The following is a 57,671-nucleotide window of genomic DNA, read 5'->3' on the forward strand; positions in this document are numbered from 1 at the left end:
ACCATTTAGCTGATAATCAATCATAAATGTCTGCAGTGATTCCAAAGAAATAAAAATAACATTCATGTCTTTTGCTTTGCCAAAGTATTCTGGATTTGGCTCAGCATAGTTCGCTTTGATATAGTTCTCTACTTCTGTGATATCGTTTGAATCTGCTAATGCTCTCTGACTAGCAGATTGAGCATTCTGAATGATGTCATAAACCGTAAAGTTATAAGCACCTAGATATTTCACAAGATAGTTTCGGTCAAACGAACGTGTTAATAGCTCCGGACGATCTGATTCGGCAAGTCCAAGATTAATAATAAACACAATGACCGCTAAAGCCGCTACATAAAATGCAGGTTTTCTGCTAGCTGTTTTCTTAGGGTTGTACCATTTTTTAATAATGAAAAACAATAAAATAAACGTATCTGTGAAGTAAAAAATGTCAAACGGTGACATTAAAGAAAGTGCGCTTTCGCCTAATTGACCGCCATTTGTTTTTGTTTGCATGATGACTGGTACAGTTATGAAGTCATTAAAGAATCGATAATAAACGATGTTAGCATATAATAAAAAAGACATCAGGAAGTTCATGAACAAGAGGACAGCAGACTGTATTTTCCCCTTAAACATCAGTGCTAAGCCTAAAAATAATAAAGCTGAGCTTAATGGATTTAAAAATAAGAGAAATTTTTGAATGTCATTGTCTATGCCCAAACCACTGAATTCAATTCGATATGCTGCATAAGTTTTTAGCCAAAATAGAACGACAATAAGAAAAAAATATTTTAAATTCCCCTTTGTCATTTCTTTTGACAGTTTTAACAGTTTTTTCAAAATTCACACCTCGCATAAATAAAATCAGAAAAACTTAGCAGCCGCTAAGTTTATTAAATATGATTTATTTATCTAGATAATTAATTGCCGAAATCAAATTTTATTGAACGATGTTTAATATATCACATCTAAAAAAAAAATCAAATAAAAACGTGCAATATAAATTTAGTATTATTTCTACAAAATCCCCTAAATATACCCAAAAAGCGTAAAAACCTATATCAAAATGGCTATAATGGTTCTTTTGTCCTGTTTTAGATTAATTAATCTGCTCGCTATAAGTGATTGAAACTTTTGTCCCCTCTTAAACGTCATATATCTTAGAAGACCAAAAGGAGTGCTTAGCATATGAAAAAGCTAATCCCCTTATTCTTTTTTTGTTTTTCCCTTAGTGCCTGCGCTGTGGCAGATCAGCCTGCAGTAGAAAAAGAGCCCGAAAAGCATGAAGTTAGCACCCAGGAGAAACCTTCAATAAAAGAATACTTTCCTCTTGAGAATAAAGTTTATTCCTTTGCTGGTCAAGGAAATGAGTTTGCTTCTTACAAAGAAATTTTTTGCGAAACAGAAGATGGCTATCTTCCAGCAGTCGTTGAAAACGGCGGAACTCGAATCTTAAAAGTCTACCAGCTGACTTCTGATGGTATTTATACTGTATATGAACAGCCTGAATATTATGAACAAAAGATTCCTCCCATTGAACAAGTAAAAGATCATTTTTTTAGTCCAAAACCCCAATTAGCTGCCCCATTATCGAACGGAAGCGGATTTAACAGCTGGAAAATCATTGAGACAGATGCCAAATTAAAGCTGCCGTTCGGAGAATTGGATCATGTGATTATCCTTGAACAAAAGGAGTCAGGGGATCACTCTACCGTTACATCCTATTGGGCTCCCGGTTATGGAAAAGTAAAGCAGGAGTTTATTTATACAGAAGAAAACGGGGAAGAATTTATAGTTACATCTGAATTAGAGAATATTAATAAATATTAGCATATAGGGTGAGTACTTATGCTTCTCTCCCTCTAACAGGACTTTGTTCCTGTTGCCCTATCCCAATAAGAGGTATAATGAGATGGGAAAAATTAATTACCGAGGGAGGAATTTCATCCTATGCCTTTTCCAAATACCGATGAAACAATGCAATTAATAAAAGATTTGGTATCCATCCCAAGTCCATCAGGAAGTACCTCTGAGGTTATTGCCTTTGTCGAAAAATATTTACAGGATCTGCATGTAGAAACAAAAAGAAATCGCAAAGGCGGATTAATCGCTACATTAAAAGGGGCTGACGATAAAAACCACCGCATGCTCACTGCCCATGTTGATACATTGGGGGCAATGGTAAAGGAAATTAAACCGAGCGGCAGACTTAAACTTGACCTAATAGGCGGATTTAAATATAACTCTGTTGAAGGTGAATATTGCCAAATAAAAACAGCAGATGGCAGAATTTATACTGGTACCATTTTAATGCACCAGACTTCTGTTCACGTATATAGGGATGCAGACAAGGAAAAGAGAAATCAGGATAATATGGAAATTCGCCTGGATGAAAAGGTGTATAACGCTGACGATGTACGTGCTTTAGGAATTGAAGTTGGCGATTTTATTTCATTTGACCCCCGGGTCGAAATTACGCCTTCAGGCTTTATTAAATCCCGTCACCTTGATGACAAAGCTAGTGTAGGGATCCTGCTGCAGTTAATCAAACAGCTGAAGCTCGAGAATATTGAATTGCCATATACAACCCATTTTCTTATCTCGAATAATGAAGAAATCGGCTATGGAGGGAACTCAAATATTCCCCCTGAAACCATTGAATATTTAGCGGTGGATATGGGAGCTATGGGTGATGGACAGTCAACGGATGAGTACACGGTCTCTATATGTGTCAAAGATGCCAGTGGTCCCTATCACTATGAACTAAGGCAAAGACTTGTAAAGCTTGCCAATGACCATGGAATTGAATATAAACTTGATATTTATCCGTACTATGGCTCAGATGCTTCAGCTGCCATCCGAGCTGGGCATGATATTGTTCATGGATTAGTAGGTCCCGGAATAGATTCCTCACATGCCTTTGAAAGAACACACAAATCATCCATTGAAAATACAGCACAGCTGCTTTACCATTATGTAAACTCTGAGATGGTTCAATAAAAAAAATCCTCCTGCCGGAGGATTTTTTATTAATTAGACTGTCTTAAAGCTTTAACATTGAATAATATTTAAATGAATGGTGCGCATGTCTACGGCTTAATTTAATACAGCCATTTAATTAAAAGAAGGTTTTAGCCCCCATGTAGCGAGATTTCCAATAAGAGCTGCCCATATCGCTGATGGTCACTCCTGTTGATGTACCTGCATGAATAAATTGATTGTTTCCTAAATAGATTCCGGCATGGGACGGACTGGAACCTGTATTAAAAAAGACAATATCCCCTTCTTTTAGCGATGAAACAGTCTTTGCTTCACTCCAAATGGCTGCTACTGTCCTTGGAATAGATAAACCAACATGGTTAAAGACATAGTTTAGATATCCGCTGCAGTCAAATCCTGCCGGGGTGCTTCCGCCCCAGACATATGGAACTCCGATGTATTTCTTTGCTTCTGCTATTAAAGCATCCACTGTTGCGGCAGGAGATGAAATTTGCCCAGATGTACTCCCAGCAGGAATTAATAGGGTTTGTCCAACATTTATGATGTCTGAATTTAATTGATTAATAGATTTTAGCTGTGCAATCGTAACATTAAATTTATTGGCAATAATCCAAAGAGTATCACCAGATTGAACCTTATATGTATTGACGGACTCTTGCTGACTTGGCGGTGCAGGTAATGTCGATCCGCTTTTTACAAGCAGCTGTTGCCCTGGGTAGATGACATCTGATGATAAGCCATTCATACTCTTAAGCTCATAAACACCCATTTTTAACTTATTGGCAATGATCCATAGAGTATCCCCGTATTGCACTGTATAGCTTTTGCTAGTTTCCTCATGGGAATGCGGGGCAAGCAGGGTTAACGTTTGGCCAGGGTAAATGACAGTACTTGAGAGGCGATTCCAATCAGTAATTTGCTGAATTGATAGATTATTAGCTTGAGCAATCTTCCAAAGTGTGTCGCCTGAACGAACCTGGTAGTTATTCTCGTGAGCACTTGCCTGGCCATTGAATGAGGTAAACATGATAGTTGCAGTTGCTGCCATTGTAAGTAGCTGTTTTCTCATGGTGAACTCCCCTTATTTTTTCATTTATATCCTTATTTTAGTAAGAATTCTAGCAGTTTCCCAGCTGTAAAAAGTGGGAGGTAAGGGGGATTCTGCCATATATGCATAATTGTAACTTCCCTTCTGAAGCTATAACGCAGAATTACCTTGCCACCTGGAAGAATAAACTTAAAAAAAAGAAGCCAATCCTAGATTAGCTCCTTTGTGGTAATTTTTTCCGTTTATACTCATAGCCAAATTCTTTTGTTTTCTGTTCGTTTTGTCAGTTGCAGTTGGTCTAACCTTTCCAAAAACAGAATCAAATATTTTCGGGAAAGCCCGAGAATTTCTTTTGCATCTCCAACCTCAAAGTCTTGACCCGTGCCTTTTTTCAATTTTTCCACTGCCTGCTTGAAATGATCCCCGTGCCAGTAATATTGATCATCAAGAGGAACAATCTCTTTTTGATCCTCTAAAAATCGTTTTAAATCCGGTATAAGCTGGGCCGGTATTCCTGCATCCTTGAAATATTCCTCTATATATTTCACTTTATATTCATCCTTCTTCAAGTCAGCAAGTAAGCCTTCTGCCCGTCTTTGCCAATTATTAGGGATATGCGGAGTGAAATCAATATTGTAAATAAATTGACCCTTTCTCCTAATTAGCGCGGATTCAACTCCTTGCTCTATTACATATTCTAGAAGCTGTTTTTGATAGTCTTTTTGCATCAGCTGCAGAAGTTCGGCTTTATTCATCCCTTGCTTCATCGGATGGGTCTCATGAAAATCGCTGAGCCGCTCAGCGATCTCTTCCTGGATTTTATTTTGGATTGATCGGAGAGTGTACTCCTTCTTATTATAATAAAGAAATTCTTCATTAAGTAATAGCTCCTGGATTTCAAGGCGATCAAGTGAAGTTCTTTTGATGAGTTCCTCTATTGACAAACTCTTTTCCTCAAGAAGAGCTGAGATAATCCGCTCCTTTGGGGTGCCCTCTTTTTTCTTTTCAAGTTCCTTAATAGTCTTTAAGCCAAACCGGTATCTTTCCCCGCGGGGATCAATGACCCAGCCGCCCCCTATGGTTTCCTGAGGGCTTGGACGTCTGATAATAAAACGATCGCCCCGTTTTGCGACAACGTCTTCATCCAGTCTGATCTGACACAGTATTTCATCTGATTCATTCTTAATTTCATTACGGTCAAAAAAGACAATCCGCCCCATAACCTCTGAGGTTCCAATATGTAATTTAATTGGCATTCGCTGTTTCACGATATAATCAAGATCCTCTGTAATACTTAAAGCTACGTCAACCGTTTTTGTTACAGCAAACTGCTGGGAAGAAACAAGTACGTCCCCTCGCTTAATTTCATCTCTATCAACCCCTGATAGATTGATGGCCGCCCTTTGCCCGGCAAACGCCTTCAAAGCTTTCTGATTATGGACTTGAAGCTGGCGAACACGAACTTCAAGGCCTTTTGGCATGACCATTAAAGTTTGTCCTTCTTCAACTGTTCCTTCATATACTGTTCCTCTGACAACAGTTCCTTGACCTTTTATTGTAAAAACCTGATCAATCGGAAGACGAAAAGCTCCCTTAGAATCTCTCATCTGCTGTTCTTTCAGTGTTTCGATAATGAGTGATTTTAGTTCGTCAACACCCTTATGTGACAAACTATCAGTTAGGATCACTGGAGAATGCTCAAATACCGTCCCTTTTAATTCTTCAAGAATATCTTCACGGACAAGGTCAATGAATTCTTCTTCAACTCTGTCAATCTTAGTGATAGCAACAATTCCGCTCTTAATCCCTAATAACCTTAAAATTTGCAGGTGCTCCCTGGTTTGCGGCATGACTCCTTCATCTGCAGCAACCACAAGAACAACTAAATCAATTCCCGCAACACCTGCAATCATCTGCCGAATAAATCTTTCATGCCCTGGTACGTCAATGACAGAGATCTGCATGCTGCTATCTTCATAAAGCGGGGCAAATCCCAATTCAATGGAGATTTGCCTTTCCTTTTCTTCTTTTAGACGATCTGTATCTACATTTGTCAAAGCTTTTGTCAGCGTTGTTTTCCCATGATCGATATGTCCTGCCATCCCGATAGTAAAATACCTTGTATTCACGTTATCCTCCTGCTTTACATTCTCGTCAATATGTTTATCTCTGGGACCTATTAAACTTAAATTTGGCCGTTGATTACCACTTCAGGCGCTACGCTTTTCCGGGGGCATGAAGTGGTAAGCTACGATAGAAATTGAAATTCTGTTTTGCTTCCTCTTTGTGTTGCAGTCACCTCAAGGCGAGCATCAATTCTTTCCTTTAACTCTGGAACATGCGATATAATGCCGACTAAACGGCCGCTGCTTTGGATATCGATTAATGCCTCAATCGCTTGATCCAGCGATTCCGGGTCAAGAGTCCCAAAGCCCTCATCGATAAACATTGTCTCCAATGATACTCCGCCGGCATACTGCTGGACTACATCTGCCAATCCCAGTGCCAAAGCCAGAGCAGCTTTGAAGCTCTCGCCTCCGGACAGTGTCTTTACATGCCGTTCCTGTGCTGTATATTGGTCAAATACAAGGAGCTCGAGACCACTTTGAACATTCCCTTTCGACCGGTCCTTTTTCCTTTTCAATTCAAAGCGCCCGCTCGTCATTTTTCTAAGCCGAACGTTGGCTGTACGTAAGATATCATCTAAAAAGGCAGCTAGGACAAAGCGTTCAAAAGTAATCCGATTCGTGTTTTGTCCTTTGGAAATATCCGCTAGATGTCCGACTATTTTGTAGCGTTCTTCCAAAGCCTTGATTTCATGATTTATTTTTTCCACCCTGTCGAGCGTATCTTCATTATCCCTTTTTTGGATATATAAATTAGTATATTGCTCCTGTAAGAGACGGATTTGGTTCTCGGCCATCTGAAAATCATTATTCAGTTTATCCATATCTGGTTGTTCAATATCTCTAAGCAAGCGATTTAATTCCTCTAACTGATCACGGACAGATCGAAGCTCTTCTCGGTAACTTCTTAATGACTCTTCCAGCGCTTTTATCTCTTGCTCTGACCGCTTTGCTTCATTATATTGCCCATAGACTTCAAACCCCTGCTGGTGCATCTTTTGAATAAAGGCTTCTCTCTCAAATTTCAGCTTTTCAGCAAATTTTACCGCGTGTTCTTGAATCGTTTCAAATTTGGCGGACTCAGTAATCAGCTTATCCTTTGATTCAAGATAGCGCTGCTGTGCTTCCTCCAGTCTTTTCATGAGCTCCTCTTGTCTTTGTGCAGCATCCTTACATTTTCTTTCGTACAAATGGACACTTCGAAGATCTTCTGGAACCTTCTCCATCATCCGATTTAAGTTTGTCATTTTTCCGGTATATAGAATGGTTAAATCATTCAATTGTTCAATTAATTTTTGCTGCTGATTCAATTCATTTTCTTTCTGTTTTTCCGTTTGATCTAATTCCTTCACACATAAAGCGAACCTTTCTTGTTTAGCAGAGGCTTCCTTTTGCAACTGAATCAAGCTGTTGCGCTCCATCACCTTTTTTTCTTGCCATTCAGGAAGTGCTTCTAAGTTAAATTCAGCATATTGCTTTCTAAGATCTAGCAGCTGCTCCTTTATTGCCTCGCTTAGTGAATGAACGGAAGATTGCGCTTCATAAAAGGAGGATTCTGCGGCAGCTTTTTCTTTTTCCAATGCTGCTGCCTGCTGTTTAGCAGCCTTCAAATCCTTTTCGGTTGGGATTCCCTTATCAGTTGTTGCCGGCTCTGGATGATGATTCGATCCGCAAACTGGACAAGGTTCCCCCTCATGCAGCTGTTTTGCTAGAATACTTGCTTGTCCATGAAGCCATTTTTGTTCCATTTCTGTAACTAAACTTTTTGCATCTGCAAGACTAGCAGATATTTGTGTTAACAGCCCCTGGCGCTGCTTAAATATCTTTAATGCTTGTTGATATCGGAAATTTTGCTCAGCGAGTCTTTTTAAGCGGACAATTTCATCTTCTGCTTTTTCAAGTTTATGACTGTTTTCAAAATAAGTGAGCTTAGCCTGTTCAGCTTCTTCCTTTTCCTTTTTTAAAGATGATATGATTTCTGCTTTTTCCTGTATAGAAATCTGGAGCTGTTCGTTAACGCTCTTCTTTTTTTGAATTTCAGCCTTTAGCTTGCCCGCTTCCTCCTGAACATCTGACAGCAAATAGACATCTTCCTTCATATTCTGAAGAGCGCTGATACTGTCTGCTATCCTTTTCCGATCTTCTTCATTGTCCTTCTCTGCTTCCCATTTGGCTTCATTTTCTTTAAGCAGGGTGCTCAATGCTGTCATATTTAGCTTTATTTTCTCCAGGCTTTGATTGGTCTGGTCCACCTCTTTTTTTAAATGGTGGCAAAGCTCTTCCTGCTGCGCAAGGAGGGCCGCTTTATGAGCAAATTCAATTTGTTTTTCAACAGTATTAAATTGTTCTCCCATCATTTCCAGTTCTGATTTTCTGGCTGCCAGGTCATCCTTTGCTTTCAATTGTTTGACGATCGTCTCAGCCTCATATACCTTCTGCTGTATCCGATCACGATTCTCTTTCTCCCGCTTTAGCTGATCTGCCAGCTTTCCCAGCTCGGCATTCATGAAGTCTATTTCCTGTGATAGCAGCGGCAGGATTACTGTGTCATTTTCATTTCCAGCCTCTAAATATTCCTTTAGCTCCTCCTGAAAAAGCGCATGGATTTGCTTAAGGGCATGGCTGCGCTGCGCTGTCTGGCTTTCGACTGTTTTTTTTAGCTCTCCTGCATTCTCTTTAAGCTCTTCTTCAATCCTTTTATAAATTTGTGTATGAAAGAGCCGCTGCAGGATAAGTTCCTTATCTTTGCTTTCAGAAGTTAATAGTTTGCGGAATTCGCCCTGAGGAATCATCAATATTTGGCGAAACTGGTTGCTGTCAATAATCATAATCTCTTTGATTTTTTCATCAACCTCACGAACATTGGAAGCAAGCAGCTGTCTAGTGCCATCACTATCAATTTCGTATAGTTCAGCCTTTGCTCCTATGATCCGGACACCGTCGCCTCTTTCCTTTTGTTTTTCCTGCTGAGGAGATCTTATTATATAGTAGGTTTTATTTCTTAGAGCAAATTCAAGTGCAACCTCAGTTGCCGTCTCGCTTTTGGCGAATTGGCTTCTAAGGTCAGGACCGTTCCGATCTTCACCGCTTGCTTTTCCATAAATAGCGTAGCTGATTCCATCAAAAATGGTTGTCTTCCCCGAACCTGTTTTTCCTGAAATGACAAACATCGTCCGGTTTCCTAAACTAGTAAAATCTATTACTTCTGTTTCTGCATATGGCCCAAATGCCTGCATTGTCAGCTTTAACGGTCTCATTTCTTCGCCTCCTCCCGTAAAACCTTGCTGATAATATCGGTCATTACAGAATTTTTCTCTTCAGTAAATTCTGCGGTCGTCATCTCTTCATAAAATTCTTTAAAGAGTTCAATCTCTGTCTTCTTTTTATCTTTAACGGATGAAAATGACTGTTTTTTCTTAGCATCAATGATATCTAGCTTACGTTCAAAATGAAGAACATTAGGGTAGACCTGACGAAGCTTATTCATTGGGTCAAGAATTGCCCCTTCATCTTGAATAACTATTTTTAGGTAGTCTTCAACCCTTTGTCTTTCATAAAAACTTGGATCTAGGAGTTCATCAAGAAATCCTTCGATCTCTCGCATATCCTTTTTTGGACTGAGGGAACGTTTGCGGAGATCAAAAGTGCCGTTTTCATTCATCTCTATAATGGATATTGATTTATCCTGCTTAGCTTCGGAAAAAGAGTATTTTAGAATAGATCCAGAGTAGCGTACCTTCTCATGGTTAATAGCATCCGGACTATGAAGATGGCCAAGTGCCGTATAAGAAAAAGGTGCAAACAGATCAGCTGATACACAGCCCGAGCCTCCAACGGAAAGGGACCGTTCAGAATCACACGATTGTCCGCCAAGGACAAAGGCATGTCCAACAAAGACATTTGGCTCATTAGGATTCAGAGTTTCCTCGATTTTCCCAATTATCGACTTCATGGCATCCTGGTGAGAATGAATCGTATCATCATCCAAAAGATGTCGCACCATTCCTGGTTCTGCATAAGGAACCATATAAAAATTAACACCTTGAATTTGTACAGGTTCAAAAATATTTTCGAGCTTTCCAGATAAATAGAATTTGCTTTGTTTATACCATGTGCTTCCGAACGATAACCGTTCTGCACTATCATGATTGCCTGAAATCGCAACTACTGGTGTTTTTAGTTCCACATTAATTTTAAACAACACTTCATTGAGCAATTCAACTGCTTCTGTCGGCGGAACAGACCGGTCATATAAATCACCTGCTATGATCACAGCATCCGGTTGTTCTTCCTCCACTAGATCAATAAACTGGGATAAAAAATAGCGCTGGTCCTCTGTCATATAGATTCCGTGCACGAGCTTCCCTAAGTGCCAATCAGCCGTGTGAATAAATTTCATAACTTACCCCTCGTTTTCTCATAATCTTGCATTCATTATATCAAATATCCCGCGAAATCCTAAGAACATTCGTTCTGTATTTGTACAAAAAAATAGACACCTGCATAATAAGGCGTCCCAAACTAATATAAATGCGGCGGCGGCCGGTCCTGATGACCCCCACGACCTTCCTAAAGGAAATTAATGCTTGACTAGCTGCCTTTCATTTACCATTGACCACTAAAAACGGCCAATAAATATAAAAACAGCCCAGCTAAAGATAGCCGGGCTGTTGAATAGTTAGAATTAAAGTTTATTTACGTTAGCAGCTTGTGGTCCACGAGCTCCTTCAACAACGTCGAAAGAAACTTCTTGACCTTCTTCTAATGATTTGAAACCTTCAGATTGGATTGCAGAGTAATGTACGAATACATCGTTTCCATCTTCGCCTTCGATGAATCCGAAACCTTTTTCAGCGTTAAACCATTTAACTTTACCGTTTTTCATGTAAAAATGTCCTCCTATTGGCCCAAAGACCATGTGTAAATTCACCATTCACAACGATTATAGCTTTTACCCATTATTACTCATCCAATGAAAGTTTCTTTGGAGAAATCTTACCTGTAAAAAAATAATACGATTGTAAAACGGCTATTTTTATTTTAGCACCCGCCGATTTAAAAGTCAATAAAGGTTAGTGCCTGCCTTTTTTAAAAAATTTCAATTTATCCCTTTAAAAATAGGGTTTTGAACAAGCCGATTTGGACATCCCCGCATAGTATATTACGGGCAAAAATAGGAGGTGAAGCAGATGCCTGAAACTTGGGATTTGATGCAGTTTTTGAATCAAAACTATTTAACGCTTGTTCCAGTCCTATGGATCCTTGGGTTTGCGCTTAAAAGAACTCCTTTTATTCCAGACTGGTCAATCATTTGGGTCTTGCTGGCCGTTTCAATAGTTGCTGGCGGCCTTGTGTATGGTTTTTCATCTGAAGCAATCATCAATGGAATAATAGCCGCGGGTGTCGCTGTATTTGGACATCAAATGAAAAAACAGACTTTGGAAGGTAACAATGCAAGACTTCTTAAGAAAAAGAAATAAAGGCGAGTTTTTAGCTGCAGCTGCTGTACTGCAGCTTTTTTTCATAAAAAAGACCGTTCACCATAAGGATGAACGGTAAAATTGTAGACCACAAAGACCTAAGGGAGGAGATCTTCCATACTATATTATTAAGAAATACAGTTTTTGATTGGACAACCCCTTCCGCCAATTAATTATTTTTCAAAAAAACCTTTTTAGCCAAACTGGTTTCTTAAAATAAACTTTTGCACCTTGCCAGAAGGTGTTCGCGGCAGAGCATCTATAAAAATTACCTTTTTCGGCTTTTTGTAGCTTGCTAAATGCTGCTTGCAATATTCAATAATATCATCTTCAGTCAATCCAGCTTTTTCCTTCCTTACAACAATGGCGCAAACAGCTTCAATATACTTTGGATCTGGTATGCCAATGATAGCAACATCCTTGACACCCTCAAGACGATACAGCACATCTTCGATTTCAGCAGCGTATATATTCTCTCCGCCGCTTCGAATCATATCTTTTTTTCGCCCAGCAATAGTTAAAAACCCTTCCCCATCAAACTTTCCCAAATCACCAGTAAAGCAAAATCCATCGGCAAATGTCTTTGCCGTTTCAGAAGGTTTTTGCCAATACCCCTTTGAAACAGCGGGACTTTTAATAGCAATTTCACCTATTTGGCCAGTTGGCATTGAGTTGCCATTATCATCTACGACTCTTATTTCGGTTAAAGGCATCGGTGTTCCAACCGTATGTCCCTTTGTGTAAACATCCTCTGGATTTAATGATGCACAAATGGGAGTCCCTTCTGTAAGCCCATACACCTGGACCACTTTTAAGGAAGGAAAGAGATCCTTAAGTTTTTCAAGAGCCCAAGGCATAATTGGATCCCCGCCTGTAAATATCGTATTAAGATGAGCTAGCTTATATCGGTTGAGAGCTGGTGAGTTAAGCATATCGTAAATCATAAATGGAAATAAGAAACAGTCGGTCACTTTTTCCTCTTCCATTACTTTCAATATTCTTTCGATCTCAAATCCGGTGCTTTTTGTAATTAGTACGGTTCCACCCATCAGCATTATTGGCAGGGCCACATCCTCCCATGCAGCAACATGATAAAGTGGTCCAGTTGTCATGCCAATTTCCTGACCAGTAAATTTCCATCTTAGAACTTGCATGACAGAAAACCAATAAGTGGTCTGATGTCTCCAAACGGCACCCTTCGGCCGTCCGGTTGTTCCAGATGTGTACATAAGCATGACCGGATCATCCATTTCAATATGCACTTGTGCCTCATCTGTTGATCCCTCTTGTAAAATGGTCCATGGATGCGACCAATCTGGGATATCTTCCTCCTGATTCTGCAGACAAATATAGTTTTCTACAGGGACTTGATCAATGATGCCTTCCAGCACCTCTGTTAAACTTGAATGAAAGCATAACACCTTCGTACCAGAATCATTTAAGGCATACTGAAATTCATCACTGGACAGACGAAAATTCAGCCTTACTGCAATAGCGCCGATTTTGGCCGCAGCAAAATATAACCCAATGTATTCCAGACAATTAAACAGAAGAATCCCAACGCGGTCTCCCTTTTGGACTCCCAGTTCCCGCAGCTTATTTGCATATGAATTGGATATTAGATGGAGTTCCTTATACGACCAAGATCTTCCAGATTCTTCTTTAATGGCTGTCTTTGCAGTGTTTGTACAGTCAGCATCATTTGCCATTCTCCTGATTATATGGCCAATATCCAAGACATGCGCCTCCTTCTTTATAAATTCATCGGCTTTGGCCAGACGATCATGTTTCATGATGATTTCCCTTTTCACAGAATCAGCCCGATTCCGCCAACAAGATGCACCAATCATCGAGGATCAAAATGTCCGAAGTTCCTTAATAATTTCCTTCGCCCGATCCAGACGGATATTCCCTTCCGCAATCATCCTGCTGACTATCTGCTCAAGATTGCCGCTGGAGGCACCTGCCATGATGGCAATATTCTTTGCATGCAGCTTCATATGTCCTGCTTGTATTCCTTCCGTTGCCAAAGCCCTTAATGCGGCAAAATTTTGTGCAAGTCCCACTGAAGCCATAATTTCCGCAAGATTTTCCGAGGTCTCAGCCCCCAAAATTTTTAAATTAGTTTTCGCCTTGGGATGAAGGGAAACTGTTCCCCCCACTGTCCCAACAGCTAATGGCAGCTCAATCGTTCCGATTAAATCTCCGTCACGGTTTTTCTCCCATGTTGTTAATGGGGAGTATTGGCCCGATTTTGCTGCAAAAGCGTGTGCCCCCGCTTCCACGGCTCTTGTGTCATTGCCTGTTGCCAAAACAACCGCACTAATTCCATTCATAATGCCTTTATTATGGGTGGCAGCCCGATATGGATCCATTTTGGCAAACTGGTAGGCTCTTACCACCCCATCAACAGTGTCCTCGCCAATATCTTGTTTTTTAATAATGCACCGGGATCGGGCAAGCCTTTGGTCAGCTAAATTTGAGATAATCCGTAAACACACTTGGCCATTTGTGATTTTTTCTAATAACGGGGCGATACTTTCAGCCATCGTATTGACCGTGTTGGCCCCCATTGCATCTTTTGTATCAACAAGCAGGTGAACAATAATCATCGGGTCATCGCTGTTTTCAAGAATACGCACCTGCAAATCACACGGACCGCCGCCAAGACTTTCTAAGGTGGGGTCCTGATTGCGGGCAAGTGTGAGGATCTCATCTTTTTGTTCCAATATTTTCAGTCTTGCTCCATGGGTGTCATCACAGTTTAATAGCTGAATTTGCGCAATCATAATCGATCCAGAGGTTGTGGCGAAAAATCCGCCGGAAGGTCTTGCGAGCTTTGCCGCATAGCTGGCTGCCGCTACCACGGATGATTCTTCTACAGCCATCGGAACAATAAGTTCCCTGCTGTTTACGATAAAATTAAGCGCTATACCCAATGGAACTTCCATGACACCAATGCTGTTTTCAATAAAATAATCGGATAGTTCTTCTCCCAATGAACCAAACTTTTTATACCTTTCAATTTCTTCATCCGATAAAGACGCAGAAATTTGCAATGTACTATGCCTTTCTTTCATTGATTTCTTATAAAACGGTTTTTGAGGTCCCTTCATCAAATATCCTCCTATTTGATGCTTGTATTAATGACTTCCCACAATAATGGATGCCCTTGTTACCTCGCGGGCAGCTGATTTATCCAGAGCTTCCTGGATATTCTCAAACTCGAATTCAGCATCCATCATGGCTGCAAAAGGATATTTTTCAATATTTGCAGAGAGGAAATTCAATGCCTTGTGCAGATACCACGGATTGTACCGGACCACAGGATAAATCGTTATTGATTTCCTTGTAAGAAGTCCCGGATCAAATGGTGCTGTTTTTCCAATTGAAACATTCCCGATAGAAACATATCGTCCACCTGGGCGGATATGATGGATTCCTTCACTGAAGGCTTCAGGGATCCCGCTGACCTCAAGGGCTGCATCCACTCCTTTGCCGCCTGTCAATCTTTGGATCACTTCATTCCGTTCCTGAACTGTACTGTACTTCTGTAAATTTATCGTATGATCCGCCCCAAACTTTTTCGCAAGCTCCAAGCGTGATTCAACCGCATCAATCACAATGACTTTTGCTCCCTTTTCTTTGGCAACAGCCGCAGCATTTAAACCTAATCCGCCCGCACCTTGAATCAAAATGGTCTCACCATTTGTCAGCCCGCTCCGATCCAAGCCAAAGTAAACCTGGGAAAGGGCACAGTTAGCACTTGCGGCGGCGACATCCGGCACATTATCCGGCACCTTATAAAAATATTGGGTCGGATGGATATAGTAATGGGAAGCGAACGTTCCGTGGAAATGCGGCGCCTCTTCAGGCTGCTTATTCCAGAATTCATAAGCATTTTCACATAAATGGAAATGGCCGCCTAAGCATGCAGAACATTTTCTGCAGGTGAGATAATAGGCTGCAGTTACCCGATCGCCAACCTTCACCGGCTGTCCGGCATAATCGGCTGTCACTCCCTCTCCTAAAATAGCAACCTCACCAACCATTTCATGACCTAAAACCCCTTTTTGCTTTGTCGGGTGGTGGCCCCTCCAAATATGCAGCTCTGAACCGCAAACATTGGTCCTCCTTATCTTTAAAACCACAGCACCAGCTACAGGCGGCGCCACATCGTATTCCTGGAACTCCATCTTCAACGGTTCAGTCATAACCGCAACCTTACCAATCATTTTCCTTCCTCCTCACAAAATACAAAACTTGAAAATTATTAAGAAAGCATCGGGGGTCAGGCCCCGGTTGAGTAAAGCGTTAAAGCAGCGGGGGTCAGGCCCCCAACACTTTAAAGCGCTAAATTTTCGACATATTTGGCAGCCATAGGACGATTTCTGGGAAGATGGTGATTATCGCTGTTACGATAACCATAATAATGACGAATGGGACGATCCCTCTGTATATATCAGACATTTTTATTTCAGGAGGTACAATTCCTTTTAGATAGAATAGGGCGAATCCAAATGGCGGTGTTAAGAAGGATGTCTGCAATAGAACGGCCAGTACAGTCATCAGCCATAAAACATCGAAATCATAAAGCTGAATTAACGGCAAAAAGATAGGAAGAATGATCATAATGATGCCGATCCAGTCAATAAACATTCCAAGTACAAAAGCAATAACCATCATGGCAATAAAGACGCCCCATTTGCTTAGTCCCATACTTTGCACTAAATTCTGAATCAATGTATCACCATTTAAAGCTAAGAACATCGAAGTGAAAGCTGCGGCACCAACGATTATAATCAAAGCCATCGTGGTAATTTTCGCAGTATCATAGACTGCGTCAGCCAGCATCTTCCAGCTGAATCTTCTATAAAAAATCGTCATCAATAAAGCTAGGAATGCACCAACACCCGCAGATTCTGTTGGTGTAGCGATCCCTGTAAAGATAGTTCCCAATACAGAAAATATGAGAATCATTGGCGGAACAAGGTTAATTAAGCTGCCGATGATCACCTTTCTAAAAGGCATATCCTTCATTTCTTCTTTAGAAACAGCTGGACCCCAATCCGGATTCTTCCAGCAGACGATCAATACATAAATGCAATAGGCGGCGGCAAGCAGCAGTCCAGGTACAATTGCGGCTAAAAACAGCTTGCCAACGGAAACTTGTGCCTGTGCCCCTAAAACAATCAGCATGATGCTAGGGGGAATTAAAATTCCTAATGTGCCTCCAGCTGCAACAACACCAGTTGTTAGCTGCTTGTTATAGCCGTATTTCATTAAAACTGGAATCCCCAAAACTCCCATTGTGACAATAGAAGCACCGACAATACCAGTTGTAGCTGCAAATACTGTTGAAACTAAAATGACGGTAAGTGCAACCCCGCCGCGAACCGGGCCTAATAAATACCTCATATATTCAAATAGCCCATCAGCAACCCTAGAAGCTGATAAAAGATTAGCCATTAGCGTAAACAGCGGAATCGCAACTAATGTATAATTGGACATTGTCCCAAAAATACTGTTAGCAAAAATATCAAATACTTGCGGACCCCAACCTACGAGACCTGCAATAACACCGATTCCCCCAAGCACAAAGGCTAAGGGGTGACCAGTGGCCAAACCAATGACTAGTCCAATGAACATAAATGATATGATAAGTATCTCAATCATGGCCCTGCTCCCTTTCACCTAAAATAGCAATGCGCTTGAGAATTTCGGATATCCCTTGCAATAAAAGAAAGAAAAATGCAACAGGGATGATTGCCTTAAATGGATAGACCGGTGGTGCAAATGCTGTCCAGCTGACTTCCTTCTGCAGCCAGGAGATATAAGCAAATTTCGAGCTTCCCACAAATACCCCAACCACAAAAGGCATAAAGAAAAGAAGGTAGGTGATCAAATCGATGACAGCCTGTTTTTTCTTGGAGACCTTCTCATATAACAAGTCGACTGAAACCATCACTTTATGAAGAAGTCCGTAAGCTGCAACCATCATGAAATGAAAGGCAAAAACCATTGTGGTGATCTCAAAAGTCCAGATCGTCGGAGAATTAAATATCCTGCGGCTGACAACTTCGAAAACAACCAGCAGCATCATGACAATAATTGACCAGCTTGCAATTTTTCCCACCCATTCATTTGTCTGGTCAATTACTTTTGCAATTCGTTTTAGTGCATTCACCCAAACCCCCCCTAGGTTGTCAGTCAGAAGTCTAATGAAAAAATTCACTAGACTTCTGAAATTGTCATGTCTTGTCTTTTTATTTAGGGACCTTCATGTTATTTCCAAATCCCCATTCCCCTTGAAGATCCCTATATGGGGCATACATCTCAAGGTATTTCAATTGGCTGTCTAGCACCTTTTTGAAATCAGGGTTTTCACTTGCGAGCTTTTCTACAATGGCATTCGTCATATCTGTCAGCTTTTGCATATCTGCTTCAGATAGTCTTGTTGTTGTAATTCCATATTCATTTACCATTTTTTGTGCCGCTTGTGCATCCTTATAGGCATATTCAGCAGAGTTAACAGTCATCGTCACTTTACTAGCTTTTTCTATGATTTTTTGCAGGTCTTCAGGAAGGGTATCCCATGCATCCTTGTTGATCATTACGCCATATGCTGAGCTGGTTTGGTGCCAGCCTGGTGTAAGCCAGAACTTTGTCACCTCATGCATTTTAAAAATTTCATCACTCCATGGTGAACTATATTCTAAAGCATCGATTACCCCGCGCTGTGCTGCCTCATAAATCTCTTGAGTCGCTAGGGTAACTGGAGTTGCGCCAAGCTGTTTGGCAAGCTCGCTTTGTATTAAACCGGCCATTCTCACCTTCATGCCCTTTAAATCAGCTAGCGTTTCGATTGGTTTATTGGATCTAATTCCTGATTCCATTCCGGAAATCGTATGAGGGAAATACACGGTATTGAACTTTCCATAGATTTCGTTATAGGCTTCAAGACCGCCGCCCTGGTTAATCCATAGGAAATAGTCCCAGTTGGTTAGCCCCATTGCTTGTGATCCCAATAATTCGAAGGCCGTATTTTTACCAGACCAGTAGTTTGGCCAATCAGCACCCATTTCAACTGTGCCGCCGCTGACTAAATCCAGCACCTGATTAGCAGGAGCCAATTCCCCTACACTATGCAATTTAATGTTCAATCGCCCATTACTTAATTCATTGACCGTGTTTACAAACCTTTCATCATGCATATACTGCGTACTTCCCTCTGCCCAAACACTCGCCAATCTCCAGTTAAATGTTTGATCGCTTGATCCGCCGCCTGAAGAAGTATTTGTATCATTTTGGCCAGATGAAGATGATGATGAACCTGATTGATTGTTCAAACATCCGGAAAGAATGAATACAAAAATCACACTAACAATGACAAAAAGCATCTTTTTGGATCTCAAAATTAACCCTCCCCATTATCTTTAATTAATATAAAGGTCTCTGAAGCGACATAAAAAAAGGATTTCACCCCCCCTTTTTTTCAAGTTCGAACAAAAAGCGTCGATATATATATAACTATTGTTCGCATTAAAGAATCAGGATGCGGCCATAAGTAAAAAAAAAGACTAGAATGATATGAGTAAATTGAAATGAGGTTCAGAGGTAGAAGAGTAGATGAAAAAAAGTGGCAAATAGTAGATCAGTTTAACTTCGTCTGCTAAAAAATATATGCATGTCTTATAGGTTTATGCCCTTTCCCCGAAAAAAAAGCCAAGGAGGTGCAAGGGTCCCCCAGATTTTAATGGGGGGCCAATGCCTCCAAGGCTTTGTTTTAAGTGCACGAATATTTGCTAGATTATGCCTGGCGCTGGTTCATCCAGTTGATAAAGTTATCTGCTACTAAGTCAAGGAACTTAATCGTTGGGTTGTGTGTCAGATTACCGGCATCATCCATTTTCTCATGGACTTGTCCTATATATACTTCATTTCCAGGAAGCAGTGGCGAATTAATTCCTGAGCTGAAAAGAATATCACGAAGATGCTGCTGAGCACGAACGGTTCCTAAAGTTCCCATAGTCGCTCCCATGATCCATGAAGGTTTGCCAATCATCACCTTATCCACACGTGATAGCCAATCCATAGCGTTCTTAAGGACACCTGGAATGGAATAGTTATATTCAGGAGTTACCCAGAGTACTGCATCGGCATCAGCCACTTTTTTCTTGAAATCTAGAACATTTGCTGGCGGATCCAATTCAACATCCTGATCATAGAATGGCAAATCTTTAATTGATAAAATTTCAAGCTCAAAATGTTCTTTATATCTTTCCTTCACATATTGTGCAAGCTTATGATTATATGAATCTTTTCTGATACTTCCTACAATAGCTGCAATTTTCATATAATTTACCTCCTAAGTATTGATGATTGTTAAAAAAATATGTAAGGCTAACATTAAGTAATTCTATCTAGTTAGTATGGATATGTCAAAAACAATGCCTTAGTAGTAGAAACTTAGAGAATCTAGTAAGCTAAATTTCCGCTTATTATTCATGTAAAAACGGCGATTCTAAAGAATCGCCGTTCACATAACTTTTTATGCTTTTACTTTAGGCACGGGCATTTTAATCCACTCGTTGTAGAACGTATCAATATCTGGTTCAAAATCAAGGATGATTGGATACCACGGCGGTACCGCTTCCACCTCAAGCTGAGAAGCACAGCCTGGGCAATAATATTCGCGAATGACCTGCCACTGGGGATCTGGGGACATTAACTTCGGATATATTTCATTCATTTTCTCTTCAGTATCCCTTACAAAAATCCTTGCGTGGAGCTTCCAATTTTCTTTGTAATCACAGAATTCATGACCGCAGTCGCATTTTACAATCCGATCACCGTTGGCTTTCTGAACAATATATAAATGCAATCCATATGGAAGAAGGATGGGATCATCCCAGCTTACGCGATCTTGCAAAACCTCGCGGTAGATTTCAAACCGTTCAGCATCTTTATGGCTTGACATCATTTCCTTCAACTGATAAAACTCTAATGTTCCGTCAATCAACTCGCCAATTCTTTTCTTATCGTATTTCGCCACTTTTATCACCTCTTTGTGTAATTTTTATTATTTCTTTTGTTTGAAACGATTGATATGGGCTCCAAGTGTAGGAACACCTAAATCATCTTCATAAATCATCCACTCTTCAGGAATATCCCAGAAGCCTTTAAATTCATCAGTGAACTTTTCGCTTAAGGCAAAGCTTTGGGCGTACATATGTCTAACCTGAATGGACGCATCCTCGTTAATGATTTTCGCTCTTTCTCCCTGCATCCATTCTTTAGTAGGCTGACTGCGCTCTAAGCGCTGCTTGCGAATTTCTTTGCGGTTTGCCTCCGTAGCTTTAAGATCAACCGTATACACGCCATTTTCCTCTGTAAACACACAGCCGTATATTTGTTCTGCATAGCGCAGGAGGATATATTTTTCATTCAGATCGGTTTCAACCTGCTTCGGATTTCTTTCTAAAGGATCGCCAAAGCCTGGGCCACCGCGAAGGTAGTTCATAATCACATCATAATCGCCAAATGTATCTTGTGTAGATACCGCCTGTCTATCACGATAGATGACTTCAGCTTCCATATTTTCTTCATATGTTGGATTATCTGGGTCCACATCTCCGCCTAACGGGATTGGCAGTCCTTTGGCTATACGCTCTTTGATGTTTGTTTTGTTCGCTTGGAATCGATATCCCGCAGATGCTGGGTATCCGCCCATTAAACCGCAGTCTGTCGCAATGACCCCTGCACCTGCGACGAACATTGTCCATTCTTTTGCACCCCAGCCAAGGCGAAGTGATTGCCAGCCGTTTCCGCCGCGGTATTTCCCAGCACCGCCAGATCCAGGCAAGATTTGTCTTCCTAAGAAAATCAGCGGTTCTAGAAGTTCCCATATTTCCATATCACCCATATCACCCTCTGGATTCCAAAGAGCAGCTGAATGGCTGATGCCATCCTGGACAGCACTTGCCCCTACACCGCAGGATGAAGTCTCAAAACTATTCATTGCTGATAATTGACCGTATTGATCATATCCTCCGCCCATCAGCCAGTTGGATGTATGAGCATTTCCAGCATTTACTTCTTCTAAATACCCACGGCCAAAATAGGCTCGGCTTAGTCCGCGCCAAAGCGGTGACCATGCCGCAACAAGCGCATGCCAAGTGTTTGAGTGGGCTGAACGAATATCATCAGGATTAAACCATGAACCGTATGGGATGCCAAATTTACTTGCATAGTAGGCTCCATCATTGATGCGATCATTCGGCACAAGAGTCTGGGAAAGCATAACCCAAATACCGCTCGTAATAGAAACCGGTGTAGCATTAAATGGATGCCAGCCCCAGCGGTTTGCCCCTTCAAAGTCGATCTCCAGCTTTGCATCTTTATGAACAGTAATTTCTGAAGGTGTATGAATGATTGTATTAAGTTTTGCAAAGGAAGGAAGATCCAAATCCTTAAATGGGATGTCAACAAATGACGCCTGACGATATTTTCCTGGAATGAGCATGGTTTTAACCTGATTGACAAAACCGCGGCGTCCATCCTCAATAATTTCACGCATAAATTGCTTGTAAGCGTCGACTCCCTCTTCCTTGATGACATCAAGAACAAGGTCACGAATCATATGACAGCCGGCGATCCGAGTTTTTTCATCTAATGTCCAATATTTAACCGCACGAACAGATCTAGTGCTTTCAAGGATCCAGTCTTTAGAAAGTGTATCGTTAGTGCCAATTTTCCGGCAGGTTACCTGATAGCCATCATCATATCTTTGCACAGGACCCATTGGCATACTTCCCGGCGCGGAAGCTCCTGTATCGATTACGTGAGTTACACCGCCAGCCCAGCCAATGATCTCACCTTCCCAAAAGATAGGAACCAATGTATGGACGTCACATGTATGAACATTTCCTACATGGTTGTCATTATTACAGAAAATATCCTTATCATTAATGCCTGGATTATCTTCATAATCGTTTTCAATCATAAACTTAATTGCTGCACCCATTGTTCCTACGTGAATAATGATTCCTGTTGATGTAACAATAGAATCTGCTTCTGGTGTATACAAACTGAAGCAAAGTTCACCTTCCTGCTCAACTATTGGCGATGCAGCTACTTTTTTCGCCGTTTCCCTTGCGTGCACAACCCCGCCGCGAAGCTTGGAGTAGATTTTTTCAAAACGGATAGGATCAGTTTCCTTGAATGGAAGAGTTCTTAATCCAGCGTAATGACCCGTCTCTCTGCTGACTTCATCCATTTCTTTACGCATTTGCTTTAGTGTTTTACCGTCCCAGCCAATCGTTTTCCGCTTTTGCTGATCATCCGTAAGAATTTTAGCCAAATTTGGTACCCCCTAAATTTTTTTAGATCGTTGTGTTACTTTACTTCCTTTAAGTGGAAAATACGGTGTTTATCTAGATAAGCTTCAAAACCAATTGGAACAACTAATGTAGTTGCTGTAGATTCCAAAATTGAAAAGGCCTGGATTCGGTTGCCTGGCATTAACTTTTCCATCTCATAAATGTTTGCCCGCAGGAATTCACCATTCCAATAAATTTTACGGTGACCAACCAGCGCATCTGCAGGCGGAGTTTCCCCATAGATTGGCTCCTTTGGAATTTGCGGTTTAGCAACTTCAACAACCCCGCGCACAATCGCACCTGTTATGGAATAGCCAAGCTCAGGAGAGAGTGCTGCTTTTGCATAAACTCTTGCATATGTCTCTTCAAATGTTTTGATAAGCTGTTCCCAATCATCAACAGATTTGAATGCTGAAATTGGCGCCTCGATTTCCAAGTCATTTAATTGACCCTGATACTGCATACGGTAAAGAAGACGGAAATCCACTTCCTCTGGAGCATAATCGTTTTTCTTAAATTCCTCTGTTACCTTTTTCTTCAACTCATCCCATGCTGCCTGCAATTCTTTTCCTGCCATTAAAACATCGGAGTCTTCTGCTTTTTCGGCAACATTAATGTCCAATGTTTTATCATAGCGGTATTCAAAATCTGCAGCACCGCAGCCAAATGCAGAGAATCCAGCTGCCCATGCAGGAATCAAAACATCTTCAAATCCAAGACCCTTTGTATACCCTGCAGTGTGCAACGGCCCCCCGCCGCCATAAGAGAAGCAGACATACTGTGAAGGAGAATATCCTTTTCCCAGAATCATAGATTCCAGATAATTGCGGAGCTGTGATTCTAATAGTTCAATAACTCCATAGGCTGCATCTTCCACAGTCAAGCCAAGCGGATCGGCAATTTGCTTTTTAACAGCTTCATATGCTTTTTCTTTTGAAAGCTTGATTACGCCGCCAATAAAGTTATCTGGGTTAATTAGACCTAGAACAACGTGGCAGTCGGAAACGGTCACCGTATCGATGCCACCGCCTGGATTACATACACCAACACGAGACCCTGCGCTATCCGGTCCTAGCGTAATATTTCCATAGTTAGGATCAATACGGACAAAGCTTCCTGTACCCGCACCTGTTGTATCCATTGATACGAGCGGCAGAGATAGTACGAGTCGTGCCATGTCAGGACTTGTATTAATGGCTAGCTCTCCTTGAGTGATTAAACCAATATCAAAGCTTGTTCCGCCAATGTCTGAACAGGCAACATTCTTTAGACCAAGCTTTTCTGCTAAGTATTTGGCGCCAACCATTCCTCCTATTGGTCCGGAAACACAAGTTCTCGCCAGTTCATTTGCTTTTATGCTAATTGTACCGCCATGGCTAGCCATGATTCGCAGGTCAAAATTAGTGCCCGCATCCCTTAGCGCAGTATCAATATTTTCCAATGTTTTCCGTGATGGTTCAGCCGCATAGGCCTCCACAATCGTGGTATTTGTCCGGTGAGATTCCTTTCTCACAGGATAATAATCAACAGTTGCAAATACCTTGATATCCTTATTTGATTTTTTAACAACTTGTTCAGCAATGTCACGGATACTTCTTTCATGTGCTGGATATTTATAGGAGTGAAGCAAACTAATGACAATGGCTTCAACATCTTCATCAATGAGTTTCTGGATTGCTGGTTCAACCTCATGCTCATAAAGCGGAATGACAACGTTTCCAAAAAGGTCGACTCTTTCGGTTACACCAACTGTCCATTTTCTAGGTACAAGCGGCTGATCAAAGTGATGAGTATTGATATGAATTCGATCTGAATAGGAATAGCCTAGGAAGGATTGAAGTCCGCGGCCCATTCGATGGCTATCCTCCATCCCTTTATTAACAACTAACCCCACACGTCGGCCAACCCTTGAAACAAGACGGTTAAGCATGGCTGTGCCTGAATACACTCCAGCAAGCAAATTCGGGAATTCCTCTTCGATTTTTGCATCCCATTGGCTCAAAGCATCTTTAGCAGAGTTTAATAGTCCAATATGTTCATCGAGTGGAGTTGTCTGTGCCTTACCTACAACAAAATCCCCTTTTTCATCAATAATGAACGTGTCTGTCATTGTACCTCCGGCATCAATGGCAAGAATTTGCGATTTGGCCAAATGAAACTCTCTCCCTTCAAGAAAAAATATCCTTTAAACAGCCTTTATTTTGTGCTGTTCACATTTATTAATAATGCAAGGAGTGTGCCAACATTTTAGAAAATGATTTTCTGCTTAAAATCAAGGTTTTACCCGGATTAATCTAAAGTTCGATTAAATGGAGTGTAGTGAATCGCTACACCTGTAGCGCTACAAATGTTTTTTATAAAACAGTCCTTTTGAATGTTGATTTAGCCTAAGGGGTAGTCTAATATTATGAATATAAAGAATTTTTAAAAATTGTAAAATTTATCTAAATACCTCTTAAACTAGGATCATTTTTTTCGGTAGAAATTATCCGAATCTGATTTAGGGAGGTCTTGCACGTTGCAAAATCCGTTTCTTTCCATAATATCCACAAGTAATCTGCGAAATAGGGCAGGTGAATTAAGAAAGACATGGGAAGATTTCATCTCCAACCGCAATACGAAAGATTTGCAAGATGCCATACGAAATGAAATTCTTTCTTCTTGGAGCCGGTGCCAGTCTATCGGCCTTAATCCAGGGCAAAAAGAAGCCCGAACAGCACTCACCTCACTAGAATTAGAAAAACTTCTATCGGAATCCGACCTCTATCTTGCTGCTAAACCGATTATTGATAATATTTACGACAAATTAATTGGAACGGGCTACCTCATCACATTAAATGACGAAAACGGTAAAATGCTCTATTTAAAAGGTGAACCAGACATTATTAGAAAAACAGAAAAAGTGAACTTCTCACCGGGAATGGATTGGAGTGAAAGTGCGGCAGGAACAAATGCTATAGGGACGAGTATTGTTTCCAAAAAGCCCATTCAAGTTTTCTCTGCCGAGCATTTTTGCGAAGGTTTCCACCCAATGACATGCTCATCCTCACCTATCTTTCATCCGTATACAAAAAAGGTTGTTGGCGCTATTGATTTCACTGGTCTCTGGCCAAGCACACAGCCACACACACTCGGGTTAGCGGTTTCCCTCGCACAGATTATTGAACAAGAGATGCTTTTGATGTATAAGAAGAAATACTGGCAGCTAGAAGAATACTACAATCATTGTAAAACCAAATGGAAAGATCATCCGGTGCTAGTTTTTAGTGACGAATATGTTCTTGTCAATGGTGATCAAGATTTAATAGACACCTTAAACTTGAAAAAAATGAGGCCTATTGAAAACCCTTACTCCCAAATAAAGATGCTGCTTCATAAACCAGACAGCTCCTTTGAAACAGATGGGTTTGAATTCATTAGTGCAAAACCCATTTTATATAATAATGAAGAAATTGGGTACGCAGCTATTTTTAAAAATAAATGCGGCCAGATTATCCCCCTGCTGAACAGTTCAAACCAATATCAAATTATTGGAGAGTCCGCAGAAATTAAAAGCATCTTACATAAATGTCAGCATGTGGCATCGGTTAATACCCCTGTCCTGCTGACTGGCGAAACTGGAACAGGCAAAGAATTGATTGCTAGGTATATTCACGAAGCGAGTTCCAGAAGAAATATGCCGTTTATTCCAATTAACTGCGGCGCGATTCAGAAAGAACTGATAAGCAGTGAGCTTTTTGGCTATGAAAGCGGAACATTTACTGGCGGAAAAAAGGAAGGAAAACGCGGCAAATTTGAGGAAGCAAATGGCGGGACGATCTTTTTAGATGAAATCGGAGAAATGCCTGTCGATTTACAAGTACATTTACTAAGGGTACTCCAAGAGAAGGAAATTATCCGCCTTGGTTCCTCAAAGACGATAAAGATTGATGTAAAAGTCATCGCAGCAACTAATAGAAACCTTGAAGACATGATGAGGGAAGGCTTATTTAGAAAAGACTTGTTCTTCAGGCTCAATGTCATCTCTTTTAAGATTCCTTCATTAAAAGACCGAAAAGAGGATATCATTCCAATCAGCAACTTCTATTTAGATAAATTCGCACAAAAATACGGGAAATCAGCGCCAATCCGTTTGACTGACCGAACCATTCATTTTTTTATGAACTATTCATGGCCCGGCAACATCAGAGAACTGCGAAATGCTATCGAGCATGCTGTTATTTTCAGCAGCTCCAGTATTGTCGACCGCAGTCACCTGCCGGAATATTTGGCCTGCTTGAAAAAAAAGCATTTTAATATAGAAAATGAAGCGGAACAGCTTGGCTACTCTCCAATAGAAAAAACTGAAAAAGAACAAATCACAAAACTCCTCATCGAAACAGGCTGGAACATATCGGCTGTATCCAAAGAAATGAAAATCGCCCGCTCCACTATGTATCGAAAGCTGAAGAAATATAATTTAAATGAGCATGATATTTTAAAAATATAGAATTTGGCACAGCTCCCTTTTTTAATTAAGCAAAAATTTTAGTATATATTTTAATGTGTTTGATACAAAAAATGCTGATTCCAATTTAAGAATCAGCATTTTATCAATTTATTTATCGGTTTTAACTAAAGAATCTGTCCTAAATTGCGGAATGGGCAAACCTAAATGCTCTCTTAAAGTGTTTCCTGTATACTCTTTTCTAAATAGGCCCCTTTCCTGCAATACTGGAATCACTTGATCAACAAACTCCTCAAACATGGTTGGGTAATAAGGGAATAGCAAATTATAACCATCACAAGCCTCATTTTCAAACCATTCCTGCATTTGATCCGCGATTTCTTCCGGCGTACCGAATATAAACCGGTGCCCGCGTGCACCTGCTACCTTTTTAGCCAGCTGGCGTATGGTTAATTTTTCACGGCGTGCTTGGTCAATGATTAATTGACGCCTGCTTTGGTTCCCGTTAGTAGCTGGGATGACTTCAGGTAATTCACGATCCAAATCAAATTGATACACATCTAACCCGCCTAAATAGTCTGATAAAAATGCCAAAGCGATATCTTCAGGAAGCAAATCTTGCAGTTCTTCAAATTTCGCCAATGCTTCTTCCTTAGTGCGGCCGACAATTGGGGATACACCAGGTAAGACTTTAATATGATTTGGGTCTCTTCCGTATTCCTTGGCAGTGTTTTTAATATCACGATAAAAATGCTGCGCTTCCTCAATGGTCTGCTGAGCTGTAAAAATAACCTCAGCTGTTTTAGCAGCAAATGCCTTTCCTCTAGGTGATGAACCTGCCTGTATCAATACTGGATACCCTTGAGTTGGACGGGAAGCATTTAAAGGTCCTCTTACATTGAAATACTTACCTTTATGATTAGGAATATGTAATTTGTTTTTATCGAAATAAATACCTTTCTCTTTATTTCGAGTGAGAGCGTCTTCTTCCCAGCTATCCCAAAGCTTTTTGACAACCTCAACAAATTCATCGGCGATCGCATATCGTTCATCATGTTCTGGATGATTCGGCAAGCTAAAATTCAACGCATCATTTTCATAATAGGACGTAACAATATTCCAGCCTGCCCGCCCTTTACTTATATGATCAATCGATGCAAATTTCCGTGCTAGATTAAAAGGTTCATTGTACGTGGTACTAGCTGTAGCAACCACTCCAATTTTTTCAGTAACTCCTGCCAGATGTGAAATTAATGTCAGAGGCTCCAATCGTATCAGTTCCGACGGATGACTTTCCTCAGTGATCGATAATCCGTCGCTGATAAACAGCATGTCGAGCTTACCCCTTTCAGAAATCTCTGCCAGTTCCTTGTAAAAATCGATATTTTCGAACCCATCTTGGGGTGTATTCGGGTGCCGCCATGCAGCAATGTGATGGCCGGAACCCATTAAGAATACACCTAAATTCATTTGTCTTTCTGACATAACACTCTCCCCCATTTCTCCAATATATATTGCGATTACCCTATCAACATATGATTATTAATCACATAATACCTACCAATTTACCTGGATATCATCCAACAAATAATAGCAGAATTTTCCTTCATGCCTATTCAGTTATCTAAAAAGGGCAATTTTTCAAACTACTATAGACGCACTAAATTTTATTATTTATTTATCCTAATTCAATGAACTTGCAAAATGATTGCCATTCCTTAAAAGATTTACAAGAATGGACAATTCTTCATGGAGCCTTTCCTTCGCGTCCACATCCACTCTAAATTGATTTTTAGGTAATCTTTCTATCATCGAATCAATGACATATACACCTTTCAAAGTAATTGTTGCACCTAGGGCATTGAATACTGGTTTCAGCGCATAATCAATGACCAGCAAATGGCCAGGACTCCCACCTATGACAATCGGGAGTATTGGTTTATGAACAAATGCCTTCTGCGGCAATAAATCAAGATAGGCTTTTAAGACACCAGAATAGGCTGCTTTAAAAACTGGGGTTAAGACAACGATCGCATCCGCTTCTTCTATCTTTTTATTGGTTTTTTTAATTTCTTCGCTGTCATATTTGGCATGTATTAAGTCTTCAGATGGTAAATCGATGACCCTTACTTGCTCAATACTAAAATCGTTTTCTTTCAAAAAGGAAATTACCTCATTCTCAATTCCATTCAAACGTGAGTGGACAGAACTTGATCCAGAAATAATGGCTACTTTTGTCAAAATCATCACTCCTAATTGGTTTCAATCGCGTGCACCGATATAATAAATAACAAGTGGTTACAGCAAAATCCCACCTCTCTGAAATTTCAGAATTATACAAATGAAGATATCACTCATTCTTATTTTATGCAAGCACAAAGAACTGCCTGATCATGTGTACACATTTTTAATCGGCAGCTCTATGTTTTTCATGCATTATTATTCATAAATTTAATTAGGAAGTTACGGTTAGTATTTCACAAATTAAGCTTCAAACTGTTTTTCCAGGGCAGGCGAGGCGGCTTTTATTTTTCTGACAACAAGAGTAAGGACAATTGCTCCCATTACAAAGGTGGCCCCTCCCGCTCCTATTAATACGATTGATGTGCTCAGCCACTTGGCAAGAATCGATCCAATTGCAGGGGCAATCAGCATGGAAAAGGTCTGCAAAGAGGTCGCTGCTGCGGATACCCTCCCCATCATATGTTTTGGAGTTTCAGCCTGTAATAGAAAGCCGTATGGAACAGCTTCTCCAGATCCCATAAAACCGAGAAAAAACGCACCAATTACCCAATAAACTTGAGGAAGGGTCATAATCCCCATGCTGCCAAGACCGATGAGAATAATGAAAGAACCGCTAAATAGGGACGCACTTGCCATAACATGAATTGGCTTTTGTTTCCATTTCGTCCAGTTCCCCATCAAAAAAGAACCAGCCACGCTGCCAAGGCCTACAGCACTAATCAACACTCCAAAATTTCCTGCTGTAAATCCCAGATTTTGAGCAATGAATATAAAGAGGCCATCATACAAGAAAATAATAAAAAACGCGACAGACGATAGGATCACGGCTGTTTTTAGTAATGAGGTACGGGATATATGCCTGATTCCTTCTGAGAGTTCGCTCCAATACTGTCCTTTTTTATTTTTTGATTGCTCATCGGCATCCATATCAGCAACATTAGGCAACGTAAGTAAAAATAAGATGGCGATAAAAAACCCTGCAGCCTCGAATAAGAAGGGACTTTTTGCACCAAATAAAGCAATGACTCCTCCCCCTAGTGCAGGACCAAGAATTTTCATGGTATTAGATGAAAGCTGGCTCAGCGTGACCGCTTCAGGAAGAAGCTGATCAGGGATCGTGTGCCTAATCATGCTTTGCCTTGCTGGGTCATAAATAGCTGCGACTGTGCCTTTTAAGAATACAAAGATTAAAAGTATAGCAAGGTTAGGCGCAAAAAATAGCCCCGCTACAAACACCATCCGTAATAATAAACAGGCAATCATGGTTTGTTTTTTGGGCAGGCGATCAACTAGCACGCTCGCTAACGGACCTACAATAACCCAAGGCAGTCCAAGCACAATGATTACCGCAGCAATCGCTGTTTCATCCAATCCCCAGTGATAGGCTACAATTACCTGTAAGGCTATTAAATCCAGCCAATTTCCAATATCAGAAAAAACTTGTGCACCAAATAGTGAGCGAAACGGCCGATATTTGACAGGTGCAAATATACCAGCTTTCATCTATGATTTCCCCTCTTCCTCCTGAATAGATTCTCTTCTCCTTGTCAGCCGCTTTGGCGTATTTCCGCTTAAATCCTGTCCATGTGGCAGCTGATTTTTTTCTAAAGCAATGATTGATTCTTCAATCCACTTCAAATCGGCCTCCAGCCGTATTTCTGCGTAGCGAATCGCCAGCATGCCATAATCACTGACATATGATAAACCATTTGTTGACCAGCCTTTAACAAATTCAAGTAAGTCATTCGTCGTATCTCTTCTCTTTTGCAAATGGCTGATTAATACAGAACTATCTATATCTTCGTGCCAGGTTGACATCTTCATTAATAATTCATCTTTAACAACCGGGTAGGCCGGTGGAGACTGAAGCCAATTTTCAAATTCCTTCCACCCTTTTGGTGTGAGTTCGTACAGCTTTTTTTTGCGGCCCTCTTCCTCCTGTTCAACCGGATAAATAAAGCCTTCCTCTTCAAGCTTTTTCAATTTCGGATAAATGCTTCCATAGCTCATTCCCCAGTATAAACCAGCGGCTTTATGTTCAAACTCGGCTTTAATATCGTATCCTGTACTCGGCCAAAAGCTTAATACAGCAAGAATGGAATGTTCAATTGACACTTTTTTGTATCCTCCTTGTATCGCTTTGATATATCAAGTTGATATATCATTATGATATGTTGCAAAAGGTAAAAAATCAACTGAAAATTTATAAAACTTTCATTTTCTTGTCCAATAAATAAAAAAAGACTGCCGCTTAGTGCTGTCGGCAGTCTTCATATTGCATCTTTGCATAACATTAGTTCCCTTTAAATATGGGTGCTCTTTTTTCAAGAAAGGCTTGGGTTCCTTCTTTTTTATCATCTGTTCCGTATAGGACGGCCTGCGCCAGACTTTCTATCATTAATCCTGTATCCATATCGGAAGAAAAACCTTTATTAATGACCATTTTAGCCAATTGTACCGCGAGTGGTCCTTTGGCTAAAATAATGCTTGCTTTCTCCTTTACTGCTTCCCATAATTCGTCCTGTGGAACAACTTTGGTTACAAGACCCGCTTCCTTGGCTTCAGCCGCTGAAATAAATTCACCGGTTAAAATCATATCCATGGCTCTGCCTTTACCGACAATTTTGGCTAACCGCTGCGTCCCTCCTGCCCCTGGAATAATGGACAAGTTTAATTCTGGGAGACCTATTTTCGCGTTCTCAGAGGCCACGCGGATATCACAGGCCATTGCTAGTTCGCAGCCGCCTCCTAATGCATATCCGTTAATCGCCGCAATCGTGGCTTTTTTGCTGTTTTCGATTCGGCGATAGATCTCTGATAAATAGCTGATGGGAAGGGCTTCGGAAGCACCGCGGTTTTTTAGTTCATTTATATCTGCTCCAGCGGCAAAGGCTTTTTCACCTGCACCCGTGAACACAATGACCCCAATTTCCTGATCATTCTCCAAGGCTTCAAAGGCTGAAGAGATCTCCTTCACGGTCTGGCCATTTAATGCATTTCGCACCTCGGGACGGTTTATTTTGATAACGCCGATTTTCCCTTCCCTCTCCAGTAAAATATTTGTATAGTCCAATGTTATACCCTCGCTTTTTCATATTTCTTGTGCAATTGGGCCGCGATTATATTTTTCTGTATTTCTGAAGTACCTTCGTAAATTCTTGTAATTCGCGCATCACGGTAAAACCTTTCAATCGGGTACTCGGCAATATAGCCGATGCCTCCATGAATTTGTACAGCTTTGTCCGCAATGCGATTATAGGTTTCCGAGCCAAGTAATTTGACCATCGCAGCTTCTTTGATGACATTGATTTTCTGGTCTACCATCCAGGCAACACGATAGGTCATTGATCTTAAAGCCTCTGTTTCTAATGCCATTTCCGCTAAGTAATGCTGGATAATTTGCTGTTCAAAAATCGGTTTGCCGAACTGGATTCGCATATGGGCAAAATCGAGCGACATTTCAAGGAGCTTATCACAGGATCCCAGGTTTCTGGCAGCCATCCCCGCACGGCCATTTGCCAATATCTTTAATGCATTGACGTAGCCCTGGCCTTCCACACCCAATACATTTTCCGCCGGAACTTCACAATCCTCAAAAAATAATTCAGCAGAATGGGAGCCATGCAGACCCATCTTCTTTTCAATCTTTCCGACTTTAAACCCTGGAAAATCCTTTTCAACGATAAAAGAAGTAATTCCTTTTGCCCCTTTCGATGGGTCAGTTACGGCCATCACGGTAAAGATATCCGCAATCGGCGCATTGGTAATATAATGCTTGCTGCCATTTAAAATATATTTATCGCCTTTTCTCACAGCCGTCGTTTTCAAATTTGACGCATGTGAGCCGGCACTTGGTTCCGTTAAAGCAAAAGCTCCGATTCTCTCTCCTGAAGCCATGTCCGGCAAATATTTTCGCTTTTGCTCCTCGTTCCCCATCTCAACGATGCCGACACCGCCGATACCGGTGTGTCCGCCAATAACGGTTGTGTAGCCATTATGTGTCCTGCCCAATTCTTCAAGCACTGCACATTTGCCAACCATGCTTAACCCCAATCCACCATATTCTTCTGGCACACTAAGAGCAAACAATCCCATTCTTTTCGATTTTTCCATAATTTCTTCAGGAATTTCATTCGTTTCTTCGATTAACATCGCTTTCGGATCGACCTCATGATCAATAAAATCACGGATTCCTTGTTTAAGAGATTTGATATCCTCAGAAAGTTCAAAATTCATTTTGCACATCCCCTTTCTCCTATGTACATAAAGACCTTTGTTATTTCCATTCTAGACCCATCGGTAAATTCCTCTATAACTCTATAAATTTAGCAGACTATTCTTAAAATTTACCGCATTAACGTGCCGGGGGACTGTCCCCCGGTGGTTTAATGCGGTAAATGGGTGGGGGACTGTCCCCCGGTGGTTTAACGCGGTGAAGACATTCGCCACTTGTTAACACATGGTTAGGCCGCCGTTAACGGATAGGGTTTGGCCGGTTACGTAGTTTGCTTCTTCTGAAGCGAAGTAGGCTACTGCTCCGGCAATGTCGCTTGGCTGTGCCAGGCGGCGGAACGGGATGGCTTTTTCCAGAGCAGCCGCAATCCCTTGATTATAGGAGCCAATTTCCTGGAATAGCGGTGTGTCTGCCGGCCCAGGTGCTACACAATTGACATTGATTTTATGTCTGGCCATCTCTCGGGCTAATGTTTTTGTAAAAGCGATGACGCCGCCTTTGGCAGCAGAGTAGACGGCTTCACCGCTTGAGCCGACTCTTCCGGAATCGGAGGCGATATTGACGACTTTTCCATAGCCATTTTCGATCATATGAGGTAGTATTTCCTTACACGTATGAATTTGCCCCATTAAATTAATATTAATAACCGTTTTCCATGTCTCCGGTTCGCTTTTTAAAAATGGCTCAATTTTATCCCATCCGGCGTTATTGACCAATACATCAATGGTTTTGTAACGCTCCAATGAAGTTTTTACTGCCTCCTGAACGCTTTCCAATTTTGTTACATCACAGTAAACTGCCGTTCCTTCACCGCCCTCTTCTTTAATCAGCGCAACGGTCTCTTCTGCATTGGTAAGATTAACATCGGTAACAATGATTTTGAAAGAATTTGAGGCTAATTTTCTCGCAATCTCTCGGCCAATTCCTCTACCCGCTCCAGTAATGAATGCAATACGTTCTGACATATGTTCAACCTCCGTTTTCCTCATTAATATTATTCTTTTACCAATTCTTTAATTTTCTCACGCAGACGAAACTTTTGAATTTTTCCGCTTGGTGTCCGCGGAAAATCATCAATAACTTCCACATGTTCAGGCCAATACTGTTTGGCCACCCCTTTATCGGTTAAAAATGTCTGTAATGTTTTTAATGTCAGCGGTGTCTTACCTGCCTTCATGCTGATAAACGCACAAGCTTTTTCCTGCAGCCTCGGATCCGGCATCGCGACAACCTGGGCATCGGAAATATCCGGATGCTCATATAAGATATTTTCAATATAGGCAACTGGGATATTTTCTCCGCCGCGTATAATGATGTCTTTGCTTCTCCCAGTGATTCGGATGTAGCCATCTTCATCCATAGTGGCACGATCACCTGTCATAAACCAATCGCCGCTGAACTCTTTAAGCGTATCCTCCATGCGTTTTAAATAGCCAACAAAATGAGCAGGGCCTTTGGATAGAAGATTCCCTTCCTGGTTTCGAGGACATTCATTCCCTTCCTCATCCACAATTTTTACCTCCATGCCCGTAAAAGGAATGCCATCTGAACCAATGAGCTTTTCTTCAGGGTCTTCCAAGTTTGTTAAGGTAACCAATCCATTTTCTGTTTGTCCCCATCCTGCTAAAATATTAAAAGTAAACCTTTCCCTTGCCTCTTTAACTAGTGCCCTTGGTATAGGCGCACCATATGCACCGAAGATTTTCAGTGTACGAAGATCAAAGTTTTCTAATCCTTCCTGCCCAATAAAATCTCTTAGGAATGGGGTAGCACCTGCGGTAATCGTTACTTTGTCTTTTTCAATGAAGTCGACAAATTCCCTTGGGTTCCACATATCTTGAAAAATAGCTGTGCCGCCTGCTTGAACCGGTGCACGAACCCCATAGACAAATCCGGTTTGATGAGCAACAGTGGAAGCCATAAACATCACATCATCAGCATTTAAGCCAAGGCGGCCATTCCAATATTGAGCCGCTATACAAAGGCTGTTATGGGTATGCATAACCCCCTTAGGATTGCCGGTGGTTCCCGAAGTAAAGATAATTTGTGTGATGTCGTTTGGATCAAGAGTTATTTCATTGAGAAGATTGATATCTTTCTTTTCTTCCCATGGCACATCAATTAAAGAGGAAAATGATTTCATTCCATTTGCAACATCATCGCCTATGACATAGACATGCTCCATTGCTGGCCACTGTTCCATTAATCGATGAATCATTTCGGGATAGTAGAAATTGCGGAAGCGGCTTGGCACGACAATCATCTTTGATTCTGCTAAACCAACCATATAGCCAATTTCCCGGTCACGATAAAATGGAATCAACGGATTGGTGATAGCTCCAATTTTTGTAATGGCAAGATGCAGGATGACAAATTCAGTCCAGTTAGGCAGCTGGAGGGAGATGACATCCCCCTTACCCAGACCTATTTCATTTAGGCCTAAAGCAACTCGATTTACCAGCTTCTCAAGTTCGCGATACGTATATCTGCTTTTCCGATCAATAATGGCAATTTTATCTGGGTGTTTTTCAATGGCATCATCTAAATAATCCAAAATGGTGCGATTTGGCCATTGTGATTGATAACGTTCAACATATTCCTTTGTTAAAATTGTTTCTAGTTTCAACTCCCATTCCTCCCCATTGACCATTATGTTTTTTTAACCTCTAAACTTATTAAAATCTACCGGTCTTTTTTCCAAGAATGCATGTTTGCCCTCGGCAGATTCTTCCGTATTGTAGAACATGGCCAAGCTGCCCATAGCAAGCTGTGTGATCCCCTGGATATTTGCACTGTCCGCATTAAAAGAATATTTCAGCATTTTAATCGCTGTAGGGCTTTTTTGCAGGATTTTTTCAGCCCATTCCATCGCCGCCTGCTGAAGCTGATCTGCAGGGACTATTTTATTAACAAGCCCCATTTCTTTTGCTTCCTGTGCTGTGTATTGTTCACATAAATACCAAATTTCTCTTGCTTTCTTTTCTCCAACGATACGGGCTAGATAGGCAGAGCCGAAACCTGCATCATAGCTTCCAACCTTTGGACCGGCCTGGCCAAATTTCGCTGTATCTGCCGCAATCGTTAAGTCACAAACCACATGAAGGACATGGCCTCCGCCAATAGCATATCCATTAACGGCTGCAATGACGGGCTTGGGTATGTTGCGGATGGTTAACTGGAGCTCCTCCACCTCAAGCCCGATTCCTCCGGCCAGCCCGCCTGAATAACCATATCCGCCTTCATCACCTTTTTCTTTTTGATCGCCGCCTACGCAGAATGCCTTATCGCCGGCCCCTGTTAAAATAACTGCGCCAATCCTGTTATCATCCCATGCATCTCTTAAAGAACCAATTAATTCACGAATCGTCTTTGGCCGGAATGCGTTATATACGTGTGGGCGGTTAATTGTAATTTTTGCAATCCCATTGTCTTTTTCATAAAGAATATCTGTTAATTCCATTTTGATAGCCTCCTAGATTTATTGAATTTGCAGGACAATTTGCCCTTTAATAACAACATTTTCTCTCTCGTTCCTGCAAAGAACCTTTGCTGTTAGCCATTTACGCTTTTCATTAATATCAATGACTTCAATCTCAGCCGTTATCGTATCGCCAATATATACAAGCTCTAAATACAATAATTCCTTTTGCATCATTAATAGCTGGTATCCGGAAAACTCTTCATAAAGCAATTCAATAACCAATCCTTCAGCTAAGAACCACGGCACAATTGGCAGGCCATCCTTCATTCTTAATACTTTTTCAAAAATTTGGTTATAATTACTTATTACGTGCAGGCTTTGTTCGACGAAATCCAAGGTGAATTCTCTGTTTATCACAGCCATTTGCCCGATAAAAAATTCCTCTTCCACTTTTTTCATATGAATGAACCGCCCATGCTAATAGGAACGGAATTCCTTGCCTATGATGTCTTTGGCAATCACCATCTGATTTGCCTGGGCCGTTCCGTCGCCGATTTCCAGTCCAATGACATCACGCAAACGCTGTTCGAGCGGCATTTCTTTCGTATAGGCATAATGGCCATTCAGTAATAAGCATTCGTGAATCGCTTCTCGGCTGTATTTTGGCCCCAGCCACTTAACAGAAGCAGACTCTTTAGAATGCTTCATTCCCTGATCACGCAGCCATAGCCCGCGATAGGCCTGCCACTTGACCATTTCTAATGAAGAAAAATGTGTAACAATCGGGAACGAAACACCCTGATAGGTGGCAAGCGGTTTCCCGAAGGTATGTCTCACCTTTACATGTTCAATGGTTTCTTCGAGACTTTGCATAGCCGCACCAACACATTGCAGGCCAATCAATAAACGGCTGAGGTCAAAACCATTCATAACCTGTGAAAATCCTTTATTTTCAAGGCCAATTAAATTTTTTTCAGGCACTTCTACATCATTTAAATAAATGGATCCCCTGCTTACAGGAACATTTCCCATATCTTCATAACCTCTGCATTCCACGCCAGGAAGGTCTGAAGGGACGATAAATGCACTGATCCCGCGATTGCCTAATTCAGGGTTAGTTTTAGCAAATATTAAAAAAGCATCTCCTATCGTTGCCACACTGATTCCAGACTTTTCACCGTTCAGTACATAGACATTGCCTTTATGTACAGCTGTTGACTTGATCCCCCCAGCATCTGTACCAGCGGATGGCTCTGTAATGGCGATACCGATGATACTTTCGCCCGATGCTATTTTTGGCAGCCATTCATTCTTTAGCTCTTCACTTGCATGATTCGTTATGATTTCACCAATTAGTGCATTCAGCATCACCGCATAAGTTAGATTAAAATCCCCACGGCCGATTTCTTCTGCAGCAATGCCAGTTGTTACACAATCGGCATCACTGCCGCCATAATCCGCAGGAATTCTAAGGCCTGTTACACCTAAATCCCCTAGTCTCTTCCAAAGATGCCTCGGCATGGTGCCTTCACGATCCCATTTCATATAGTTAGGAAGAAGTTCTTCTTTGGCAAATTCTTTTAACATTTTCCGAAAATGCTCTTGTTCATCTGTAAACGAAAAATTTAACATCGTAAATTCCTCCCTTCTGACAGTAAATATTGCAAAAAGCGTGCCAAAACAAAGCGTGATCATTTAAGGGATATCTTTTAATAACTTTGCATTATTGCGAATCATTCGCAAAAATTAGAATTAAGATTGCGAGATTGAAAAAAGCACATTGAAGAAACAATGTGCGCATTAAAAAAAGTTACTGTATTTTATATTTTGCGATCTTTCGATAGAGGCTTGCGATATGGATGTTTAATAGTTGGGCAGCCGTGGAACGATCTCCGCCTGTCTCCTTTAATGCCCGCTGAATCGCATGGATCTCGGCATTTTCGACCTCGTCTTTAAGGGTTTTGACTGGAGAATAATCTTGTGAAGATGAAGTGAAGTTCTCTGGTGATGCTGCAAAAAAAGGAGTTTGTCTTAAGGTATCCCCTTCAACAATATTCATCCCCCGTTCAATAAAGGCTTTTAACTCCCTGATATTACCCGGCCACTCATATTCTAAAAGCCATTTTTGCAGACTTGGATCAATATACTTTACCTGTAGACCGAACTCTTCATTGAAGTAATCAATGAAATAATGGGCTAATGGAAGAATATCATCCTTTCTTTGCCTTAGAGAAGGGATTTTTAAATCAAAAACATATAAGCGGTAAAACAAATCCTGCCTGAATTTCCCTTCATTAACCAATGTTTTTAAATCACGGTTTGTCGCGGCAATAATTCTTATATCAACGTACTTGCTTCCGGTCCCTCCTAGCCGCTCCACTTCTCTTTCCTGCAATACTCGCAGGAGCTTTCCTTGGGCTTGTAAGGGAAGTTCCGAGATTTCATCAAGGAAAAGAGTACCGTGCTGGGCTAATTCAATTTTCCCTGGTTTCCCATCTTTTTTTGCCCCGCTAAAAGCACCGGCTTCATAGCCAAATAGCTCCGATTCAAATAGTTCATCTGGGATTGCCGCGCAATTGACGGCCACAAATGGATGGTGTTTTCTTGCACTTAGTCCGTGTATTGCCTGTGCAAACAATTCCTTGCCTGTACCGCTCTCGCCCGTTAACAGTACGGTTGAATTACTCGTTGCAATTCGTGCGGCCAGTTCTTTAATTTGTTTGATCGAATAGCTTTCCCCAATGATTCCATCGAATCCATAGCGGTTTGGCCGACTTGATCTTTTCTTTAATTTTGAAATCGAATTGACAAAAGAGACCATGTCGGAATACTCTATTTCATCATGACGGACAAGTATATGGAAAATTCTTGTATCCCTTTCTTCTACTCTTAATAGACAGGAGTAGCCTAGAATTTTGCCAAAGCAAACGTTTTTCTGTTTCCGGTAATTTAAATCTTGAATCATTTCATGGATGGGGGCACCTAGGAGGTCGTTTTGGTTAACTGAAAAATAATCACAAAAGTCGGAGCTTATTTTAACAAGCCTTCCGCTTAAATCGAACTCAAGAAAGCCCAAACCTGCGGCTCCATCAACCAGATTCATGGATTTCTTCAAATTTAATCACCTAATCCGTTTGAATTTAGAAGACATATAACAACTTGTCCTTTAATCACTTCCTTCAGGTCCTGATTAAAACAAGTCACTTTTAAACTAATCCAATTCCTATCCCTATTGATATCCATAATCTCCAATTCTGCTGTAATACTATCACCAACAAAAACAGGATGATAAAAAACCAATTCCTTTTGCAGCAAAATGGAGGCACGGCCAGGAAGCCTTTCATAGATTACCTGATTAATGAGTCCTTCAGCCAGCAGACCAGGCACGATTGGCTGATGATAGTTACTTTTCCAGACATCATGGTCTGGATTGTATACAGCACTATAATCCTTTGTTAATTCCTTACACTTATCTACATCTTCATCGGTAAATTTACGCTGCAGCCTTGCCATCTGGCCAATAAAAAAATCCTCAATAGTATTCATATAAACCCTGCTTTCTGTTTTGTTGAAAAATATCCGTATAAATATCCAATTCTATTAACATCTTAAGATATTCTCATTATACCTTACGTAATGAATATTCTAAATATTTAAGTTATTAAAAAAGACCCGCCAATTATACAAAATGGCGGATCTTTTTGATTAATGAATTATTGTGCTGCTTGCTGCAGTTTTTCTTTAGATGGCGTCTGGTAGATAACATAATCATTGATCTTTGTTACATAGTATCCATCGCCAAGCCCGTATTGGCCACCGTATTCCTGATCGAAACGATACACACGGTATACTTCTCCCGGTTTTAACACTCTCACAAATTGAAGCTCGCCATCTGCACGTTTCCAAAGATTAATAGGCTTCTCGATTACCAATCTGCCAGTCTGACCTTTTTTCAATAACATGCCGTCCCAGTATACGGCCTTGGATTCTTTAGCCGGCTTTGCAGCAGGTTTGTCTGCAGGCTTTTCGGCTGGTTCTTCGGCCGCGTCACTTGGCTTCATCACGTTCCAAAAAAGTTCAGAAAGTGCTTTATAGCCATCCTCGCTTAGATGAATATCTTCTGGATTTGGCAGATAGGCAATATTTTCACCAATAACGTCTTCCGTGGAAACGTATACAGATCCTGATTTCACAGCCACCTGCTCAATTAAAGCATTTAATGTCTTCAAAGCTTGTCCAAGCACAGCCTGGTTTTCAGCCGGCAAATGCGGGAATGGATTGTAATAGCCCATGATGTATAGCTTTGCGTCTGGGTTTAATGTTTTCACTGCGGTGATAATTTGCACAAGATTTTCCTGAACTTCGCCAAGTGTTTGCTTAACTTCGTCCTCAACAAAAGAAATACTCATCTTTTCTTTATCAATTGCAAGCTTTTTTAAAATATCGTTTGCACCAGCATCCAGTGTCACATGGGTAGCTTGGCTCAAAACAGCCTGAATACCAGCATTGTCCCCTTTGGTTACATTATTGGTGATATCATTAAGGACATCTGATGTTGTATAGCCTGATACTGCATAATCCCGGACAAATGAATTCAAAACATCCAATTGCTGAAAGTTTTCCGCAATAAAATCCGGATAGCCTTTTCCAATTGTCTTAAATGGTGTTTGGCCTGCTGCCAAGGAATCACCAAGGCTGACATAATTAACATTCTTTTCTGCTGCCGCTAGACTAGTAATTGGCTGACCGGCGATGCCAACTAAAAGTGCTAGGACAAATAGAATTTTTACAAGTGGTTTAGACAAAAAGAACCCCTACTTTCGTAATAATTTAAGAATATTCCCCCAATTCTCTACTATTTTACATTATGAAAATAGGAAAAAACAATCAAATAGAACCATAGAATTTCGACAGAAGCTGCAAACAACCAGTGAAGACGCTGCAAATAATTGGTTAAGAAGAACTTTGTCGATATTTGCTGGACGTTTTTTATTGAAAATGAAAACGCTTTCAAATATAATAAAAATAGGTGGATGGCATATGTGGCCATCATGGTATTCGGCGTAGGCGGGGCCAATACTTTAATCTGTTACAAGTCAATGGATCATCACAACCACTATTTAGACACTCCTGAAAAAAGAGACCTTTTCATTCTAGTCAGAATGAAAAGGTCTCTTTTATATTTTGTGAAGTGGATACCTATTTAGCTGGGGTCACAGCCCTTTGCTTTCTTTTCACCGCCAGCATAGCAAGAACCATAATGCCAATTAACACACATTGAGGGATAATGGTTTCTAGAGTTGGGAAAAATCCGATGATATCAATTATAGGGATATGTCTGATTAAATGCGTGTCAACTACGCTTGTCAGCTGCAGGGCATGTACGCTTACGCCAAGAATTTTAAATGCCATTAGGTAAATGAGCATGGTTGCACCCTTAAAGAAGGTCCCCATCGGAATTTTTGTACTGTACCTGATAAGCAGCCAAGTAAATCCAAGTAATATTATTAAAGCGATCGCAATGCCCAGTACCAGTTTTTCCGCAGAAATCGATGGAGCCATTCCACCATAAAAAATGAGTGTCTCTGCCCCTTCCCTAAAAATTGAAAGGAAGCTAATTAATGCCAGGGTGATAACACTGCCTGTCGAAAGCGCCTTCCCCACTTTAGCCTGAATGTATTTATTCCATGCTTGAATTTGTGATTTTTGATGGAGCCAAACTCCGACACCAAGCATCATAATAACTGCGATGATCCCTGTTGTGCCTTCTAAAATTTCTCTATTTGCCCCTGCCATCGCAGATGAGAAGGCAGAATTAATGACAATGGCAGCCAGAACACTAAGTAAAATTCCTGCAGATGCTCCAAGCCAGATCCATTTTTCATATTGCCTATGATTTGTCTTTCGTAAAAAAGCAATAAGCGCCGAAACAATCAGCAAAGCCTCAAGTCCTTCTCGAAGCATGATCAAAGCTGCATCCCAGACTGTGTAGTTCTTCTTTTGCAGCAGAGAAAGCTCCTGTTTGTATTCCTTTAATTGATCTTTCAGTGTAGGGTCTGTGTTGGACGCTGAAAGTTTTCCGGCGATTATCGGGATATTATTTTCTAATTCCTTATATAAAGCACCATTTCTTGTTTGTACCTCTCCCTCAACCGTTGGCCATACGGTTAAAAACTCCTCCAGGGCGGCAATTGCTTTTTCGTAATGGTTTTGATCCAGATTTGAGATAGCCTGGTCTAATAAATCAATTAATGTTTGCAAGGAATGATTTTCCTTTTTTTTCGTCTTTGCCACAGCTCCGGAAGCAAAGCTGTTCATGGTGTCAGATAGTCCTGTGAAATGTTTCTGAATCTCAGTATAGCTTTTATCTTCCTTTAAAATAGCGATTCGCAAAAATCCCATTTGTGTTTCTATTTGACCATAATATTCAATGCTTTGGTCACGAACGATTCCTTCATTTTTTGTCCACACCGTTAAAAGCTTTTTATAAGCAGCATTCATTTCTTCCGCATTTTTCACTCTAATTGCTTCTTGAAGAGACGTAAGCGCCGGTGTGACCTTTGTTTTAAATTCATTTCTAAGTTCAGCCTTATCAACGGGATTCATCGCTTTTTCGTAGGCAACAAGGGCATTTGAGAGATTGGATAGTTGTTTCAAAAGTACATCTTTGTTTTTCTCTTTTACAGCTTCTTGCGTTTCCTTTATGTACTTGTCAACTAGCTTTTCCTCGTTTATATCACTTTTATTATTTTCCTGCCAATCCCGTGTCAATGTCTGCAAAGCGGTTTCAACCTCACTCCAGTTTTCCGCTTTTCCATTCATAATTGCATCACCGACAGAAATAAACAAATGGCTATAGCTCTCCTCTGCTGCAGATATTCTAAGTGGCAGCAGCAGGATAAATAGAAGAGAAAGAATACATAACAATTTTTTCATTATTATAAAGCTCCTCATATAAGGCTGGAATTAAAAGTAGGCTCTGGTGAAATGCAAAAGAGGCAGCCGTGATCTCAGCAAATTCACCATGTCTGCCTGCATTCAATTATTCAAAAAGGGCGGCACCAAGGTAGCTTCCTTTTTTTACACCTGGGAAACAGGCAAAAAGTCCGCTGCCGCGATGGGTGATATACTCATTTAATTTATCAGCCCTGCCAAGGCTGTTCTGGATATTAATAAATTGATTAGGATTTTTTTGAAAGGAGATAAAGACCAATCCTGCATCAAAGGCACCGGTATCCGGCCGAATGCCATTTGAATAGGAAAACGATCTCCGCAAGATCCGGTCTTTTACTTGTTTAGCCAAATAAACATGCGAATCAGCAGGAGTAATCGGCTGATTCTTCTCATCCATTCGGTCTAACTCTACGGAATCAAATTCATTAGATTTGCCAAGCGGGGCACCGCTATCACGGTGGCGGCCAAATGCGGCTTCCTGCTCTCCTAAAGCTGTACGATCCCATGTTTCGAGATGCATTTGGATTTTTCTTACAGCCAAATACGCACCTCCAGTCAGCCAGGCTTTTGATTCCCCAGGCTGAATCCAGACAACATCATTCATTTCTTTTTTATCATCTACATTAGGATTTGCCGTGCCATCCTTAAAGGCAAATAAATTTCGCGGTGTTTCTTTTTTTCCCTTTTTGACGGGATAGGTGTTAAACCCTGTTTGAGCCCATTTCATTGTCACCTGGCCTCTTGCATCCCTAATAAGATTTCTTACTGCATGGAATGCGACTTGGGGATCATCTGCACATGCTTGAATACACAGATCTCCACCAACATATTGCGGATCCAGCTGATCCTTTGGAAAATGCGGAAGATCCTTTAGTTCTTTTGGTCTTTGGTGCATTAATCCGAGCTCTGGTTTTTCGAAAAGACTTGGTCCAACACCAAAGGTTAGGGTCAGGCGGGAGGCATCCAGTCCTTCTGTTTCCCCGGTATCGTGAGGGGGCAGCAAGGTATTATCGGAATTTCCTTTCATTTCTCCGTTCATCATTCGTACACTTGCTTCTGTCCAAACTTGAAAAAGCTCTTTAAGCTCATTTTTTGATTTTGCTGTCACATTTAACGCAACAAAATAAACATGCTCTGGATTTTTGGTAAGAATGCCAGATTGATAGGGACCATAGAAGTTGACTTTATTCTTTGCCGATGGATTGTCATCAGAAAATGGCTGAGCACCCATGGCTGTTAACACACCGCCCATGCCTGAGGCTCCGAGAAGCAGCCCCATGCCGCCCACACCCGCGGTTTTTAACATATCCCTTCGTGTAATTTTTTTTTCTAAAATGGATTGCGTTCTTTCTGCTGTCAATTTAATCACTCCACAACAATGGCCATTTGACTTAAAGGTTCACCTAATTGATCTACAGCTTCTGACAATGCCTTCGTATCATCTGGTGTAAGTGTTTCAAAGGAAACATACCCGCCATTTCCATCCTCATATTTAGCAAGAAGATTGTTGATCGTTTGGAAACGGCCTTCAAGTGTTTCAACTAGATTCATATCTTTCTTACTCAGTTTCTCTTTAAAAATCTCATAAATTTTTTCTGCACCTTCAATGTTTGCTTTGAAATCATATAAATCTGTATGTGAATAGATTTCCTCTTCACCCGATATTTTCGAAGTAGACACTTCGTTTAGAAGATCAATGGCCCCAGTGATCATTAACTCAGGGGTAATTTCCACCGTTTCAACTTTTGCCCGAAGCTCCTTTGTATCGTTTAATAATTGTGCTGCTGTTTCTTCATATCCCTTTGTTGTGTTTTCTTCCCAAAGACCATATTCAATTTTGTGATAGCCGGACCATTCCTCTTCCCCTTTTCCTTCTTCCTTAATATCTGCTAATCTAGCGTCAATTCGGGGATCTAATTCTCCAAAGCTTTCTGCAACAGGCTCTGAGCGTTCAAAAAACATTCGTGCAGGGGCATAAAGAGCTTTCGCTTTATCAACTTCTCCGTCTTGTACCGCTTGAACAAATTCACCTGTTTTTAAAACGAACTGATCAATCTGTTCCATCGCAAAATTTTTATAAGCTTCTTGTTCCTTAGCTAAATCGGCTCCTGCAGTTTGCAATTCTTGCGTTGGTTCTTCTTTCACAGTATCATCACTCGCACATCCAGCTAAAAGACCCCCTGCAAGAAGAAATGACCCCGAAACTAATTTTATGTATTTCACATTAAAACCACCTTTATATTAAAAACTATATTAGTAATGATAATCATTATCAACTATAGTGTCAAGAGAATATGTACGATATTTAAGTCAATTTAATTGACTTTTAGAAAAAAACGTGTACAAAACGAATAATATGGGAATTCTCTTAAGGAAAAAGTCCTGTTCGTTCCAGGCAAAGTAATATGGGATCATAACCTATTCGTTGGAGTATTAAGAGTGATTAAATGATATAAAGAGGATTTGTGTATTTTATTAGCGAGGGAATATGTATGGAACCACAAACGATTTTTGTAGTAATGACAAGCATAATATTGATTTTTATTGCCTATTTTATCCCTAAAAAAATGAAAACCTATGAGATTTACGTGACATCACTGTTCGCTACATTGTTCGGACTTCTTGTAGATTCAATCTTGGCTTTGAAATACAAATTATATGTGCTGGATAAGCCCGGAATTCAACTTCCTCCTTTATTTGGACAAGTCATTTTTTATTTTTCTGCCAGTATCATTGTATTAAATCTCTACCCTTACCATAGGCCAATTAAATGGAAAATAGGCTACCTATTAGCAGCAACGATCCTTACATTGGTATTAGAATATGCAGCCTTTAAATTTAGGTTTATCTCCTATAATGAATGGAATATAGGGTATTCCGCTTTATCTTACCCATTCCTCATTTATTTTCTAGTGCTGCATTATAAGTTTTTCAAATGGCTGGTGAAAAAAAGTGCTTGATTCGCAGACTATCAGCAGGTATTGGAGACAAATCAATGATGAACATCTTGCATCCATTTTGCTAATAATTGCAAACCTAGGTATTTTCACTTATAATGAGATTAATAAAAAAATGACTGAGCGAAGGATACGCTCAGCCTAAACAACTGCATGCCGCAGCATAAGCGGCTGACCAATTGGTTAGGCAGACTTAGTAAAAGAAGTAATTTCCCAACACTTTGGAGGAGCGGCGGGCAATTACTTCTTTTTTCTATTGGTGACAAGTGCAATCATTGCGATGATAGCTGCCAATGCCGATGCCAGAAAAATGCCAAATTGGAGCAGCATATTTAATGCTTCATATGTCACCACTTTTAACACCCCCTCTCACTAGGGAGTGCCAACCGCCCATCCGCTACATGCAGCTGCTAGTTTCATATTATCATATTTTTCTATATTTAACCAGAAAAATAGAAACATACGTTCTATTTCCAATATGATTATGTGATCCATGCCTTTACAGCGGAAAAATATACTATCTTGGGCATCGTTCAGCCTGTTCCGTGCCCTCAAACCTTGGAAATCTGCATTCTCGGGCACGGTTCACTCGCTTGCGTTCCCTCAAACCTCGAAAACTCACACTCTCGGGCACGGTTCACCCGCTTGCGTTCCCTCAAACCTCGAAAACTCACACTCTCGGGCACGGTTCACCCGCTTGCGTTCCCTCAAACCCCATAGCCCTGCATTCCCGGTAACTGTTCACCCTTTCAAATCGTATTAGTTAACATAACTCAATCAGCCTTGGCTTTTGTTCACAAAACCCTTACCCCCTATTTACAATCCCTTAATATTTCTTTGGCATAATAAATCTGTCATAGGAAGGGGGACCTATTTTTGTCTAGATTAAAGTTCAAAGATCAATGGTTTAGTTTTTTAAAAAGGTTTTCGCTGCAATCAAGAATTTTAATACTCATGCTGAGTCTGCTTCTGCTGACTGTTTCCGCGGTTGCCTTTATTTCTTATAATAAGTCCAAAGAAAATGCGATTCAGTTTATGGAGCAGCGGATGACCCAGGAAGTCAGAACGATATATGATTTGGCACAGAATTTAATGCTTATTTATGTTGGTGATCAAGAAAAATTTAATGCTAAAATGGAGCAAGTGATTAAAAGGCAGGATGCAGAGCTTGCAAAGGATGGGCTGCAAGGGAATTTCTTTTTAATCAGTGAAAAAGAGGCTGTTCCCTTCAAAATCAGCAAAAATAGTTCGATAAAACTTCCCAAACCCATCCAAGAGGAAATCCGCAAAAAGCAAGATGGGCTCCTTCATAAGGAGATTAACGGGGAGCAGTTTACAATCTCCTTTCAGTCGATTCAGGAATTCAAAGGGATCTATGCGATTGCCATTCCGCAAAAGCTCTACTTAATGGAAATCAATGATATGGCTAAATACATAACCATTGTGGCATTATTAAGCCTTACTATTACCTCAGTGATTATTATTTTATTGGTTAGAAATCTAACTAAACCGCTGTCAAAACTCAGAGAGGTCATGAAAGAAGCAAGGAATGGAAAATTAGACGTAGAAATCAATGCCAAAACATCAACACCGGAAATCATCTCCCTAATCAAAAGCTTTGAAGCCATGATCGAACAAATAAGCTCATTATTGAACAAAATTTCCTCGACAACAAAAGATTTATCAAAAACGGGTACGGAACTTAAGAAATTTTCCGGAGAGGTACTTGAGGAAAACAATCATCTAATGGAAGCCATTGAGGTGGTAAAGCTTGGGGCGGGGCAAACGGCTGCCAGTTCTGACAACAGCATTAAAATGTTCCAAAATATGAAACAATCAATCAGTGCGATCAACGAACATATGCAAAAGGCAATGAATAAAACCCATTCAATGAATACATCTGCAAGCACTGGTGAAAAAAATTTAAAAGAACTCATGCTGGCATTAGATCAATTTGGATTAGAGGTTAAAAGTGTTTCATCTACGGTTAATGAAGTAAAACAGCATTCAGAGTCTATTGCAACGATCATTAATCTAATTCAGCAAATGGCTTCCCAAACTAAGCTTTTGTCCCTTAATGCCGCCATTGAAGCTGCACGTGCAGGCGAGGCTGGAAGCGGATTTGCCGTCGTGGCCAATGAAGTTAGAAAATTGGCAGAGCAATCGGAAGCAGCCACTGGAAATATTAAGCAGACGATTGAAAAAATGGAGTCTATTTCTGTGAAAGCATCGGATGAATACACGGCTATGTTTAATAAATTCAAAGCACATCTGCAAATTGCTTCAGAAAGCAGACAATCATTTGATCTGCTGATGACCGAAATAGATGCTGTCAGTGAAATGATTGGACTATCTCAGGCTGAACTAAAAAAGTTCAACAAAAATCTGCCTGCCATAGAATCATCAGCAGAGGAGTTCGTCTCCATCTCCCAGCAGACAGCTGCCAGTGCGGAACAAATGCAAATAGCTTCACAAAAGCAGGCACAAAAAATGATGAAGCATAATGAAATAGGCAATAGATTGACTCATTTATCCGAGTCATTAGCTAAACTAAACTATTAATGCACTGTACATATTCAATCACAAGAAGAACTGCCCTAATCAAGAAGAAAAGGCAGTTCTTTTTAATTCTCCCCTACTTTCCCGCTTCTGCATTCCCAAGAAGGATGCCTTCATCTTTTTCTACTAATCACAAATTGTAATACCTATGTAAAAAAACTGTAATACTATTCTTCCTTTTTCCACATAGAAATAGAGTAAATAAAAGTTTACCTAATAAAAAACCCGCCAGGAGGAATATTATTTTGAAAAAAGTAATTTATGGAGTAACATTTCTACTTTCACTTTTATTTGCTGTACCCGTGTATGCCTATACAGCTGGGGATGGTGATACCATGTCAGAGATTGCCGTAGAACACGGATTAACGCTAGAGGAATTAGCAGAAGCCAACCCGCAAATCAAAGATCTTGATCTTATTTATGAAGGTCAGACTATTAATACAACTATTAACACAGAAGCAAATAATCCTACTGCCGAAGAATTAATAGAAAAATTCAGCTATAAAAATATTAGGCTCTTAGAATCCAATGTTCCGCCGAGTGCCAGCGATCACGAGGAAGCTTTGCCTCCAAAACCTGAAAGTAATACTGCAGCTTCGCAAATTCAAAAAAGTACCCAAGCATCTATTAAACAAGCAGCTGAACCAATAAGTTCAGATAATAATATAAAACTTTCGAAGTCCGACATTGACCTATTAGCAAAAATTGTCCGAGCAGAAGCTAACACAGAGCCCTTTGAGGGACAAGTTGCTGTAGCTGCTGTTGTTTTAAATAGACTGGAAAGCCCCAAGTTTCCAAATACCGTTAGAGATGTCATCTATCAGCCTGGTCAATTCCAGCCAGTAGCGAATGGACAAATTAACAAAGCAGCAGATGAAGATGCCTATGATGCTGTCTATGCCGCACTATCTGAGCATAGAGATATCGTTAAAGATTCAGTGTTTTTTTACAACCCTAAGATTGCCACAAGCCGCTGGTTAGATTCAAGAACAACAACTGCTGTGATTGGGCAGCATGTATTTAAAAATTAATCTCTGCTCCCGCTCATTTCTTTTCTCCTTTTTCATACCCTCTATCGGACCGATAGAGGGATTTTGTTATGACATCATTTTAAAATCTTTGCACAGACTTCAATATCCGCATCCGATAGCAATTCATCGCCACTTCACCTAGATGTTCCAGCAGGTTGTAGTTTGCATAGGCGCCAACCACCGCACCTATTCCTGGTACGAGCTGCAGCATTTTCACAAAATCAATATAGTCGCGGTATTCTTGCTGGAACTCCCTCCAGTCCATATCAGCCAATTGTAGCTTTGTTTCCTCCCAGTTTTCGATCATGTAAAAGGTTTCCCTTCTTTTCTCATCACTGGAAAAAGCTAATTTAAACACATGAAGGATAAACAAACGCTCATCATATTCTTTTGTGTCAAAACCGTAGATCGCTGCTGCCTCGAAAAGAAACTTCATTTTTATTGAGAGCAAAAGAGGAAAATCTGCTAATCCTAATAGAATGCCTCCAGCCCCGGTACCCGCTCCTTCTATGGCTGCGGTTTTCTGATAGACATTTGCTTTCTCTCTCAGCTTAATGTCGCGTTCTTCTAGTGATCCAAGTGATCGGTCCGGCTTTGTTGTTATGTTCGAGCCAACTAGTGTTGCCTTTACCATATTTCTTATGGCTGACGTCATGATTTCATGGGCTTTTTCAGGGATAAGCCCGTTTATTTTACTTTGTGCCTTTTTAGACATTCGGCTGAAGATCCCAGAACGCTTAAGAAATTTTCTGCTCCATTCCTGAACTTCCTCATATGCTTTTAAGTCATAGTCATTCATTTTCGCCATTCAATCCTTTTTATGTTGTTATCTATTTCTTTACTATACGTTTGGAATGAATATTTAGTTTCATGAAAAAAAACCCTTTCCAACTTGGAAAGGGCTAAATATTTTTATTAAGTGGCTTATATTTTCAGATTAAATCTTATGCTACTTTATTAATCTCTATTTTCTTTCCATCCTTTAACTGTTTGCGGTAATCAGCAGCTGCAGTGAAAAGCACATCGGTTGATGAATTAAGCCCGGTTTCAAAGGAGTCTTGTAAAACACCAATGATAAAGCCTACCCCTACTACCTGCATAGCAATATCATTTGGGATCCCAAACAAGCTGCAGGCTAAAGGAATTAATAATAATGATCCGCCAGCAACCCCAGAGGCACCGCAAGCACAGACGGCAGCAAGAACACTAAGAATGATCGCTGTAGGAATGTCGACCGAAATGTTTAATGTATGAACTGCTGCAAGTGTCAAAACAGATATTGTAACGGCAGCACCTGCCATATTAATTGTAGCACCTAACGGAATCGATACCGAATAAGTTTCTTTATCTAGACCTAGCTTTTCACATAATCTCATATTTACAGGTATATTTGCAGCAGAGCTTCGTGTAAAGAAGGCTGTAATTCCACTTTCCTTTATACATGTGAATACAAGTGGATAAGGATTCTTACGAATGGCTGCAAACACGAGGATTGGATTGACAACTAGGGCCACAACAAGCATACATCCAATTAATACAGCAAGGATTTTTCCATAGCCCAATAATGATTGTATTCCATTTGTCGTAATAGAATCGATAACTAGCCCCATGATACCAAATGGTGCGAACTTAATTACCCATGTAACCATTTTGGTTATGGCATCTGAAAAATTTGAAATCAGCGTTTTTGTCGTATCATTGGCATTTCTTAAAGCAAAACCAAGAATAATTGCCCAAGCTAAAATACCAATATAGTTAGCGTTAACAATAGCATTAACAGGGTTATCAACGACGTTCAATAATAATGTCTTAAGTACTTCTACGACACCCCCAGGAGCTGCTAAATCCTTAGCCCCCTCTGTAAGGTTGATATTAACAGGAAAAATAAAGCTAGCAATAACAGCTGTTAGACCAGCTAAAAACGTTCCTAAGAGGTAGAGCGACAGAATGGATTTCATATTTGTTTCCTGCCCCTTCTTGTGCTGAGAAATGGCTGACATGACCAAGAAGAGAACCAAAACAGGGGCAATTGCCTTAAGAGCCCCTACAAATAAAGAGCCTAAAATGACGACAGGCTTTGCAGCTGCAGGTACGGTTACAGCCAGAATAATCCCAATGATCAATCCAATAGATATTTGTTTTACTAGACTGATTTGATTCCACTTGTTCCAAAGTTTTTTCATAAAAGTTTCGCCTCCATTTAAAAAGATCACATTCATTTGTCATTCATCGTTCAAAATAGAATTGGTCTATCAATTTCTTAATGGATTTATCAATCATCGATTAAACAATATTTTACTTTCTAACAAGTAGTATTATAGAGAATTTTAAGATATATTACAATAGCATTTTTTTCTAAGGAAAATAAGAAACCCGCATCACAAGCCTAGGAAAATACTTTTAATATAAAAGTATTCATCGAAATAAAAAAACTGTTGATTCAACATCAACAGTCTTTTTGCCGGAATTTTTAGTACATCCTATTTAATTTTTGGGCCTTGTTAAATTTGAGTTGATTTCCGCCCAATCAACTATGCATTATAATCAAGATAAAGTTAAACACATCCAATATTTATATTCCAAGATACACTTCCTTTATATGCTCGTCATTTCTCAGTTCTTCCCCATTTCCAGATATAACAATTCGCCCATGTTCTAGTACATATCCCCGATCGCAAATCGCAAGGGCATGGTGGACGTGCTGTTCCACTAAAACAATGGTGATTTCTTTTTTAATTTCTTTGATTCGCTCAAAGATTTCATCTACTAAAATAGGAGCAATGCCAAGCGACGGTTCGTCAAGAAGGAGAAGTTTTGGCTTGGACATAAGACCTCGCCCAATGGCAAGCATCTGCTGTTCCCCACCTGATAGATTCCCTGCAAGACTAGAGATTCTTTCTTTCAGACGCGGGAATAAATCTAATACATAGGTGAATGTTTCTTCCCGTTGCTTTTTTGCCCGTTTGTTATAGCTTCCAGCTTTTAGATTATCTGAAACGGTCATATCCGGGAATACTTTTCGTCCTTCAGGCACATAGGAAATCCCGATCTCAGCCATTTTATGTGTGGGCACATTTGAAATATCCTTATTATTAAATGAGATACTGCCTTTTTTATCAACAAGCCCGATAATTGATTTCATTGTCGTTGTTTTACCTGCACCATTTGTGCCTATCATTGCTACCACTTCATTTTCTTTTACTTCAAAAGATAAATCCCAAATCGCCTGAACGTTCCCGTAGAAGCTCTGTAAGTTATTTACGGCTAGCATAGGCATCCCCCAAATATGCTTTAATAACATTTTCATTTTTCACAACGGTTTCCGGTTTGCCCTGGGCAATTAGTTCCCCATTTTGCAGGACAATAATATAATCAGAAACCGCCATAACCGCTTTCATAATATGTTCGATAATAATGATACTTGTGCCTTTTTGATTAATCCGCTTAATTAATTCGATTGCCCCGTCGACTTCTGGCGGTGTAAGCCCCCCCATTGGCTCATCCATTAAGAGCAAGGCTGGATTGGTGGCAAGGGCTCTTGCTACTTCTAGCCGCTTTAAATTTCCAATCGAAAGATTTCCTGCCAGCATACTTTTTATATCGATCAAGTTCGTTTCTTCCAGCACGTTTTCCGCTTTTTGTCTGGCTTCCTTTATATTCTTGCTCTTTGACAGACAGGCAACCATGACATTATCAAATACACTTAATTTTGATAACGGCTTAACAATCTGAAAGGTGCGCGCAATTCCCATTCGATTCAGCTCATGCGGCTTTTTTCCGGTAATGTCCTTGCCGTTAAAGTGAATGTTTCCTTCTGACGGAGGAAAAGCCCCTGCAATCATATTAAAGCAAGTTGTTTTTCCGGCCCCGTTCGGTCCAATGAGACCAAGGATTTTTCCTTTTTCCGCTTGAAAGGAAACATCGCTGACAGCAGTGACTCCGCCGAAGTTTTTTGTCAGATGTTCTACAGATAGAATGGTCACGATGATTCCCCCTTTTTCCATAGAAGAGATTTTAATTTCTTGAATCCATCTAAAATGCCTCCTGGGAGATAGACGATGACGAGCATGATCAATAACCCGTAAATAACCAGATATAGGGATGGAAAAGTTTGCAGCCAAGTGATGCCCTTTAAAAACTCCTGTAAGGAAATTAAAAGGGCCGAGCCAATCACAGGACCGAGGATGGTGCCGATTCCCCCGAGAACCGTAATAAAAATCATTTCAGCTGACATATGTACAACCATTGTCATTTCAGGATCAATGAATTTGTTGTACATGCCATATAATGCTCCGCCAAAGCCTGCTAAAAAGGCACTTAAGAAAAGAGCGGTACTTTTATATTTAACCGAGCTTAAACCCATGGCTTCTGCCGCTTCCTGGCTTTCACGAATCGCAATAAAGCCATAGCCGGTCTTTGTTTTCATAAAATAATAGCAAAATAGCGTGACCAAACAGGCTAGAAAAAGAGAAAGAAAAAAATACTCAGGCTTTGAAGATATCTCAATTCCTAAAAATGCTGGCGTATGATCTAACATCATTCCTTCCCCGCCATTTGTAACACTTTTCCAGTTGCGGGCAACGATCAAGGCAATTTCCGCAATTGCAAGTGTACCAAGGCCAAAATAGGCGCCCTTTAACCGGAAAATCATTAATCCAATTGGAATGGAAACCAAACCAGCCAATAAACCGCCTAAAAGCAGGGATAAGAATAAGTCGAGCTGAAGCTCATTAACCACATTCATGGATGTATAGGCCCCTATCCCTAAATACATCGCATGTCCAAAGGAAACTTGTCCTGTAAAACCGCCTAATAAATTCCACGCATGGCCAAGGATTACCCAAATTAAAATGGTCGTAATAACCGAATACATGTGCAGATCAGCAAATTGAGGGACCAATAGGGCAAGCAAGATGGTGACAGCGAGGATCGAGATCGTTTGTTTCATCATCTACCCCTCCCAAATAAGCCTTGAGGTCTGACAAGCAGGACAAATAAGAAAATAAGCAGGCCGAAGATATCCTTAAAACCCGTACCTCCTGGGATATAGGTAGCCCCAAAACTTTCCGCTATTCCTAATATAAGTCCGCCAATTGCCGCACCCGGAACAGAACCCATGCCGCCAAGAACCACTATGATGAAGGCTTTGACAATGAACATGGTTCCGATGTTTGCATATATCGGGTAAGTTGTTGCCAAGATATTGCCGGAAACGCCAGCGAATGCTGCCCCAAGCCCAAAAGTGAGTCCCGCAATAACCGCGACATTAATTCCAACAATTTTTGCCGCTTCCGGTTCTTGAGCGGATGCACGGATAGCTAGGCCTGTGTCTGTTTTTATCAAAAATAAATGAAGAAGAAAAATGAGTAAGGCTGTAATAAAGAATCCAATAACCAATGGGGCATTTAAACTAATTGAACCAATATGCCAAATTTTATTTTCCCAGTACAGATTTTCGCCAGTCAGACGGAGGAAATTAGGTCCGAGAAAAAAAGGCAGTGCCATAATATTAGCAATTAATACACTAGCACCTGCTGTGAGAAGAAGTGTGTTCTCTTCGCTGACTTTTCTTGCTTTTTCCACAAAGACGCGATAGAGACAATATCCAATCATAAAACATACCGGTGCGCTAATAAAAATGCTTATAAAAGGATCCAAACCGAGGCTGTTAAACAAAAAGTAAGTAATAAACATGCCGATCATGACGAAATCCCCGTGTGCCATATTGATCACACGCAAAACTCCGAATATCAGTGTCAGCCCTAGGGCGATAATGGCGTACACGCCTCCAATGGATAGGCCGTCAATTAATGTCTGCAGCAAATGTTTCCCCCCTATTTTGACAGAAAGAGAGGGAATATCCCTTTAGGATGTTCCCCTCTATCTTTTATTTTTTATTTCCAGCCAGGAAATGGGATGATTTCTGATTCTGCATATTCTGTTGGATATACGGTCTTCAGTTTTCCATCCATCCATTGTGACACATCGCTCATACCGCGATTTTGATTGTTATAGCCATCGAAATCTTCAAACTTGATATGGCCAAAAATTGTATCCATATCTGTTTCATCAAGCGCCTTATTGACACTTTCGCGGTCAAGGTTTTCCGCACGATTCAAAACATCGGCAATGACATAGATGGCGCTGTATGCTTCAACTTCATGCTCCCCAGGCTCATGGCCGAACTTCTCTGTAAACTTATCGAAAAATTCTTTCCACTTTGGATCCTTTTTGTTGCCATGCCAAGGGCCCGCAGTTAATACAGTGTCCGTTAACTCGCCTGCCTGGTTGGCAAAACCAATAATGGAATGGCCGCCGCCAGTACCGATAAATAGTTCAGGCTGGAGATTTGCCTCTTTTGCGGCTTTAATTAATTGGGTCGCATCATTATCATCGCCAGCTGTCATAATGACGATTTGCGGATCTTTTGCCTTCACTTGTTCCATAATTGGCTTTAGGTCAAGCTCTCCTGCTTTATACTTAAACATGTCATATTGAATATCTGGGTTCGCCTCAAAATACTTCTTTAATCCATAATCATAAACCGCTTCACCATAAGCATTGTCAACATTGACATGGGCAACAGATTCTGGCGGATTCTCTTCCCAGTAATCCCGAAGTGCATTTGTATACATGCCTGCTGTCGGATTTAAACGATAGACATACTCATAGCCGCTCATTGTCGCTAAATCACTGGAACCATGGTCAATTAAATATGGCATTTTATTTTCCTCGGCAACTTGAGCCTCAACCAAGGTCACCCCAGAGGAACGGCCGCCAGTCAGCATTAGGATTTCTTCATTACTG

Annotated in this window: 48 protein-coding genes (2 of these 48 cut by a window edge); 7 read left to right on the plus strand and 41 right to left on the minus strand. The window is 40.6% G+C overall.

What is annotated here, in order from left to right; all coding sequences use genetic code 11:
• Nucleotides 1-792: the beginning of a lipoteichoic acid synthase gene (gene ltaS, locus AC1Q59_RS01950; RefSeq protein WP_492364321.1), read on the minus strand. It extends 1,152 nt beyond the left edge of the window; 792 of the gene's 1,944 nt are visible here — the first part of the coding sequence; its start codon is at nucleotides 790-792; its stop codon lies off the left edge, out of view.
• Between the two features lie 378 nt (nucleotides 793-1,170).
• On the opposite strand from ltaS, the gene AC1Q59_RS01955 reads away from it, so the two are divergent.
• Nucleotides 1,171-1,812 (plus strand): hypothetical protein, encoded by a 642-nt coding sequence (locus tag AC1Q59_RS01955; protein ID WP_492364086.1) that lies wholly within the window; start codon nucleotides 1,171-1,173, stop codon nucleotides 1,810-1,812.
• A gap of 120 nt (nucleotides 1,813-1,932) precedes the next feature.
• Nucleotides 1,933-2,982 (plus strand): M42 family metallopeptidase, encoded by a 1,050-nt coding sequence (locus tag AC1Q59_RS01960; RefSeq protein WP_492364087.1) that lies wholly within the window; start codon nucleotides 1,933-1,935, stop codon nucleotides 2,980-2,982.
• 118 nt (nucleotides 2,983-3,100) lie between these two features.
• Here the strand turns inward: AC1Q59_RS01960 and AC1Q59_RS01965 are convergent, their stop codons facing one another.
• The 5 genes from AC1Q59_RS01965 to AC1Q59_RS01985 form a co-directional block, all read right to left on the minus strand.
• Nucleotides 3,101-4,051: a C40 family peptidase gene (locus AC1Q59_RS01965; protein ID WP_492364088.1), complete on the minus strand. Its 951-nt coding sequence runs from the start codon at nucleotides 4,049-4,051 to the stop codon at nucleotides 3,101-3,103.
• Nucleotides 4,052-4,278: 227 nt separating this feature from the next.
• A complete protein-coding gene (gene selB / locus AC1Q59_RS01970) occupies nucleotides 4,279-6,159 on the minus strand; it encodes a selenocysteine-specific translation elongation factor (protein WP_492364089.1) in 1,881 nt (626 codons plus the stop codon).
• A gap of 119 nt (nucleotides 6,160-6,278) precedes the next feature.
• The gene (locus AC1Q59_RS01975; RefSeq protein ID WP_492364090.1) at nucleotides 6,279-9,413 is read right to left on the minus strand and encodes an AAA family ATPase; all 3,135 of its coding nucleotides are present in this window, start codon (nucleotides 9,411-9,413) and stop codon (nucleotides 6,279-6,281) included.
• On the minus strand, nucleotides 9,410-10,555 hold the full coding sequence (locus AC1Q59_RS01980; RefSeq protein WP_492364091.1) for an exonuclease SbcCD subunit D: 1,146 nt from the start codon (nucleotides 10,553-10,555) through the stop codon (nucleotides 9,410-9,412). The genes AC1Q59_RS01975 and AC1Q59_RS01980 overlap by 4 nt, the downstream gene beginning before the upstream one ends.
• A gap of 285 nt (nucleotides 10,556-10,840) precedes the next feature.
• Complete coding sequence (locus AC1Q59_RS01985) at nucleotides 10,841-11,041, minus strand: cold-shock protein (RefSeq protein ID WP_492364092.1); 201 nt, start codon at nucleotides 11,039-11,041, stop codon at nucleotides 10,841-10,843.
• A gap of 304 nt (nucleotides 11,042-11,345) precedes the next feature.
• Between AC1Q59_RS01985 and AC1Q59_RS01990 the strand changes: the two genes are divergently transcribed.
• Nucleotides 11,346-11,636, plus strand: a complete 291-nt coding sequence (locus AC1Q59_RS01990) for a phage holin family protein (protein ID WP_492364093.1) — start codon at nucleotides 11,346-11,348, stop codon at nucleotides 11,634-11,636.
• 194 nt (nucleotides 11,637-11,830) lie between these two features.
• Here the strand turns inward: AC1Q59_RS01990 and AC1Q59_RS01995 are convergent, their stop codons facing one another.
• The 10 genes from AC1Q59_RS01995 to AC1Q59_RS02040 all read right to left on the minus strand — a co-directional run bounded on the left by AC1Q59_RS01995 (nucleotide 11,831) and on the right by AC1Q59_RS02040 (nucleotide 25,169).
• Nucleotides 11,831-13,429: a class I adenylate-forming enzyme family protein gene (locus AC1Q59_RS01995; RefSeq protein WP_492364094.1), complete on the minus strand. Its 1,599-nt coding sequence runs from the start codon at nucleotides 13,427-13,429 to the stop codon at nucleotides 11,831-11,833.
• A gap of 63 nt (nucleotides 13,430-13,492) precedes the next feature.
• On the minus strand, nucleotides 13,493-14,752 hold the full coding sequence (locus AC1Q59_RS02000; RefSeq protein WP_492364095.1) for a hydroxymethylglutaryl-CoA reductase, degradative: 1,260 nt from the start codon (nucleotides 14,750-14,752) through the stop codon (nucleotides 13,493-13,495).
• A gap of 27 nt (nucleotides 14,753-14,779) precedes the next feature.
• Nucleotides 14,780-15,871, minus strand: coding sequence for a zinc-binding dehydrogenase (locus AC1Q59_RS02005; protein ID WP_492364096.1), 1,092 nt, complete (start codon nucleotides 15,869-15,871; stop codon nucleotides 14,780-14,782).
• Nucleotides 15,872-15,989: 118 nt separating this feature from the next.
• On the minus strand, nucleotides 15,990-17,312 hold the full coding sequence (locus tag AC1Q59_RS02010) for a TRAP transporter large permease (RefSeq protein ID WP_492364097.1): 1,323 nt from the start codon (nucleotides 17,310-17,312) through the stop codon (nucleotides 15,990-15,992).
• Entirely contained in the window at nucleotides 17,305-17,823 is a 519-nt protein-coding gene (locus AC1Q59_RS02015; RefSeq protein WP_492364098.1) for a TRAP transporter small permease subunit, read from the minus strand. Before AC1Q59_RS02015 ends, AC1Q59_RS02010 begins: the two co-directional genes overlap by 8 nt.
• Nucleotides 17,824-17,902: 79 nt before the next feature.
• Nucleotides 17,903-19,051, minus strand: coding sequence for a TRAP transporter substrate-binding protein (locus AC1Q59_RS02020; RefSeq protein ID WP_492364099.1), 1,149 nt, complete (start codon nucleotides 19,049-19,051; stop codon nucleotides 17,903-17,905).
• 395 nt (nucleotides 19,052-19,446) lie between these two features.
• Nucleotides 19,447-19,992 (minus strand): NADPH-dependent FMN reductase, encoded by a 546-nt coding sequence (locus tag AC1Q59_RS02025; RefSeq protein ID WP_492364100.1) that lies wholly within the window; start codon nucleotides 19,990-19,992, stop codon nucleotides 19,447-19,449.
• 195 nt (nucleotides 19,993-20,187) lie between these two features.
• Nucleotides 20,188-20,691, minus strand: a complete 504-nt coding sequence (locus AC1Q59_RS02030; protein ID WP_492364101.1) for an acetone carboxylase subunit gamma — start codon at nucleotides 20,689-20,691, stop codon at nucleotides 20,188-20,190.
• 27 nt (nucleotides 20,692-20,718) lie between these two features.
• Complete coding sequence (locus AC1Q59_RS02035; protein ID WP_492364102.1) at nucleotides 20,719-22,998, minus strand: hydantoinase B/oxoprolinase family protein; 2,280 nt, start codon at nucleotides 22,996-22,998, stop codon at nucleotides 20,719-20,721.
• Nucleotides 22,999-23,033: 35 nt separating this feature from the next.
• Nucleotides 23,034-25,169 carry a hydantoinase/oxoprolinase family protein gene (locus tag AC1Q59_RS02040; protein ID WP_492364103.1) on the minus strand — a complete coding sequence of 712 codons (2,136 nt, stop codon included), beginning with the start codon at nucleotides 25,167-25,169 and terminating at the stop codon, nucleotides 23,034-23,036.
• Between the two features lie 366 nt (nucleotides 25,170-25,535).
• Between AC1Q59_RS02040 and AC1Q59_RS02045 the strand changes: the two genes are divergently transcribed.
• Nucleotides 25,536-27,506, plus strand: coding sequence for a sigma-54-dependent Fis family transcriptional regulator (locus AC1Q59_RS02045; RefSeq protein ID WP_492364104.1), 1,971 nt, complete (start codon nucleotides 25,536-25,538; stop codon nucleotides 27,504-27,506).
• Nucleotides 27,507-27,614: 108 nt separating this feature from the next.
• On the opposite strand, the gene AC1Q59_RS02050 is transcribed toward AC1Q59_RS02045, so the two are convergent.
• The 17 genes from AC1Q59_RS02050 to efeO all read right to left on the minus strand — a co-directional run bounded on the left by AC1Q59_RS02050 (nucleotide 27,615) and on the right by efeO (nucleotide 46,531).
• Complete coding sequence (locus AC1Q59_RS02050; protein ID WP_492364105.1) at nucleotides 27,615-28,949, minus strand: LLM class flavin-dependent oxidoreductase; 1,335 nt, start codon at nucleotides 28,947-28,949, stop codon at nucleotides 27,615-27,617.
• A gap of 198 nt (nucleotides 28,950-29,147) precedes the next feature.
• Nucleotides 29,148-29,711, minus strand: a complete 564-nt coding sequence (gene ssuE / locus AC1Q59_RS02055; RefSeq protein ID WP_492364106.1) for an NADPH-dependent FMN reductase — start codon at nucleotides 29,709-29,711, stop codon at nucleotides 29,148-29,150.
• 237 nt (nucleotides 29,712-29,948) lie between these two features.
• Complete coding sequence (locus tag AC1Q59_RS02060) at nucleotides 29,949-31,211, minus strand: MFS transporter (protein ID WP_492364107.1); 1,263 nt, start codon at nucleotides 31,209-31,211, stop codon at nucleotides 29,949-29,951.
• Complete coding sequence (locus AC1Q59_RS02065; RefSeq protein ID WP_492364108.1) at nucleotides 31,212-31,823, minus strand: PadR family transcriptional regulator; 612 nt, start codon at nucleotides 31,821-31,823, stop codon at nucleotides 31,212-31,214.
• Nucleotides 31,824-32,001: 178 nt separating this feature from the next.
• Entirely contained in the window at nucleotides 32,002-32,781 is a 780-nt protein-coding gene (locus AC1Q59_RS02070; RefSeq protein WP_492364109.1) for an enoyl-CoA hydratase/isomerase family protein, read from the minus strand.
• 2 nt (nucleotides 32,782-32,783) lie between these two features.
• Nucleotides 32,784-33,944: an acyl-CoA dehydrogenase family protein gene (locus AC1Q59_RS02075; RefSeq protein WP_492364110.1), complete on the minus strand. Its 1,161-nt coding sequence runs from the start codon at nucleotides 33,942-33,944 to the stop codon at nucleotides 32,784-32,786.
• 216 nt (nucleotides 33,945-34,160) lie between these two features.
• On the minus strand, nucleotides 34,161-34,907 hold the full coding sequence (locus AC1Q59_RS02080) for an SDR family NAD(P)-dependent oxidoreductase (protein WP_492364111.1): 747 nt from the start codon (nucleotides 34,905-34,907) through the stop codon (nucleotides 34,161-34,163).
• Nucleotides 34,908-34,936: 29 nt separating this feature from the next.
• The gene (locus AC1Q59_RS02085; protein ID WP_492364112.1) at nucleotides 34,937-36,568 is read right to left on the minus strand and encodes an AMP-binding protein; all 1,632 of its coding nucleotides are present in this window, start codon (nucleotides 36,566-36,568) and stop codon (nucleotides 34,937-34,939) included.
• Nucleotides 36,569-36,601: 33 nt separating this feature from the next.
• Complete coding sequence (menB, locus tag AC1Q59_RS02090) at nucleotides 36,602-37,402, minus strand: 1,4-dihydroxy-2-naphthoyl-CoA synthase (RefSeq protein WP_492364113.1); 801 nt, start codon at nucleotides 37,400-37,402, stop codon at nucleotides 36,602-36,604.
• 18 nt (nucleotides 37,403-37,420) lie between these two features.
• A complete protein-coding gene (locus tag AC1Q59_RS02095; protein ID WP_492364114.1) occupies nucleotides 37,421-37,822 on the minus strand; it encodes a hotdog family protein in 402 nt (133 codons plus the stop codon).
• Between the two features lie 18 nt (nucleotides 37,823-37,840).
• Nucleotides 37,841-38,995, minus strand: coding sequence for an acyl-CoA dehydrogenase family protein (locus tag AC1Q59_RS02100; protein WP_492364115.1), 1,155 nt, complete (start codon nucleotides 38,993-38,995; stop codon nucleotides 37,841-37,843).
• 178 nt (nucleotides 38,996-39,173) lie between these two features.
• Nucleotides 39,174-40,478: a sigma-54 interaction domain-containing protein gene (locus AC1Q59_RS02105; RefSeq protein ID WP_492364116.1), complete on the minus strand. Its 1,305-nt coding sequence runs from the start codon at nucleotides 40,476-40,478 to the stop codon at nucleotides 39,174-39,176.
• 2 nt (nucleotides 40,479-40,480) lie between these two features.
• Nucleotides 40,481-40,909, minus strand: a complete 429-nt coding sequence (locus AC1Q59_RS02110; RefSeq protein ID WP_492364117.1) for a hotdog family protein — start codon at nucleotides 40,907-40,909, stop codon at nucleotides 40,481-40,483.
• Nucleotides 40,910-41,076: 167 nt separating this feature from the next.
• On the minus strand, nucleotides 41,077-42,168 hold the full coding sequence (locus AC1Q59_RS02115) for an SGNH/GDSL hydrolase family protein (protein WP_492364118.1): 1,092 nt from the start codon (nucleotides 42,166-42,168) through the stop codon (nucleotides 41,077-41,079).
• A 394-nt stretch (nucleotides 42,169-42,562) separates the two neighbouring features.
• Nucleotides 42,563-44,299: an FTR1 family iron permease gene (locus AC1Q59_RS02120; protein WP_492364119.1), complete on the minus strand. Its 1,737-nt coding sequence runs from the start codon at nucleotides 44,297-44,299 to the stop codon at nucleotides 42,563-42,565.
• Nucleotides 44,300-44,405: 106 nt separating this feature from the next.
• Nucleotides 44,406-45,677 carry an iron uptake transporter deferrochelatase/peroxidase subunit gene (efeB, locus tag AC1Q59_RS02125; protein WP_492364120.1) on the minus strand — a complete coding sequence of 424 codons (1,272 nt, stop codon included), beginning with the start codon at nucleotides 45,675-45,677 and terminating at the stop codon, nucleotides 44,406-44,408.
• Between the two features lie 5 nt (nucleotides 45,678-45,682).
• Nucleotides 45,683-46,531 (minus strand): iron uptake system protein EfeO, encoded by an 849-nt coding sequence (efeO, locus tag AC1Q59_RS02130; protein ID WP_492364322.1) that lies wholly within the window; start codon nucleotides 46,529-46,531, stop codon nucleotides 45,683-45,685.
• Between the two features lie 278 nt (nucleotides 46,532-46,809).
• Here efeO and AC1Q59_RS02135 point away from each other — a divergent pair, with 278 nt between their 5' ends.
• Nucleotides 46,810-47,277, plus strand: coding sequence for a CBO0543 family protein (locus AC1Q59_RS02135; RefSeq protein ID WP_492364121.1), 468 nt, complete (start codon nucleotides 46,810-46,812; stop codon nucleotides 47,275-47,277).
• A gap of 237 nt (nucleotides 47,278-47,514) precedes the next feature.
• Here the strand turns inward: AC1Q59_RS02135 and AC1Q59_RS02140 are convergent, their stop codons facing one another.
• Nucleotides 47,515-47,628: a putative holin-like toxin gene (locus tag AC1Q59_RS02140; protein WP_492364122.1), complete on the minus strand. Its 114-nt coding sequence runs from the start codon at nucleotides 47,626-47,628 to the stop codon at nucleotides 47,515-47,517.
• A gap of 522 nt (nucleotides 47,629-48,150) precedes the next feature.
• On the opposite strand from AC1Q59_RS02140, the gene AC1Q59_RS02145 reads away from it, so the two are divergent.
• The gene (locus AC1Q59_RS02145; RefSeq protein ID WP_492364123.1) at nucleotides 48,151-49,836 is read left to right on the plus strand and encodes a methyl-accepting chemotaxis protein; all 1,686 of its coding nucleotides are present in this window, start codon (nucleotides 48,151-48,153) and stop codon (nucleotides 49,834-49,836) included.
• A 242-nt stretch (nucleotides 49,837-50,078) separates the two neighbouring features.
• A complete protein-coding gene (locus tag AC1Q59_RS02150) occupies nucleotides 50,079-50,864 on the plus strand; it encodes a cell wall hydrolase (protein ID WP_492364124.1) in 786 nt (261 codons plus the stop codon).
• Between the two features lie 79 nt (nucleotides 50,865-50,943).
• Here AC1Q59_RS02150 and AC1Q59_RS02155 read toward each other — a convergent pair whose 3' ends face one another.
• The 7 genes from AC1Q59_RS02155 to AC1Q59_RS02185 all read right to left on the minus strand — a co-directional run.
• Entirely contained in the window at nucleotides 50,944-51,663 is a 720-nt protein-coding gene (locus tag AC1Q59_RS02155; RefSeq protein ID WP_492364323.1) for an EcsC family protein, read from the minus strand.
• Nucleotides 51,664-51,808: 145 nt separating this feature from the next.
• Nucleotides 51,809-53,047, minus strand: a complete 1,239-nt coding sequence (gene sstT / locus AC1Q59_RS02160) for a serine/threonine transporter SstT (protein ID WP_492364125.1) — start codon at nucleotides 53,045-53,047, stop codon at nucleotides 51,809-51,811.
• Between the two features lie 389 nt (nucleotides 53,048-53,436).
• Nucleotides 53,437-54,135: an ABC transporter ATP-binding protein gene (locus AC1Q59_RS02165; protein WP_492364126.1), complete on the minus strand. Its 699-nt coding sequence runs from the start codon at nucleotides 54,133-54,135 to the stop codon at nucleotides 53,437-53,439.
• A complete protein-coding gene (locus AC1Q59_RS02170) occupies nucleotides 54,119-54,847 on the minus strand; it encodes an ABC transporter ATP-binding protein (protein ID WP_492364127.1) in 729 nt (242 codons plus the stop codon). The genes AC1Q59_RS02165 and AC1Q59_RS02170 overlap by 17 nt, the downstream gene beginning before the upstream one ends.
• The gene (locus AC1Q59_RS02175; protein ID WP_492364128.1) at nucleotides 54,844-55,815 is read right to left on the minus strand and encodes a branched-chain amino acid ABC transporter permease; all 972 of its coding nucleotides are present in this window, start codon (nucleotides 55,813-55,815) and stop codon (nucleotides 54,844-54,846) included. The genes AC1Q59_RS02170 and AC1Q59_RS02175 overlap by 4 nt, the downstream gene beginning before the upstream one ends.
• On the minus strand, nucleotides 55,812-56,687 hold the full coding sequence (locus tag AC1Q59_RS02180; protein WP_492364129.1) for a branched-chain amino acid ABC transporter permease: 876 nt from the start codon (nucleotides 56,685-56,687) through the stop codon (nucleotides 55,812-55,814). Before AC1Q59_RS02180 ends, AC1Q59_RS02175 begins: the two co-directional genes overlap by 4 nt.
• Nucleotides 56,688-56,758: 71 nt before the next feature.
• On the minus strand, nucleotides 56,759-57,671 hold the 3' portion of the coding sequence (locus AC1Q59_RS02185; protein ID WP_492364130.1) for an ABC transporter substrate-binding protein. The gene runs 341 nt beyond the window's last position; 913 of the gene's 1,254 nt are visible here — the last part of the coding sequence; the start codon falls outside the window, past its right edge — the gene reads right to left on this strand; its stop codon occupies nucleotides 56,759-56,761.

The sequence above is a fragment of the Cytobacillus sp. MT66 genome (assembly GCF_058792595.1).

Excerpts from the sequence above, each read along its gene's own strand:
- AC1Q59_RS01985 (WP_492364092.1), bottom strand. The coding sequence starts at position 11,041 with ATGAAAAACGGTAAAGTTAAATGGTTTAACGCTGAAAAAGGTTTCGGA.
- AC1Q59_RS02095 (WP_492364114.1), bottom strand. The coding sequence starts at position 37,822 with ATGAAAAAAGTGGAAGAGGAATTTTTTATCGGGCAAATGGCTGTGATA.
- AC1Q59_RS02075 (WP_492364110.1), bottom strand. The coding sequence starts at position 33,944 with ATGAATTTTGAACTTTCTGAGGATATCAAATCTCTTAAACAAGGAATC.
- AC1Q59_RS01995 (WP_492364094.1), bottom strand. The coding sequence starts at position 13,429 with ATGAAACATGATCGTCTGGCCAAAGCCGATGAATTTATAAAGAAGGAG.
- AC1Q59_RS01990 (WP_492364093.1), top strand. The coding sequence starts at position 11,346 with ATGCCTGAAACTTGGGATTTGATGCAGTTTTTGAATCAAAACTATTTA.
- AC1Q59_RS01975 (WP_492364090.1), bottom strand. The coding sequence starts at position 9,413 with ATGAGACCGTTAAAGCTGACAATGCAGGCATTTGGGCCATATGCAGAA.
- AC1Q59_RS02175 (WP_492364128.1), bottom strand. The coding sequence starts at position 55,815 with ATGATGAAACAAACGATCTCGATCCTCGCTGTCACCATCTTGCTTGCC.
- AC1Q59_RS02010 (WP_492364097.1), bottom strand. The coding sequence starts at position 17,312 with ATGATTGAGATACTTATCATATCATTTATGTTCATTGGACTAGTCATT.
- AC1Q59_RS02060 (WP_492364107.1), bottom strand. The coding sequence starts at position 31,211 with ATGAAAGCTGGTATATTTGCACCTGTCAAATATCGGCCGTTTCGCTCA.
- AC1Q59_RS02050 (WP_492364105.1), bottom strand. The coding sequence starts at position 28,949 with ATGTCAGAAAGACAAATGAATTTAGGTGTATTCTTAATGGGTTCCGGC.
- ssuE (WP_492364106.1), bottom strand. The coding sequence starts at position 29,711 with ATGATTTTGACAAAAGTAGCCATTATTTCTGGATCAAGTTCTGTCCAC.
- AC1Q59_RS02100 (WP_492364115.1), bottom strand. The coding sequence starts at position 38,995 with ATGTTAAATTTTTCGTTTACAGATGAACAAGAGCATTTTCGGAAAATG.
- AC1Q59_RS02025 (WP_492364100.1), bottom strand. The coding sequence starts at position 19,992 with ATGAAAATTGCAGCTATTGTAGGAAGTATCAGAAAAGATTCATATAAT.
- AC1Q59_RS02165 (WP_492364126.1), bottom strand. The coding sequence starts at position 54,135 with ATGCTAGCCGTAAATAACTTACAGAGCTTCTACGGGAACGTTCAGGCG.
- AC1Q59_RS01960 (WP_492364087.1), top strand. The coding sequence starts at position 1,933 with ATGCCTTTTCCAAATACCGATGAAACAATGCAATTAATAAAAGATTTG.
- AC1Q59_RS02080 (WP_492364111.1), bottom strand. The coding sequence starts at position 34,907 with ATGTCAGAACGTATTGCATTCATTACTGGAGCGGGTAGAGGAATTGGC.
- AC1Q59_RS02120 (WP_492364119.1), bottom strand. The coding sequence starts at position 44,299 with ATGAAAAAATTGTTATGTATTCTTTCTCTTCTATTTATCCTGCTGCTG.
- AC1Q59_RS02135 (WP_492364121.1), top strand. The coding sequence starts at position 46,810 with ATGGAACCACAAACGATTTTTGTAGTAATGACAAGCATAATATTGATT.
- AC1Q59_RS02000 (WP_492364095.1), bottom strand. The coding sequence starts at position 14,752 with ATGAAGGGACCTCAAAAACCGTTTTATAAGAAATCAATGAAAGAAAGG.
- sstT (WP_492364125.1), bottom strand. The coding sequence starts at position 53,047 with ATGAAAAAACTTTGGAACAAGTGGAATCAAATCAGTCTAGTAAAACAA.
- AC1Q59_RS01965 (WP_492364088.1), bottom strand. The coding sequence starts at position 4,051 with ATGAGAAAACAGCTACTTACAATGGCAGCAACTGCAACTATCATGTTT.
- AC1Q59_RS02110 (WP_492364117.1), bottom strand. The coding sequence starts at position 40,909 with ATGAATACTATTGAGGATTTTTTTATTGGCCAGATGGCAAGGCTGCAG.
- menB (WP_492364113.1), bottom strand. The coding sequence starts at position 37,402 with ATGGAATTAACAGATATTCTTTATGAAAAAGACAATGGGATTGCAAAA.
- AC1Q59_RS01955 (WP_492364086.1), top strand. The coding sequence starts at position 1,171 with ATGAAAAAGCTAATCCCCTTATTCTTTTTTTGTTTTTCCCTTAGTGCC.
- AC1Q59_RS01980 (WP_492364091.1), bottom strand. The coding sequence starts at position 10,555 with ATGAAATTTATTCACACGGCTGATTGGCACTTAGGGAAGCTCGTGCAC.
- AC1Q59_RS02005 (WP_492364096.1), bottom strand. The coding sequence starts at position 15,871 with ATGATTGGTAAGGTTGCGGTTATGACTGAACCGTTGAAGATGGAGTTC.
- AC1Q59_RS02155 (WP_492364323.1), bottom strand. The coding sequence starts at position 51,663 with ATGAATGACTATGACTTAAAAGCATATGAGGAAGTTCAGGAATGGAGC.